This window comes from Nocardia kruczakiae NBRC 101016, from assembly GCF_001612965.1.
Taxonomy (GTDB): domain Bacteria; phylum Actinomycetota; class Actinomycetes; order Mycobacteriales; family Mycobacteriaceae; genus Nocardia; species Nocardia kruczakiae.
On record NZ_BDBL01000022.1, the window covers coordinates 1 to 57,671 of the forward strand.

General features: G+C 68.6%; 54 protein-coding genes (1 of these 54 running past the window's edge). 16 read left to right on the top strand and 38 right to left on the bottom strand.

Translation table 11 applies throughout. The annotated features are described in order from the left end of the window. On the top strand, positions 1–5,554 hold a 5,554-nt coding region (locus NK1_RS16275; RefSeq protein ID WP_167354269.1), incomplete at its 5' end, for a non-ribosomal peptide synthetase. Continuing rightward, positions 5,551–6,333 carry an alpha/beta hydrolase family protein gene (locus NK1_RS16280; protein ID WP_063009562.1) on the top strand — a complete coding sequence of 261 codons (783 nt, stop codon included), beginning with the start codon at positions 5,551–5,553 and terminating at the stop codon, positions 6,331–6,333. The genes NK1_RS16275 and NK1_RS16280, both read left to right, overlap by 4 nt. A gap of 24 nt (positions 6,334–6,357) precedes the next feature. Here the strand turns inward: NK1_RS16280 and NK1_RS16285 are convergent, their stop codons facing one another. The 3 genes from NK1_RS16285 to NK1_RS16295 all read right to left on the bottom strand — a co-directional run bounded on the left by NK1_RS16285 (position 6,358) and on the right by NK1_RS16295 (position 9,427). Then, complete coding sequence (locus NK1_RS16285; RefSeq protein ID WP_063009564.1) at positions 6,358–6,858, bottom strand: hemerythrin domain-containing protein; 501 nt, start codon at positions 6,856–6,858, stop codon at positions 6,358–6,360. A gap of 157 nt (positions 6,859–7,015) precedes the next feature. Further along, positions 7,016–8,128 (bottom strand): alkane 1-monooxygenase, encoded by a 1,113-nt coding sequence (locus NK1_RS16290; RefSeq protein ID WP_063009566.1) that lies wholly within the window; start codon positions 8,126–8,128, stop codon positions 7,016–7,018. A gap of 105 nt (positions 8,129–8,233) precedes the next feature. After that, the gene (locus NK1_RS16295) at positions 8,234–9,427 is read right to left on the bottom strand and encodes a lipase family protein (RefSeq protein WP_063009568.1); all 1,194 of its coding nucleotides are present in this window, start codon (positions 9,425–9,427) and stop codon (positions 8,234–8,236) included. A gap of 684 nt (positions 9,428–10,111) precedes the next feature. Here NK1_RS16295 and NK1_RS16300 point away from each other — a divergent pair. Beyond that, a complete protein-coding gene (locus NK1_RS16300) occupies positions 10,112–10,441 on the top strand; it encodes a hypothetical protein (RefSeq protein WP_157104302.1) in 330 nt (109 codons plus the stop codon). Positions 10,442–10,613: 172 nt separating this feature from the next. Next, complete coding sequence (locus tag NK1_RS16305; protein WP_063009572.1) at positions 10,614–11,072, top strand: NUDIX hydrolase; 459 nt, start codon at positions 10,614–10,616, stop codon at positions 11,070–11,072. Between the two features lie 28 nt (positions 11,073–11,100). On the opposite strand, the gene NK1_RS16310 is transcribed toward NK1_RS16305, so the two are convergent. The 3 genes from NK1_RS16310 to cbiE form a co-directional block, all read right to left on the bottom strand. After that, the gene (locus NK1_RS16310; RefSeq protein WP_063009574.1) at positions 11,101–12,075 is read right to left on the bottom strand and encodes a quinone oxidoreductase family protein; all 975 of its coding nucleotides are present in this window, start codon (positions 12,073–12,075) and stop codon (positions 11,101–11,103) included. 153 nt (positions 12,076–12,228) lie between these two features. Continuing rightward, positions 12,229–13,047 carry a glycosyltransferase family 2 protein gene (locus tag NK1_RS16315; RefSeq protein ID WP_245660576.1) on the bottom strand — a complete coding sequence of 273 codons (819 nt, stop codon included), beginning with the start codon at positions 13,045–13,047 and terminating at the stop codon, positions 12,229–12,231. A 157-nt stretch (positions 13,048–13,204) separates the two neighbouring features. Further along, the gene (gene cbiE, locus NK1_RS16320; protein WP_084461055.1) at positions 13,205–14,482 is read right to left on the bottom strand and encodes a precorrin-6y C5,15-methyltransferase (decarboxylating) subunit CbiE; all 1,278 of its coding nucleotides are present in this window, start codon (positions 14,480–14,482) and stop codon (positions 13,205–13,207) included. A gap of 254 nt (positions 14,483–14,736) precedes the next feature. Between cbiE and NK1_RS34565 the strand changes: the two genes are divergently transcribed. Continuing rightward, positions 14,737–14,874, top strand: a complete 138-nt coding sequence (locus NK1_RS34565) for a hypothetical protein (RefSeq protein ID WP_157104304.1) — start codon at positions 14,737–14,739, stop codon at positions 14,872–14,874. Positions 14,875–14,899: 25 nt separating this feature from the next. On the opposite strand, the gene dprE2 is transcribed toward NK1_RS34565, so the two are convergent. Further along, a complete protein-coding gene (gene dprE2 / locus NK1_RS16330) occupies positions 14,900–15,655 on the bottom strand; it encodes a decaprenylphospho-beta-D-erythro-pentofuranosid-2-ulose 2-reductase (protein WP_174552730.1) in 756 nt (251 codons plus the stop codon). Between the two features lie 43 nt (positions 15,656–15,698). Between dprE2 and NK1_RS16335 the strand changes: the two genes are divergently transcribed. Continuing rightward, on the top strand, positions 15,699–16,109 hold the full coding sequence (locus NK1_RS16335; protein WP_036501711.1) for a TIGR03618 family F420-dependent PPOX class oxidoreductase: 411 nt from the start codon (positions 15,699–15,701) through the stop codon (positions 16,107–16,109). 190 nt (positions 16,110–16,299) lie between these two features. On the opposite strand, the gene NK1_RS16340 is transcribed toward NK1_RS16335, so the two are convergent. Next, positions 16,300–17,427 carry a M24 family metallopeptidase gene (locus NK1_RS16340; RefSeq protein ID WP_063009579.1) on the bottom strand — a complete coding sequence of 376 codons (1,128 nt, stop codon included), beginning with the start codon at positions 17,425–17,427 and terminating at the stop codon, positions 16,300–16,302. 103 nt (positions 17,428–17,530) lie between these two features. On the opposite strand from NK1_RS16340, the gene NK1_RS16345 reads away from it, so the two are divergent. Then, on the top strand, positions 17,531–18,496 hold the full coding sequence (locus NK1_RS16345) for a 5'-3' exonuclease (RefSeq protein ID WP_063009581.1): 966 nt from the start codon (positions 17,531–17,533) through the stop codon (positions 18,494–18,496). Positions 18,497–18,622: 126 nt separating this feature from the next. On the opposite strand, the gene NK1_RS33790 is transcribed toward NK1_RS16345, so the two are convergent. The 13 genes from NK1_RS33790 to NK1_RS16410 form a co-directional block, all read right to left on the bottom strand. Beyond that, positions 18,623–19,360, bottom strand: coding sequence for a DUF4333 domain-containing protein (locus NK1_RS33790; protein WP_063009583.1), 738 nt, complete (start codon positions 19,358–19,360; stop codon positions 18,623–18,625). Positions 19,361–19,464: 104 nt separating this feature from the next. Next, a complete protein-coding gene (locus tag NK1_RS16355; RefSeq protein WP_063009786.1) occupies positions 19,465–22,161 on the bottom strand; it encodes a DEAD/DEAH box helicase in 2,697 nt (898 codons plus the stop codon). Then, entirely contained in the window at positions 22,158–23,147 is a 990-nt protein-coding gene (gene tatC, locus NK1_RS16360; RefSeq protein WP_063009785.1) for a twin-arginine translocase subunit TatC, read from the bottom strand. The genes NK1_RS16355 and tatC overlap by 4 nt, the downstream gene beginning before the upstream one ends. 111 nt (positions 23,148–23,258) lie before the next feature. Beyond that, positions 23,259–23,549, bottom strand: a complete 291-nt coding sequence (gene tatA, locus NK1_RS16365; RefSeq protein ID WP_063009585.1) for a Sec-independent protein translocase subunit TatA — start codon at positions 23,547–23,549, stop codon at positions 23,259–23,261. A gap of 99 nt (positions 23,550–23,648) precedes the next feature. Beyond that, entirely contained in the window at positions 23,649–24,692 is a 1,044-nt protein-coding gene (locus NK1_RS16370; protein ID WP_063009587.1) for a 2-dehydropantoate 2-reductase, read from the bottom strand. After that, on the bottom strand, positions 24,689–25,693 hold the full coding sequence (locus NK1_RS16375) for a helix-turn-helix transcriptional regulator (RefSeq protein WP_063009589.1): 1,005 nt from the start codon (positions 25,691–25,693) through the stop codon (positions 24,689–24,691). Before NK1_RS16375 ends, NK1_RS16370 begins: the two co-directional genes overlap by 4 nt. Before the next feature lie 40 nt (positions 25,694–25,733). Continuing rightward, complete coding sequence (locus NK1_RS16380) at positions 25,734–26,729, bottom strand: helix-turn-helix transcriptional regulator (protein WP_157104306.1); 996 nt, start codon at positions 26,727–26,729, stop codon at positions 25,734–25,736. Positions 26,730–26,849: 120 nt separating this feature from the next. Continuing rightward, entirely contained in the window at positions 26,850–28,208 is a 1,359-nt protein-coding gene (gene pafA / locus NK1_RS16385) for a Pup--protein ligase (RefSeq protein WP_218023129.1), read from the bottom strand. A gap of 213 nt (positions 28,209–28,421) precedes the next feature. Next, complete coding sequence (gene prcA / locus NK1_RS16390) at positions 28,422–29,204, bottom strand: proteasome subunit alpha (RefSeq protein WP_063009593.1); 783 nt, start codon at positions 29,202–29,204, stop codon at positions 28,422–28,424. Further along, a complete protein-coding gene (prcB, locus tag NK1_RS16395) occupies positions 29,201–30,019 on the bottom strand; it encodes a proteasome subunit beta (RefSeq protein WP_063009595.1) in 819 nt (272 codons plus the stop codon). Before prcB ends, prcA begins: the two co-directional genes overlap by 4 nt. A gap of 26 nt (positions 30,020–30,045) precedes the next feature. Beyond that, positions 30,046–30,240, bottom strand: coding sequence for a ubiquitin-like protein Pup (locus tag NK1_RS16400; protein WP_030518123.1), 195 nt, complete (start codon positions 30,238–30,240; stop codon positions 30,046–30,048). Positions 30,241–30,422: 182 nt separating this feature from the next. Further along, complete coding sequence (gene dop, locus NK1_RS16405) at positions 30,423–31,922, bottom strand: depupylase/deamidase Dop (protein ID WP_030518124.1); 1,500 nt, start codon at positions 31,920–31,922, stop codon at positions 30,423–30,425. 82 nt (positions 31,923–32,004) lie between these two features. Then, positions 32,005–32,760 carry a TetR/AcrR family transcriptional regulator gene (locus NK1_RS16410; protein WP_051042602.1) on the bottom strand — a complete coding sequence of 252 codons (756 nt, stop codon included), beginning with the start codon at positions 32,758–32,760 and terminating at the stop codon, positions 32,005–32,007. A gap of 99 nt (positions 32,761–32,859) precedes the next feature. Here NK1_RS16410 and NK1_RS16415 point away from each other — a divergent pair, with 99 nt between their 5' ends. Together NK1_RS16415 and NK1_RS33795 are read left to right on the top strand one after the other, a co-directional pair. Next, positions 32,860–33,759, top strand: coding sequence for an AurF N-oxygenase family protein (locus NK1_RS16415; RefSeq protein WP_063009597.1), 900 nt, complete (start codon positions 32,860–32,862; stop codon positions 33,757–33,759). Further along, positions 33,756–34,775: a DUF4873 domain-containing protein gene (locus NK1_RS33795; protein ID WP_245660578.1), complete on the top strand. Its 1,020-nt coding sequence runs from the start codon at positions 33,756–33,758 to the stop codon at positions 34,773–34,775. Before NK1_RS16415 ends, NK1_RS33795 begins: the two co-directional genes overlap by 4 nt. Here NK1_RS33795 and NK1_RS16425 read toward each other — a convergent pair. Both NK1_RS16425 and NK1_RS16430 read right to left on the bottom strand, forming a co-directional pair. After that, on the bottom strand, positions 34,657–35,031 hold the full coding sequence (locus NK1_RS16425) for a nuclear transport factor 2 family protein (protein WP_063009600.1): 375 nt from the start codon (positions 35,029–35,031) through the stop codon (positions 34,657–34,659). The genes NK1_RS33795 and NK1_RS16425 overlap by 119 nt on opposite strands. Before the next feature lie 118 nt (positions 35,032–35,149). Beyond that, entirely contained in the window at positions 35,150–35,518 is a 369-nt protein-coding gene (locus NK1_RS16430; protein ID WP_063009602.1) for an arsenate reductase family protein, read from the bottom strand. 46 nt (positions 35,519–35,564) lie between these two features. Between NK1_RS16430 and NK1_RS16435 the strand changes: the two genes are divergently transcribed. Further along, positions 35,565–36,005, top strand: coding sequence for an acyl-CoA-like ligand-binding transcription factor (locus NK1_RS16435; protein WP_063009604.1), 441 nt, complete (start codon positions 35,565–35,567; stop codon positions 36,003–36,005). A gap of 52 nt (positions 36,006–36,057) precedes the next feature. Then, positions 36,058–37,659: an FAD-dependent monooxygenase gene (locus NK1_RS16440; protein ID WP_063009606.1), complete on the top strand. Its 1,602-nt coding sequence runs from the start codon at positions 36,058–36,060 to the stop codon at positions 37,657–37,659. Positions 37,660–37,674: 15 nt separating this feature from the next. Here NK1_RS16440 and NK1_RS16445 read toward each other — a convergent pair whose 3' ends face one another. The 4 genes from NK1_RS16445 to NK1_RS16460 form a co-directional block, all read right to left on the bottom strand. Continuing rightward, complete coding sequence (locus tag NK1_RS16445; protein WP_245660580.1) at positions 37,675–39,246, bottom strand: ArnT family glycosyltransferase; 1,572 nt, start codon at positions 39,244–39,246, stop codon at positions 37,675–37,677. Between the two features lie 126 nt (positions 39,247–39,372). Beyond that, complete coding sequence (locus tag NK1_RS16450) at positions 39,373–40,233, bottom strand: 5-oxoprolinase subunit C family protein (RefSeq protein ID WP_063009608.1); 861 nt, start codon at positions 40,231–40,233, stop codon at positions 39,373–39,375. A gap of 17 nt (positions 40,234–40,250) precedes the next feature. Continuing rightward, positions 40,251–40,883 carry a 5-oxoprolinase subunit B family protein gene (locus NK1_RS16455; protein WP_063009610.1) on the bottom strand — a complete coding sequence of 211 codons (633 nt, stop codon included), beginning with the start codon at positions 40,881–40,883 and terminating at the stop codon, positions 40,251–40,253. Further along, a complete protein-coding gene (locus NK1_RS16460) occupies positions 40,880–41,629 on the bottom strand; it encodes a LamB/YcsF family protein (protein ID WP_157104307.1) in 750 nt (249 codons plus the stop codon). The genes NK1_RS16455 and NK1_RS16460 overlap by 4 nt, the downstream gene beginning before the upstream one ends. A gap of 106 nt (positions 41,630–41,735) precedes the next feature. On the opposite strand from NK1_RS16460, the gene NK1_RS16465 reads away from it, so the two are divergent. Continuing rightward, a complete protein-coding gene (locus tag NK1_RS16465) occupies positions 41,736–42,263 on the top strand; it encodes an NUDIX hydrolase (protein WP_063009612.1) in 528 nt (175 codons plus the stop codon). On the opposite strand, the gene NK1_RS16470 is transcribed toward NK1_RS16465, so the two are convergent. Then, positions 42,260–42,979 (bottom strand): TIGR00266 family protein, encoded by a 720-nt coding sequence (locus tag NK1_RS16470; RefSeq protein ID WP_245660582.1) that lies wholly within the window; start codon positions 42,977–42,979, stop codon positions 42,260–42,262. The two genes, NK1_RS16465 and NK1_RS16470, sit on opposite strands and share 4 nt — an antisense overlap. Before the next feature lie 82 nt (positions 42,980–43,061). Between NK1_RS16470 and NK1_RS16475 the strand changes: the two genes are divergently transcribed. Then, positions 43,062–43,793: a peptidylprolyl isomerase gene (locus NK1_RS16475; protein WP_439955943.1), complete on the top strand. Its 732-nt coding sequence runs from the start codon at positions 43,062–43,064 to the stop codon at positions 43,791–43,793. Between the two features lie 63 nt (positions 43,794–43,856). Here the strand turns inward: NK1_RS16475 and arc are convergent, their stop codons facing one another. Next, positions 43,857–45,617 carry a proteasome ATPase gene (gene arc, locus NK1_RS16480; protein WP_063009616.1) on the bottom strand — a complete coding sequence of 587 codons (1,761 nt, stop codon included), beginning with the start codon at positions 45,615–45,617 and terminating at the stop codon, positions 43,857–43,859. A gap of 281 nt (positions 45,618–45,898) precedes the next feature. Here arc and NK1_RS16485 point away from each other — a divergent pair, with 281 nt between their 5' ends. Next, positions 45,899–46,387 carry a WKL family lipoprotein gene (locus NK1_RS16485; RefSeq protein ID WP_063009618.1) on the top strand — a complete coding sequence of 163 codons (489 nt, stop codon included), beginning with the start codon at positions 45,899–45,901 and terminating at the stop codon, positions 46,385–46,387. A 118-nt stretch (positions 46,388–46,505) separates the two neighbouring features. On the opposite strand, the gene NK1_RS16490 is transcribed toward NK1_RS16485, so the two are convergent. Then, the gene (locus NK1_RS16490) at positions 46,506–47,339 is read right to left on the bottom strand and encodes a tRNA (adenine-N1)-methyltransferase (protein WP_036501807.1); all 834 of its coding nucleotides are present in this window, start codon (positions 47,337–47,339) and stop codon (positions 46,506–46,508) included. An 83-nt stretch (positions 47,340–47,422) separates the two neighbouring features. On the opposite strand from NK1_RS16490, the gene NK1_RS16495 reads away from it, so the two are divergent. Next, positions 47,423–48,286, top strand: coding sequence for a RecB family exonuclease (locus NK1_RS16495; protein ID WP_063009620.1), 864 nt, complete (start codon positions 47,423–47,425; stop codon positions 48,284–48,286). Positions 48,287–48,307: 21 nt separating this feature from the next. On the opposite strand, the gene hisG is transcribed toward NK1_RS16495, so the two are convergent. The 6 genes from hisG to NK1_RS16525 all read right to left on the bottom strand — a co-directional run bounded on the left by hisG (position 48,308) and on the right by NK1_RS16525 (position 53,827). Continuing rightward, on the bottom strand, positions 48,308–49,159 hold the full coding sequence (hisG, locus tag NK1_RS16500; protein ID WP_063009622.1) for an ATP phosphoribosyltransferase: 852 nt from the start codon (positions 49,157–49,159) through the stop codon (positions 48,308–48,310). 93 nt (positions 49,160–49,252) lie between these two features. Further along, complete coding sequence (locus NK1_RS16505) at positions 49,253–49,516, bottom strand: phosphoribosyl-ATP diphosphatase (protein WP_030518144.1); 264 nt, start codon at positions 49,514–49,516, stop codon at positions 49,253–49,255. Positions 49,517–49,600: 84 nt separating this feature from the next. After that, positions 49,601–50,191, bottom strand: coding sequence for a GNAT family N-acetyltransferase (locus tag NK1_RS16510; RefSeq protein WP_245660584.1), 591 nt, complete (start codon positions 50,189–50,191; stop codon positions 49,601–49,603). Between the two features lie 27 nt (positions 50,192–50,218). Beyond that, the gene (locus NK1_RS16515; RefSeq protein ID WP_063009624.1) at positions 50,219–52,033 is read right to left on the bottom strand and encodes a choline/carnitine O-acyltransferase; all 1,815 of its coding nucleotides are present in this window, start codon (positions 52,031–52,033) and stop codon (positions 50,219–50,221) included. Continuing rightward, on the bottom strand, positions 52,030–52,839 hold the full coding sequence (locus NK1_RS16520; protein WP_218023130.1) for a class I SAM-dependent methyltransferase: 810 nt from the start codon (positions 52,837–52,839) through the stop codon (positions 52,030–52,032). The genes NK1_RS16515 and NK1_RS16520 overlap by 4 nt, the downstream gene beginning before the upstream one ends. Positions 52,840–52,867: 28 nt before the next feature. Then, positions 52,868–53,827, bottom strand: coding sequence for a HalD/BesD family halogenase (locus tag NK1_RS16525; RefSeq protein ID WP_245660586.1), 960 nt, complete (start codon positions 53,825–53,827; stop codon positions 52,868–52,870). A 168-nt stretch (positions 53,828–53,995) separates the two neighbouring features. Here NK1_RS16525 and NK1_RS16530 point away from each other — a divergent pair, with 168 nt between their 5' ends. After that, entirely contained in the window at positions 53,996–56,557 is a 2,562-nt protein-coding gene (locus tag NK1_RS16530) for an ATP-binding protein (RefSeq protein ID WP_063009628.1), read from the top strand. Here NK1_RS16530 and NK1_RS16535 read toward each other — a convergent pair. Then, the gene (locus tag NK1_RS16535; RefSeq protein ID WP_281189160.1) at positions 56,514–57,179 is read right to left on the bottom strand and encodes an HAD family hydrolase; all 666 of its coding nucleotides are present in this window, start codon (positions 57,177–57,179) and stop codon (positions 56,514–56,516) included. The genes NK1_RS16530 and NK1_RS16535 overlap by 44 nt on opposite strands. Positions 57,180–57,204: 25 nt before the next feature. Beyond that, positions 57,205–57,671, bottom strand: partial view of a serine/threonine-protein kinase gene (locus NK1_RS16540; protein WP_063009630.1) — the end only. 1,165 nt of this gene lie beyond the right edge of the window; only the last 467 of its 1,632 coding nucleotides appear in the window; the start codon falls outside the window, past its right edge — the gene reads right to left on this strand; it ends in the stop codon at positions 57,205–57,207.

Consider the following 57,671-nt stretch of genomic DNA (forward strand, 5'->3'; position numbering starts at 1 on the left):
CCTCCCCGCCTACATGATCCCCGCCGCGATCATGACGTTGGACGCGCTACCACTGACCGTCAACGGCAAACTCGACACCCGCGCCCTACCGGCACCCGAATACACCACCAGCCCCTACCGCGCACCCACCACGCCCGTCGAGGAAATCCTCACCACCATCTACGCTCGGATACTCGGACTCGACCACATCGGGGTCGACGACTCCTTCTTCGACCTCGGGGGAGATTCACTGTCGGCGATGCGCCTGATCGCCGCGATCAACACCACCCTCGACACCGACCTCTCCGTCCGCACCGTCTTCGACACACCCACCGTCGCCCGGCTGGCATCCACTATCGGTGATGCGGGAACGAGCCGACTCCCACGCCTCACACCCGTCGAACGACCCGACGCGATCCCGCTGTCGTATGCCCAGCAACGACTCTGGTTCATCGACCAACTCCACGGGCCCTCCCCGGTCTACAACGTGGCGGCGGCGTTGCGGTTGAGCGGTGGGCTCGATGTCGACGCTCTGGGTGCGGCGCTGGCCGATGTGGTGGGCCGTCACGAAAGTCTGCGCACGGTGTTCAGCGCGACCGAGGGCACGCCCCGGCAGGTTGTTATGCCCGTTGAGCGGGTCATTTTCGGGTGCGACGTCGTCGATGCGACCGGATGGTCGCACACCCAGCTGGACGCCGCCGTGAACGAGGCGGCGCGCTACCCGTTCGACTTGGCGGCCGAGATTCCGTTGCGGGCAACACTTTTCGCTGTTTCGGATCAGGAACACGTGCTGGTGATCGTCATGCACCATATCGCCGCGGACGGCTGGTCACTGCGGCCGCTGGCCGCCGATCTGAGTGCTGCCTACGCCAGCCGTCGCGCGGGGCGGGCTCCGGGTTGGGCACCGTTGGCGGTGCAGTATGTCGACTACGCACTCTGGCAACGCTCCCAGCTCGGCGAACTACACGATCCCCACAGCCGTATCGCCACCGAACTGGAGTACTGGGAACAGACCCTGGCCGGGATGCCCGAACACCTCGACCTCCCCACCGACCGACCCTACCCACCGAACACCGACCAGCACGGCGCCAGCGTCACCATCGACTGGCCCGCCGAACTACAGCAACACATCACCAGGACAGCACGCGAACACAACGCCACCAATTTCATGGTGATCCAAGCCGCGCTGACGATCCTGTTGTCGAAGATCAGCGCCAACCCCGATGTGGCGGTCGGATTCGCCGTCGCCGGCCGCGGCGACCCCGCTCTCGACGAACTGGTCGGCTTCTTCGTCAACACCCTCGTACTACGAGTCGATCTCACCGGCGACCCGACCCTCACCGACCTGCTCACCCAGGTTCGCACCCGCAGCCTCGAAGCGTTCGACCACCAGCATGTGCCCTTCGAAGTGCTGGTGGAACGTCTCAACCCGGCCCGGTCATTGATGCATCACCCGCTGATCCAGGTGTTGCTGGCGTGGCAGAACTTCGCCGGAAACAACGACGCCGCAGGCGGTTTGGTGCTGGAAGACCTCCAGGTCTCCTCCCTGCCGCTGGACACCCACAGCGCCCGCATGGACATCGCGTTCTCCCTCGGCGAACGCTTCACCGACACCGGCGAACCCGCCGGACTCACCGGCGCAGTGGAATTCCGCACCGACATCTTCGACACCACCACCATCGACACACTCATCCACCGACTTGAACGAGTACTGGTGGCGATAACCACCAACCCCGGACAACCCCTGTCATCGGTGGATCTGCTCGACGAATCCGAACACACCCGGCTGGAGGAGATCGGCAACCGCGCGGCACTGCACACGCACACACCCTCAGCGATGTCCGTGCCGGCACTGTTCGCCGCACAAGTCGCCCGCACCCCCGACGCCACAGCACTCACCTGCGGCGAACACTCCTGGACCTACCGGCAACTCGACCGGACCGCGAACCGGCTGGCACACCTGCTGACCGGCCACGGTGTGGGACCCGGATGCGTGGTCGGGATACTGATGCAACGTTCGGCAGAAGCGATCACCGCACTCACCGCGGTACTCGAAACCGGGGCGGCCTACCTACCCATCGATCCCGAACACCCCAGGGCACGAATCGAATTCATGCTCACCGACGCCACACCGGTAGCGATCATCACCACCGCCGACCTCGCCGGACGACTCGACGGGCTCGGCATACCGATCATCGACATCAACGACCCCGCACTCGACACCCAACCCAGTACCCCATTACCCGCGCCCAGCCCGGACAACATCGCCTATTTCATCTACACCTCCGGCACCACCGGGACCCCCAAGGGCGTGGCCACCACCCACCACAACATCACCCAACTACTGACAAACCTGAACATCGGCCCCACACCCGCCTCCGAACAGGTGTGGGCGCAATGTCACTCGCTCGCCTTCGACGTCTCCGTGTGGGAAATCTGGGCCCCGTTGCTCCACGGCGGACGACTTGTCGTCATCCCCGACTCGATCACCCACTCCCCCACCGACTTTCACGACGTACTCGCCGCCGAACAGGTCACCATGCTGACCCAAACCCCCACCGCCGCGGCAATGCTGACACCTCGAGGCTTGGAATCGGTCACCTTGATACTCGGCGGCGAACTCTGCCCGGCCCACATCGTCGACCAGTGGGCTCCCGCACACACAGTCATCAACGGCTACGGCCCCACCGAAACCACCATGTGCGTCACCCTCACCACACCCCTGAGCGCCGGATCGGGGAAACCGCCGATCGGGGCAGCAGTACCGGAGGCAGCGTTGTTCGTCCTCGACCGCCGGCTACAACCGGTGCCGATCGGCGTCACCGGCGAGTTGTACGTGGCAGGAGCCGGAGTCAGCTACGGGTATTGGCGCAGGCCGGCATTGACCGCATCACGGTTCGTGGCTTGCCCATATGCGCCCGGGATGCGCATGTACCGCACCGGCGACCTCGTCCGCTGGGCAAACGACGGCCAACTCCACTACATCGCACGCGCCGACGACCAAGTCAAAATCCGCGGCTACCGCATCGAATGCGGCGAAATACGCACCGCCCTCACCCAACTCGACGGCATCGAACAAGCCGCCGTCATCACCCACGAAGACCCACCCGGAAACAAACGCCTCATCGCCTACATCACCGGCACCGCAAACCCCACCGACATCCGCACTCAACTCGCCCGAAAACTCCCCACCTACATGATCCCCTCCGCAATCATGACTCTCCCCGCACTGCCACTGACCGTCAACGGGAAACTCGACACCCGCGCCCTGCCGGCACCCGAATACGCCACCGGCCACTACCGCGCCCCCACCACGCCCGTCGAGGAAATCCTCACCTCCATCTACGCCCACACACTCGGACTCGACCGCGTCGGCATCGACGACTCCTTCTTCGACCTCGGCGGAGACAGCATTTCGTCGATGCAGGTGGTGGCCCGGGCCCGTACGGCCGGCCTCGTGTTCCGGCCGCGCGATATCTTCGTCGAGCAGACCGTTGCCCGCCTGGCCGAGGTGGCCGAGGTGGCCGGCGGTGCGGATCGCCCGATCGACGAGGGTCTCGGGCCGGTGGTCGCGACCCCGATCATGCGCTGGCTGCACAGTGTTCACGGCCCGATCGAACAGTTCAATCTGATGGCGTTGCTGCAGGCACCCGCGGGGGTCACCGAGACCGACGTGGTGGTGATGGTGCAGGCCCTGCTGGATCGGCATGCCATGCTGCGGCTCCGCGTCGGCGACGACGGCGATGGCAGGTGGTCGTTGCAGGTGCCCGAGCCGGGGTCGGTGGATGCGAGCGCTTGTCTGCACTCGGTCGACGAGTTGTCCGATGAAGAGCTCACCAAGGCGCAATCTCGGTTGAATCCGGCCGCCGGGGTGATGCTCAGCGCGCTGTGGGTCGTGCCCACCCGCCAGTTGGCGCTGGTGGTGAATCATCTGGCCGTCGATGTGGTGTCGTGGCGGATTCTGCTGGACGACCTCAATACCGCCTGGGCCCAACACCGTGCGGGGCAGCAGGTCGCGTTGCCGACAGCCGGGACGTCGTTCGCCCGGTGGGCGTCGCTGCTGGCCGAGCACGCGCGCCGCCCCGAAATCGTCGGCCAGGCGGCCGCTTGGAAAAAGGTGACGGCGATCCCCGCCGCGCTGCCTGCGGTGCAGCCCGAGGATACGTTTGCCACCGCCGAGCACATGGAGGTGTCACTGGACGTCGACACCACCCGCACGATCCTCGGTGAGGTGCCCGCGGCACTTCATGCCGGAGTGCACGAGATCCTGTTGATCGCATTCGCCTTGGCGTGGACGGAGTTTCTGGGCAACGGCGGCACACCGATCGGTATCGACGTCGAGAGCCACGGGCGCGACGAGGAGCTGGCCCCCGACGTCGACCTGTCGCGCACCGTGGGCTGGTTCACGACCAAATACCCGGTGTCGTTGGCGGTGGGTGGGCTGTCGTGGTCGCAGGTAGCGGCCGGCGAGACAGCACTGGGGGCGGTGATCCATGACGCCGCCGAGCAACTTCGTACGGTCCCGAACCCGGTGACCTACGGTGTGCTGCGCTATTTGAACGCCGATGTCGACCTGTCCGGGTCCGACCCGCCGATCGGATTCAACTATCTGGGGCGCCTGGGCGTACCGGTGCTCGACGCTTCGGCTGACAGTGATGTCTGGCGGATCGGCTATTGGGGTTCGTTGTTCACCGACAGCGGCAATGCCGATCACGCAATGCCGTTGGCGCACACCGCGGCCGTCAATGCTGTCACCGTCGACAGCGACAGCGGCCCACACCTGCATGCCCAATGGACATGGGCATCATCCAAGCTCGATCGCGCGGCGATCACGAGGCTCAGCGGACTGTGGTTCGAGGCCCTCGGCGGGATCTGCGCGTATGCGAGACAAGGTGGGACCACGATGACTCCTTCCGATACTGCTCCGGCGCAGCAATGTCCGCACATCGATGCCGGCTCGAAAGAGCGCCTCAGCTACGCGAATTACCTTCACCTCGACGAGCTGCTCGGCGCCGTTCAGCCATTGTTCGCCAACGGCGACCGTTCCGCGTGGAGCGACGAGAGATACTTCCTGATCGTCCACCAGACTTCGGAACTGTGGGTTTCGCAGATCCTGATAGACCTCGAGCTCGCGCTGGAGTCCGCCCGTCGGGCGGAGTTCGATCGGGCGATCGATCGGATGAAGCGTGCCAACGCCGTGCTCGAACTGATGATGTCCACAGAGAGTGCCCTGCAACATCTCGCGGTGGATGCGTTCCAACAGTTCCGGCCTCAATTACAGGGCGTGAGCGCGGCACAGTCGACCCAGTTGGCGACGATGCTGGCCGGCGTTCGCCACGCTCCCGTGACAGCTTTGCTCGAGATCGTCGCCGACCGGCGCGACGGCGACAGCAAGGACCGGCGGCAGCGGCTGCACCTGGGCGCGCAGCTCGAGGTATTCATCGCCGGCCTCACGCGCTGGCGGCTGAACCATCTGGACGTGGTCCGCCGCTTCATCGGGGATCGCCGGGGTACCGGGGGCACCGTCGGGCTCGGCTTCCTGATCGATCGCTTGAGTGAGGGTTCCCGCCGATGACGTTGGTGCGCTACGGCACCCACCCGAGTCAGCACGGCGTTCTCAGCGTTCCCGACCGCCCCGGCTTCTGGCCGGTCGCCGTGGTCATCCATGGTGGCTTCTGGCGAACGGCCTACGGCGTCGACCTGATGTCCGATCTGGCCGAGGATCTGGCACGGCACGGTTTCGCTGCCTGGAACATCGAATACCGGAGGGTAGGCGACGACCCGGATCGCGGAAGCGGCGGATGGCCGGCCACCTGTCTCGACGTCGCCGCCGCTGTCGACCTGCTCGCCGCCATGGGTCAAAGCCTGGAAGCCGGCAGTCTCGACCTCTCACGAGTCATCGGGATCGGGCACTCCGCGGGAGGTCAGCTGGCCGGCTGGCTGGCAGGCCGGGGGTCGTTGCCCACCGGTTCTCCCGGAGCCTCGCCCCGCGTGCCACTGACCGGATTCGTCAGCCAGGCAGGAGTTTTGGACCTCGAGCTCGCACTGAGAGAGGACCTGGGTTCCGGAGCCGTGCGAAACTTCCTGGGCACCCGGGCCGACGGTCCCGAGGCCTGCTCGCCGGCGTGTCCCAGCGCGCTGCTGCCGATGGGCGTGCCCTCGATATGCGTGCACGGCACGGCTGACGACGAGGTGCCGCTCAGCCAATCGCAGCGCTTCGTCGCCGCGGCTCGACGCGCCGGGGACGACTCCCGGTTACTGGCGCTCCCCGGCATCGACCACTTCTCACTCATCGATGTGACCTCCTCCGCGTGGGCGGCCTGCCGCACGGCGGTCCTGGAGCTGGCGCGCTGAACCTCATCCGATCTCGACGACGGGTCAGGCGGTGAGCGCGTCGAGTGCCTTTTTCAGGGCCTTCGGGGCGGCGGGGGTGGTCGGCGCCTTCTCCCGCAATTCCAGCATCCGAGCGCCGATATCCTGAAGTTGCTTCCGCCCCAAGTGTTCTCGCACCGTGGGGAACCATTCGTCCTCTTCTTCGTCGATGTGATGATCGACATTCTCGATCAGCACCGTGACCTTCGCGGTGAAGCGTTCGTCTTCGGGCTTCATCGTGGACAGCTCCATGACCAGGACATCGGCGACATGATGTTCCTCGTAGGACTCGAGGATGTCGTCCTCGACCTCCGGCACCAGCTCCCGGACCTCGGGATACATGACCTCGTTCTCGAGATAGGTATGCACGGTCAGCGCTTCGATGATCTTGTCGACGATACGGCCCTTCGTCGCGTGTGCGTCGGGGCCCGCTTTCTCGAATTCGCGGAACAGTTTGCGGATCTGCTTGTGGTCCTCGCGCAGCAGCACGATGGCGTCGGTGGACATGAAACCTCCTGAAGGATCCGAGTTCCGGGCAACCGCCGATCCGGCACCTGCGGCCACGCGACCGGCGGTCGGCTATCTACGCCTTACCCGCCCACCGCCGGGCCAATCGGCCGCGATTTTCGGCGTGGCGCTCCCGGGCGGCCGACACCGGCGGCGCTCATGGCAACCTGTTGACCAGGGTCATGTCGCCGTCGTAGTGGGCGAGCAGACGGGGATCCATCACCTTGCGCCACAGCGGTGGAATCAACGCCAGCACGATCATGGTGGCGTAGCCATAGGGCAGCTGCGGCGACTCTTCGGAGGAGCGCAGAGTCTGGTACCGGCGGCCCGGGTTGGCGTGGTGATCGCTGTGGCGTTGCAGGTGGAACAGGAAGACGTTGGTCACCAGGCGGTCGCTGTTCCAACTGTCGCGGGGTGAACACCGCGCGTAACGACCGTCCGCACGGCGCCTGCGCAGCAGGCCGTAGTGCTCGATGTAGTTCACCGTTTCGAGCAGGACGATGCCGATCACGGCCTGCAGTATCAGAAAGGGGACGATCACGGGCCCGTAGGCGAGAATCGAAGCGCCGAACAGCACGGCACTCATGGACCACGCCTGCAGCAGGTTGTTGTGCCGGCTGAACCATCTTTTCCCACGGTGGGACAGGCGTTCTCGTTCCAGGACGAGCGCCGAGCGGAAGCCGCCCAGGGAGCTGCGGGGCAGGAACTTCCAGAGCGACTCGCCGAATCGGGCACTCGCCGGATCCTCGGGTGTGGCGACGCGGACGTGGTGGCCGCGGTTGTGCTCGACATAGAAGTGCCCGTACCAGGATTGCGCCAGCGCGATTTTTGCCAGCCAGCGTTCGAGACGTTCGACCCGATGGCCCAATTCGTGTGCCGCGTTGATACCGAGGCCGGACACGAATCCCATGGTTGCGGCCAGGCCCAACTTGTCGACGAACTTCAGTTCGGGACGAGACCACATGAATCCCGCGATGGCCAGCCCGAGGAACTGGATCGGCAGGAATGCGTAAACGCACCAACGGTAATACCGGTCGTTGGTCAACGCCTCGTAATCTTCCTCGCGCGGATTTCCGCTGTCGACGCCCATCGCGATGTCGAGGAGCGGAATCACCCCGAGCACCGCGATAGGGCCGATCCACCAGAGCAATTCGAGCCGTGTGATGGTCACCAGTTGCCCGGGCAGCAGAGCTCCTGCGGCGCCCAGTGAACTCAGGACCCAGAGGTACCGTTTGTGATCGCGAACGTGGGCACGCCCGAAAACCGTCATAGCCCGTCTCTCATTCACCCGACGAGGATCGACCTGAGGTATGGCTACTGAAAACGGTCCTGCCGCAACGCCGTCGTGCCGCGACTTCCGGCCCCAATTACCGGGCTACCTACCGGGGCATTCGCTCGGTGCCGGTTCGCCGCGCAGTCGCGCGTTGATCCAGTCCTCGAGGCCGGGAAAGCTGGTGACGTAACTGCTCAGATGCTCGCCGGGCACTGTGCGGAAAATGGCCGGAACGCCCCGGCTGCATTGTTCACCGTACATCCGCTGAGCGTCCTCGATGGGAATCCAGGGATCCCACGCACCGTGGTAGATATACAGCGGCACACCCGACTTCCGGTCGGACAAATCCAGTTGGCGATACAGATTTTGGGCCACCGGGCTGTCGAGGGGGTTGCCGATATTGGTCGCCACGTCCATCGGGATACCGACCACGCCGAGCGGTCCGTCGGCGTCACCACACAGATCTCGCGTCGGAGAAGTCGTCACCCACTGCGCGAGATGATTCATGTACTGGAGCAACTCCGGATGTTCGCGCGCTATCGCCGTCGACACCGACAACAGAATGCCGGAGGCGATCCAGCCGTTGAAACGGTGGGCGATATTTCGGTAGTCGGCGGCCAGTCCACCCGAGGCCACCCCCATCAGCACGTCCGACAGCTCCGGCGCGTACTCGCTCTGCAGCATCGCGGTGGCGTACGCGGCGATCGCTCCACCCGAGTAGCCTTCGACGACATAGCGGCTGTCACCGAACTCCGGCAGCGCATTACGCACGGCGCGAATCGAATCGAGCATCATGTGCCCGGCCACATTCGTCTCGCCGTAGGCCATCAGCGGGCCCTCATGGTCGGGCAGGAGAACCGCGTGCCCTTGGTTCAGCGCCGACCAGATGGCCGGCAGAAACCAGACGAGATCGGTGTTGGTTCGATCGAGTATGTCGTGCGACAACTGGTAGCCCGGCGTGCAGTGCAACCCGAGTGCGTTGATCGGCATGGCGTTCACTTCCACCGGGCGGGGCCCCGGACCGTTCCACGAGGCCGCCGGCGTGATCAATGTGGCGGTGCCGAAGGAGGGTGTGCCCGTCCCCGAGGTGGAGCGAAACTTCAGCAGCACCGCTCGCTGGATCGGTACCGCCATATGCTGAGCTGCCGTCGCGGTTACGTCGCGCGCCTCGATGATCTGCCCCGGCTCCAAGCCGGCGAGATTCTCGGGCCAGGCGTCGAAGGTCTGATCACCGGTCGGCGACGACAATATCGCCCGCCACAATGCCGCCTGCTCGTCACCCGGACCCGCGGCCAACTGCGGCGGCTTGATGTTCGCGTCGATCCAATTCTGTAACGGGGAGGGAGGGAGATTTGCGGGCGACAATTGCGGCGTCGGACCGGCGGGCGGGCCCTCGTCCGCCCGAGCGGGCTGTTCGCCCGACAACGCACTAGCGACGACAACGGCGACCACAGCTGCCAAAAACCCTCTCACAAGCCACATCCTTTGTTCGGACGAAACCGCGGGGAGTGCCCCCCTGCCAGGGGTTGCGCGAAGCGACTGTAGCAAGCGTCTGTGATCCTGACCAAAGAACGCGCGTTGCGAAATTCATACGCAATGCGAAGTGCACATATATCAGCGCGCTGAGCGGGAAAACAATGGCGGCTGAAAAGTGCGGCGGAACTGCCCGAGGCGTGGCTACATGTAGGGTGACAGCGGTTATGCGGCCTGGATTGTCGCTGAGGTCCTAATTGTCCCGTACTGGTTGACAGGTGTTCGAACCGGCCCTCGTCGCGGACCGAATATTCGCCGCCCGTCGGCTCCGAATTCTCATGGTGCGGAGCCGCGACAATCGCTGACACGCGCCCAGTGTCACGAAGCAACGCTGTGGAAACGCTGAGTGCGCCACCTGGTTATCCGTGGGAAGCACGCTCGCCCGGCCGATACCTCCTGGTACCGGCCGAGCTGGACAGCAGCCCGGCGGCAACAGAAGGTGGGGACGTGAACGTCGCATCGCCCGGTGTGGGTTCGGCGGTTGTGTGCCTGGTTCTGGTGGCCGCATCAGCAGCGGTGTACCGGTTCGCATACCTCGGCTCGATGCTGATCGTGCCCGGTGCAGCGGTTCGCGCGATCGCGCAACTGAGCGTGGTCGCACTGGTGCTCGCCGCCGCCCTGCGCCATCTGTGGTCCTCGTTCCTGGTCCTGGGCGTGATGTTCGCGGCCGCGGTCCAGATCCTCGTGCTCCTCGGCCTGCTGCTCGCGCAATCGTGCGCGGTGGCGGTCACCATCGAACTCGTCGCTCGGGGCCGTATCCGACGACCTCGGCACTGAACACCGCTGTGTTCGACCGAGCGGTCTGCCTCGCCTTCGACATGCTCGATCTCGGGGCGCGGACGCCGTCTTGACACGCGGCACCATGTTCTACCGTCATAATGGGTCATCCCTGTACTGCCCCTGCGGTGCAACCGATCGAGGGTTGGTGAGTCGGATGATGCCTACATCCATGCTCGACGAATTGTACGAACGCGCGGAAAAGGACTGTGTCGCACTACGAATCGGCGTGATCATCGATCGTGGCGGACAGGTTCTGCTGCTCGAACGTGACGACAGCGGCCCCGTCAAGGCCACCCTCAAACTTCCCGGCACCACCGTCGAGCCCGGCGAACCGCTGGACGCGGCCGTGACCCGCGGCGTCGCCACCGAGACAGGTCTGCTCGTCACCCGAATCCGTAGCCACGTAGGCTATTTCGACTATCTGTCGCCCATCGGAAAACCGGTCCGCCGCCTGCACTTCGCCGTCGACGTCGCCGCCACGTACCCCATCCGTCTGTCCGCCCACACCGCCTACACCTGGGCGCCCCTGGACGGCGACCTCCGCGTGACTCCCTCCATTCGCCGCATCCTCCAGGACTACCGCGAACTTGCCCAGGCCCGGAACTCGCTACCGGAAACCTCGGTGTGAGGCCGGCCCCCGCGCGTCGCACCGGTGGTCAGCGGATACGGGCGACGTACTTGCCCGTGCCGCGCCCTGATGCCAGCAGGTCATGCGCGGTGATCACCTCGTCCAGCGACGCCACTTCGGTGACCGGGAGCGAGAGTGCGCCTGCGGCAAGGTAATCCAGCACCTGTCGGGTAGCGGCGGCGACCTTCGACGGCGCGCCGGCGACCAGGCCGCGGTGGCTGAAACCGGTGAGGGTGAGGTTGCCGCCCAGCAGGCGACCGAACGGCGGGAGCGGGGCGGGGGCACCGCCACCTGCGTTGCCGAACAAGACGATTCGGCCGGTGGGGCGGGTGACCTCGAGATCCAGATCCAGGGCCTCGGTGCCGAGCGGGTCGAGTACGAGGTCCACCCCGCGGCCATCGGTCGCCGCGCGGATATCGTCGGCCAGGCCGTCACCGCGGACCAGGACGCTGTCATAGCCGGGTACCGGTCCGCGTGCGCGGCTCACCGTCCCCAGGAGACGGCCACCACCGAGCAGCGGCACCAGCTGTGCCACCGCACCGCCGATACCGCCGCCGGCGGAGTGCACCAGAACCGTATCCCCCGCCGTGAAGCGGCCGGCGTCGGTGAGCAGCAGCAAGGCGGTCGCCAGGCCGAGGGGGGTGGCGCCGGCCGAGCTCAACGGGACGGCGTCCGGTACCGGAACGGTGAGTATGCCTGGGGCCGTGGCGATCTCGGCGAATCCGCCGCCGCCGAGCGCGACGGCCGCCACTCGATCACCAACGGCGAGGCCGGTGACATCGGCACCCAATTCACGTACCGTGCCCGCGATTTCCAGGCCGGGGCGGTAGGGCCACGCCGGTGCGTAGCCCGCATCCCCGCGGCGAGCCATCACATCCATGAAGTTCACCCCCGCGTAGGCCACATCGATGGCCACCTCGCCCGCGGCGGGCCGCGGCGGTTCCACCTCGCGGATCTCCGAGTTCTCCGCACCGCCGGGGGCGGTCATCACCAGGGCTCGCATCGTCACTCCCAACACGTCACAGCTGTCGAACGATCGGGATCAACCCGGCGACGCGGCGCCACATTCCTTCCGGGTGATCGGGCGGACTCGGCCGAGCGTGCCAGGCGTCGTCCTTCCGAACGGCCGGACCGGATACCGGACCATAGGGTCCGATCAGTGTCCGGTCGCCGAGATTCGTTCCGTGCCGGGACGCAACCGGAATCGACGCTGGTGAAAGTCCCAGAACCGGTAGACCGGCCATTGCACGGTGTGGGACAGGCAGGCGCCCAGGATGATCAACCGGTGCTGGAACCGGACCGGGAATCCGTGGTGTTCGATGGTGCGCAGGCCGATGTGGTGGAACTGCCATTGACGTCGGGGGCTGGTGCGCCGGCGTCGGGCCGAGGTCCGCGCACGCATCGTAGTCACCTGATCGATGCGCAAGCCCCGCAACGTCAAACAGATCGCCAGATCCAGATCCTCGGCCACGTCCGCACGCGTCTGCACCGCGTCGCGTACCTGTTCCCACGCTTCCCGGCGCAGGGCCATGTTGGGACCGTACATATTTCCCACCGGGCCGCCCACCTTTCCCAGCCGTAGCAGCAGTTGCTGGCCCCACCGCAGGAAGAACCCGATCGGGGAATCGTGATAGGTGCACAGGCCGGTCACCGCCGCGGTGTCCGGATGCGTGGTGAGGTGATCGCGGATCGTGGCGGCCCAGTCGTCGTCGACGAGAGTGTCGGCGTCGGTGCGGGCGATGACAAGCCCACGCGCCTTGTCGAATCCGGCATTGCGCGCCGCCGGGATCCCGCGCACCGGCTCATGGATCAACTGCACCTTCGGATATTTGCCCGCGAACTCGTAGACAACTTGCGCGGTGCCGTCGTCGCTTCCGTTGTCGACCACGATCACCTCGTCGACCGCCTCCTGGGCGACCAGCCGCGACAGGGTTCGCTCGATGACCCGAGCTTCGTTGAGAGCAGGAACTACCACCGACAAGATCATCAAACATCTCCTGCGAGAAGGGAATGATTGAACGAATCGAGATGGGAGAGCGCTAGCTTCGGGCAACCCTAACCGACAACCAGTAGCAGCACCGAAGTTTCCGAAACACCGGTGCACGGACCGCGCGGTACCGCCTACTGCCGGCCTACTCGGCCGGCTTCACCGCAATCCACTGCGCCACCGGCAGATGCGGGCGCCAGGCGGTGAATCCGCCGAGCGGCTCGCCGCGGTAGATCTGGAATTTCCGCAATTCGCCGCCGTGCGCCGCGGCCCAGCGCAGCAGCAGCGCCTCCGATTCGGCGGTGACGGCGTTGGCAACCAGCCGGCCGCCCGGCCGCAGCCGAGCCCAGCATGCCGCGAACAGACCGTCCTGGGTGAGCCCGCCGCCGAGGAAGATCGCGTCGGGCGCCGGATCGCCGGGCGCGGGCAGGTCTGCGGGCGCCTCGCCGCGCACCACGATCGCGGGCACCCCGAGCGCCGCGGCGTTGGCGGCGATCTGCTCGCGGCGTGTTGAACTGCGCTCGAATGTGATTGCGCGGCAGTCGGGATGGGTGCGACACCACTCGATCGCGATGGTGCCCGACCCGCCGCCCACATCCCACAGCAGTTCGCCGGGCGCGGGGGCGAGCGCGGCGACCGACAGGGTGCGAACCTCCGCCTTGGTCAGCTGACCGTCGCCGCCGTAGGAGGTGTCGGGCAGACCCGGCAACCGGGTGAGCCGGGGCGCGGCCGGATCACGGACCGCCTCGATGGCGACGATGTTCAGTGGATCACCGGGAGGACATGACCACTGCGCCGCCGTCGCGGCGACGATCCGTTCGCCGGGACCACCGAGCTGTTCCAGCACGGTCAGCCGTGATTCGCCGAAATCGTTGCGCCGCAACAGTTCCGCCACCTGCGCCGGAGAGTGTTCGTCGGCACTGAGCACCAGGAGGCGCCGGCCGTCGGCGAGTTCCGGCAGCACCGTTTCGAGGGGGCGGCCGACGACGCTCACCACCGGGGTGTGCGCACTGGCCCAGCCGAGCCGGGCACAGGCCAGCGTGGCCGACGACGGCTGCGGATAGACCCGGATAGCCTGCGGCCCCAGCATTTTCGCGAGCGTGACGCCGATGCCGTAGAACATGGGATCGCCGCTGGCCAGGACGCAGATACGCGAACCCCGATGCGCGGACAGCATTTCCGGCAGCGCGGGCAGTAGCGGCGTCGGCCAGGCCCGGCGATCCGCGGTGCTCGCGTCGGCGGGGACGAGATCCAGCTGTCGGCGCGATCCGAAAAGTACCTCGGCCGAATCGATTTCAGCGCGCACGCGCGGGCTCAACCCCGGCCAGCCGTCGGCACCGATGCCCACCACCGCGATGACGCGATCGTCCTCCGGTGCGGCCCGGATGTCTCCGGTTGCGAGGGTGGGTTTTTCGCCTGTCATACCGTCACCGGCCGCCGTCGCGACGCTGCCGCGCCGACGAGCAGCGCTTCAGCCGCGCGCCGCCGAGCTGCACCTCAGCCGCGCCGCCGAGCTGCGCTCCAGCCGCGCCAGCGGGCAGCGCTTCAGCCGCGCCGCCGAGCTGCGCCCCAGCCCCGCCGACGGGCAACGCCCCAGCCCCGCCAGCGGACAACGCCCCACGTGCGCCAGCGGACAACGCTCGAGCCACGCCAGCGGACAACGCTCCACGCGCGCCGATGGACAGCGTCCCCATCGTGCGGGCGGGCAGCATCTCCGTCGTGCGGGCGGGCAGCGTCCCCGTCGTGCGGGCGGGCAGCGTCCCCGTCGTGCGGGCGGGCAGCGTCCCCGTCGTGCTTTCGGCGCAGCGGCTCTGACGCGCAGACGGTGTGGGCGCGCGCATCACCGGGGCATCCGGCGCCAGACCGCCCGTGGCACCCATCGGGCCACGGCAGCGGCGGGTCCCAACGCTCGCGGTACCCACACGCTGGTGGCGCGGCGGCGTAGGGCGGCGACAGCGGCTTCCGCCACCTGATCGGGCGTACTCGACAGCGGCGCCGGGCTCATCCCCTCGGTCATCCGGCCGATGACGAAACCGGGACGCACCAGCAGCAAATGGACTCCGCTGCCGTGCAAGGCATCCGACAGCCCGGAGGCGAATCCGTCCAGTCCCGCCTTACTCGAGCCGTACACGTAGTTGGCACGCCGCACCCGTGCCCCCGCGATCGAACTGAACACCATCAGCTGACCGCTGCCCTGCGCGCGCAGCAGATTCGCCAGCACGGTCAGCAGGCTCACCTGGGCGACGAAGTCGGTGTGCAGTACCGCGACCGCCGCGGCCGGATCCTGTTCAGCGCGGGCCTGATCGCCCAGTACCCCGAAGGCCAGGATCGCCGCACCGATCCGGCCGTGGTCGGCGGCCAGTTTCTCCAGCAGCGGCTGATGCCCGGACAGGTCGTCGGCGTCGAACTCCACCGCATGGACCGCGCGGGCGCCCGCCGCGCGCAGCAGGGCGGTCTCCTCCCCCAGCCGATCGCTGCGACGTGCGGCGAGCACGATCTCGCGGTCCGCGCAGATCCGGCGCACGACCTCGAGTCCCATCTCGCTGCGCCCGCCGAACAGCACGATCACCCCGTCGTCGACCTCACGCACACCCATGGCGCATAGTCTGCCATCGGCCCCGGTTGCTAGCGTCGCAGCCATGACGAGTACCGCCGCCGCGCGCATCGACCTGTCCCCCAGCGCGCTGGAATTCGTGACCGAACGGCATCTGGCCACGCTGACCACCCTGCGCGCGGACGGTACGCCGCACGTCGTCGCGGTCGGCTTCACCTGGGATCCCGACGCCGGTATCGCGCGGGTGATCACCGGCGGTCCCACCACCAAGGCCCGCAATGCGGACCGGCGCGGATACGCCGCGCTGAGCCAGGTCGACGGCCCACGCTGGCTCACCCTGGAAGGCCCGGCCGAGGTCTGGACCGACCGCGACCGGGTCGCCGAGGCGGAAGCCCGCTACGCCGAGCGCTACCGCACCCCGCGCGAGAATCCGCAGCGCGTGGTCATCGCGGTCCGGGTCGCACGCGTGTTGTCGAGCAGCACCCTGCGCGGCTGAGCGATACGCGACGGCCGAGCGGAGTGGACGGGCCCGAACCGTGCGGCCACCGTTCCCGGCCGGCCGCGCGCTTCGCTCCTGTCGCGGGCGGCATCCTCCGACAGCTGCCCGGCGACTCTTCGCGATGCCCGGGTGGAAGGAAAGCTTCGCCCGACACCCGTCGCTTCACCGAAACTTCGGACTCGAGGCTTTACAGCACCGTCAAACCGTGCGGGCGCTGATTCACCGACTCGCCGCCGTCCTCCGTGACGACCACGATGTCCTCGATGCGGGCACCCCATTCGCCGGCGAAGTAGATACCCGGCTCGATGCTGAACGCCATCCCCGGCCGCAGTACGGTCTCGTTGCCCGCCACGATGTAGGGCTCCTCGTGCACCGACAGCCCGATGCCGTGGCCGGTGCGGTGAATGAACGCCTCGCCGAAACCCTCCTCGGACAACAGGTTTCGGGCCGCGGCGTCGACCGATTCGGCGGTGACACCCGGGCGCACGGCGGCCACGGCGGCGGCCTGCGCGCGTTCGAGCGCGGCGTAGCGTTCGGCGATCTCCGGATCGGGCTCGCCCAGCACGTACGTGCGGGTGGAATCGGAGAAATATCCGGGTTCGACGGGACCGCCGATATCGATGACCACCACGTCACCGGCTTCGATGACCCGGTCGGAATGGCTGTGGTGCGGGTTGGCGCCGTTGGGTCCGCTGCCGACGATCACGAAATCGGCCCGGTCGTGCCCCTCCGCCACGATCGCGGCGGTGATGTCGGCGGCGACCTCGGCCTCGGTGCGGCCCGGCTGCAACCACTCACCCATCCGGGCATGCACGCGATCGATGGCGGCGCCCGCGCGCCGCAGTGCGTCGATCTCGGCGGCATCCTTGATCATCCGCAACTCCCGGATGATCGGGGTCGCCGACACCGGCAGGGCCGTCAGCGCGTCCGCGATCGGGAGCAGATGCAGGGCGGGCATGGCATCGTCGACCGCGACCCGCGCGCCCGCGTTCAGCGTCGATTTCACGACCCCGTACGGGTCCACGCCGTCCACCCACGACACCATGTGCAATCCGAGCTCACCGGCGGCCGAGCCGTCCAGCGCGGCCAGCTCCAGTTTCGGCACCACCACCGACGGGGTTTCGCCGCTGGCCGGGACGACCAGGCAGGTGAGCCGCTCGAACGATTGCGCCGCCGACCCCAGCAGATATCGCAGATCCGGGCCGGGCGTGATCAGCAGCGCGTCCAGATGCGCCGCGCGCGTCAGCTCCGCCGCCCGCTCCAGCCGCTTGCCGTAGATCTCGGCACCGAATCGTGACTCCGTATGCGCGCTCATGCGATACGACGTTACCCGCCACTGCGGACACGGTCCGGACGATCACCACGTTCGCGACAGGGGCGTGGCCGGATTGTCGGTGCGGCCCGGTAGCGTCTGCGCCATGCTCACCTCCAGTGCGAGTGACCGGCCACTGTTGCTGCTCGACGGCGCGAGCCTGTGGTTCCGGGCGTTCTATGCCATCCCGGAGAAGATCACCGCGCCCGACGGCCGCCCGGTGAACGCACTGCGCGGCTTCACCGATATGGTCGCCGCGCTGATCACCCGCCACCATCCGGGCCGCCTGGTGGTGTGCCTGGATCTCGACTGGCGTCCGGCCTTCCGCGTCGAGCTGGTGCCCTCCTACAAGGCCCACCGGCTCGACACCACCGCCGACGCCCAGCCCGGCGCCGAGGAAGTACCCGACACGCTCACCCCGCAGGTCGACATGATCGCCGAGATGCTCGCGGCGGCCGGGATCGCGACCGCCGGTGCGGCCGGCCTGGAGGCCGACGACGTGATCGGCACCCTCGCCGACCGCGAACGCGACAACGAGGTGATCGTGGTCAGCGGTGATCGCGATCTACTGCAGGTGGTGCGCGCCGACGCTCCCCCGGTCCATGTCTTCTATGTGGGCCGCGGGCTGGCCAAAGCCGAACTCTGGGGCCCCGCCGAGGTGGCCGCCAAATACGGTGTGCCGCAAGAGAATGCGGGCCCGGCCTACGCCGATATGGCGACGCTGCGCGGCGATGCGTCCGACGGCCTGCCGGGAGTAGCCGGCATCGGCGACAAATCCGCCGCCACGCTGATCTCGCGCTACGGCTCGCTCGAGGCGCTGGTAGCCGCCGTCGCCGACCCCGCCTCCGATCTGGCGCGCGGCGTGCGCGCGAAACTCGCTGCGGCCGAAGATTATCTGAAGGCGGCAGCGCCCGTGGTGCGGGTCGTCCGCGATGCCGAGGTCGAACTGTCCGGCCCCGACCTACTCCCCGCCGAGCCGGCCGACCCGGACGGGCTGCACGCGCTCGCCACCGCCTACAACGCCGAAAGCCCCGTCAAGCGACTGACCGCGGCCCTCGCGGCGAACGCCTGACGCCCGCTGTTCGTCACCGTCGCGAAAAGTACTGGCTGCCGAACGCTTCCGCGACTGTGAGGTCCCGGCGGCCGTCGAACACGATGGCATTCGCACGGCCGTCGGTCTGTCTCACGCGCACGGCACTCAGTTGGGGCGGCCGACCTCGTAGGTGCCGTCGTCCTTGGTGATCTTGACGGTGACCTTCTTCTGCTCGCCGCCGACCTTCAGGGTGCAGTCGAAGGTGTCACCGACCTCGACCTTCTGCCCCGAGGGGCAGCTGACGCTCTGGACGTCGTCGATGCCGTAGGAATCCTTGAGGACCTTCTGCACACCGTCCTGCACGGCCTTGTTGTCCAGTTTGTCGCTGCCCAGGAAGACGAAGGCGAGGACGACGGCGACGACCACCACGACCAGCACGCCGATACCGCCGAAGAGCAGGCCCTTCTTCGACTTCTTGGCGGGCGTGCTGCTCAGCTGCGGTTCCTGCATCCCCCACTGCTGCTGCGACTGGTCGGGCTGCGGCGCCCAACCCTGCTGAGTGGGCTGCTGCTGCGCCCACTGCTGCTGCGACGGCTGCGGCGGCTGACCCCACTGCTGCTGGGTCGGTTCCCACGGCTGCGCCTGCGCCGGCGGCTGCTGCGGCCAGGACGGCTGACTCTGACCACCCCACTGCGGCTGCTGCGGCTGCTGCGGTTGCGGCTGCCACTGCTGCTGCGACGGTGCGGGCTGTCCCCACTGGGGCTGCTGCGGCTGCTGGCCACCCCACTGCGGCGCCGGTCCGGACTGGCCGGGCTGCGGCTGGCCCGACCACTGCTGGGTCGGATCGCTGCTGTTGCCCTCCCCTGGGCCAGGGGTCTCGTTCGGTCCGTACGGGCCGCTCATGTGCCTGCCTCCACTCGCACTCGTCGTCTCACATCCCCCCGCGTGAGGTGATCAGGCCCTCACCACGGTCGGTACCGGTAGTCATCCAATCACAGCCGGGCACGCTACGCGGCGTCCACCGCCACAACGCCACGCCGGATGGCACGCACCGACTTGGCGGCGGTCGCGGCGATTTCGGTGTCGTCGGCGGTCTGGTGGATCTGGTCGAGCAGATCGATCACCTGCCGGCACCAGCGCACGAAGTCACCCGCCGACAGCGCACTGCCCTGATCACCACTGGCCAGCAACGATTCGGCCAATCCGTCCCCGCGGGCCCATTTGTAGATGCCGGTGACGAAGCCCAGATCCGGTTCCCGGGTCGGCGGCAGCTTGTGCCGTGCCTCGTCGGTGCGCAGCTGGCTCCACACGCCGATGGTGGCGCCGACCGCGCGCCGCACCGGTTCGGTCGGCCCGGCCGGGCCGAGGTAGCCGCCCTCCTGCCGCGATTCGAAGACCAGCACCGACACCACGCCCGCGAGTTCGGCGGCACCGAGCCCACGCCAGAGGCCCTGCCGAAGGCATTCGGCCACAACGAGATCCGCCTCGGTGTAGATCCGGGCGAGCCGCCGGCCGTCGGCGGTGACCTCCCCGCCGTCGACATAACCGCGCTCACTCAGCAGCGCGACGATCCGATCGAAGGTGCGCGCCAGCGAATTCGTTGTCGCAGCGACCTTCTGGCGCATCGACTCGGTCTCGCGCTCGAGCCGGTTGTAGCGCTCCCCCACCCGGGCCAGCTGCTCCCGGTCGGGCCGGGAGTGGGCGGGATGGGCGCGCAGCGCCCGCCGCAGCGTCGCCAGTTCCCGATCGTCGGCCGCGCGCGCACGACCACCGCGCCGGCCTCGTCCCGGGACCGCGATTCCGGTGCTGCGCAACGCGGATGCCAGGTCGCGGCGCGCTCGCGCGGTGCGGTGGTCCACGTGGCGGGGCAGCCGCATCCGGCCCAGCGGCTGAGCGGGGGTCGGGAAGTCGGCGGCCGAGACGCGCCCGGCCCAGGTGTCGGCGGTCAGCACCAGCGGGCGGGGATCGCCCGGACTCGCGTCCGGTTCCAGGATCACCGCGAGGCCCTGGCGACGCCCGGTCGGAATGGCCACCACGTCGCCGCGGCGCAGCGAGGTCAGCGACTCGACCGAAGCCCCGCGGCGGTCGGCCCGCCCCTGCCGTTCCAGTTCCCGTTCGCGCTGTTTGATCCGTTCGCGCAGCGACAGATATTCGAGGAAGCCGTCGTCACCGATCTGCGAGCGCAATTTCCGCACCTGTGCCTCGTTGCGCTCGATACCGCGAACCAGGCCCACCACCGACCGGTCGGCCTGGAACTGCGCGAACGAGCGCTCCAGCAGTTCCCGCGACTGCGCGGCGCCCATCCGATCGATCAGGTTGATCGACATGTTGTAGCCGGGCCGGAACGAGCTGCGCAACGGATAGGTACGGGTAGAGGCCAAGCCCGCGACGGCGCTGGTGTCGACGTCGGGATGCCACATCACCACCGCGTGGCCCTCGATGTCGATACCGCGGCGGCCGGCGCGGCCGGTCAACTGCGTGTACTCGCCGGGGGTCAGCTCGGCATGGGTTTCGCCGTTGAACTTCACCAGCCGCTCCAGCACCACCGTGCGCGCCGGCATGTTGATGCCGAGAGCCAGTGTCTCCGTGGCGAATACGGCCCGCACCAGCCCGCGGACGAACAATTCCTCCACGGTGTGCCGGAAGGCGGGCAGCATGCCGGCGTGATGGGCGGCCAGGCCGCGGAAGAGCGCCTCACGCCATTCCCAGTAGCCGAGCACATCGAGATCGGCGCGCGGCAGATCACCGGTGTGGCGCTCGATCACCGCCTCGATCTCCGCGGCGTCGTCGGGACGGCTCAGATCCAGGCGCGAGCGCAGGCACTGAGCGAGGGCTCCGTCGCAGCCTGCCCGGCTGAAGATGAAGGTGATCGCCGGCAGCAGCCCTTCCTCGTCGAGGCGGGCGAGCATCTCCGGGCGCGGCAGCGGACGGAAGTCACGACGGGGACCACCGCGGTGGCGCGGCCCGGACCAGCCGTTCATCCGGTCGGCGGCCTCGCGATGCTTGATGTAGCGAACCAGATCCTCGTCGACGAGGATCTTCTGATCGCTGGACTTGGTATCGAACAGATCGAACAGCCGCCGCCCGACCATGACGTGCTGCCACAACGGCACCGGCCGCGTCTCGTCGACGATGACCGCGGTGTCGCCGCGCACCGTCTCCATCCACGCACCGAACTCCTCGGCATTGCTGACCGTCGCCGACAGGCTCACCAGGCGCACCTCCGGCGGCAGATGCAGGATGACCTCTTCCCACACCGCACCGCGGAACCGGTCGGCCAGATAGTGCACCTCGTCCATGACGACGAACGACAGCGCGTGCAGCGCGTCCGAGCCCGCGTAGAGCATGTTGCGCAGCACTTCGGTGGTCATGACCACGACCCGGGCGTCCGGATTGATCGACTGGTCGCCGGTCAGCAGTCCGACCGCGTCGCGGCCGTAGCGGTCCACCAGATCCGAGTACTTCTGATTCGACAGCGCCTTGATCGGGGTGGTGTAGAAGCACTTCCCTCCGGCCGCGCGGGCCAGGTGCACGGCGAATTCCCCGACGACGGTCTTACCGGCGCCGGTCGGCGCGCACACCAGCACACTGTGCCCGTTCTCCAGCGCCGCGCAGGCCTGCTGTTGGAACGGGTCCAGGGAGAATTTCAGGTCGGCGGCGAATGCCGCGAGTTCGCCAGTCAGCGACGGTTGTCCCACGCTCAGAGGGTATCGGAGTAGTCCGACACCGGGCGCGGAGTTTTCGGCGCGGGGTCGGCCGAGACCGGTCCGCTCGCCGTCACCGGCTGGGCGGGCTCCACCGGGCTCACCCCGTCCAGATCGTCCGGTCCGCCCAGCGGGGAGGCCTCGTCGTCCGACAGCGCACCCCAGTTGTCGCCCCGGCGAGCGCGGCGCCGGTCGTTGAGCCGGGCGATCTGCACGGCCACCTCGAACAACACGGTGAGCGCGGCGGCCAGCGCCAGCATCGAGAAGGGATCCTGCGGGGTGACGATCGCGGCGAAGACGAACAGCCCGAAGATCATGCCGCGGCGCCATTTCTTGAGCCGCTCGTAGGTCAGCACGCCGACCATGTTCAGCCCGATGATCAGCAGCGGTGTCTCGAAGCTCACCCCGAAGATGATCAGCAGCTTGATGATGAACCCGAAGTACTGACTACCGCTCAACGCGGTGATCTGCACATTGCTGCCGATCCCCATCAGGAAACTCAGCGCGTGCGCGACCACCCAGTACGCCAGCACCGCACCGGTGACGAACAGCACCACACCGGAGGCGACGAAGCTGATCGCGTACTTGCGCTCCTTGGCGTAGAGGCCGGGCGTCACGAACGCCCACAGCTGATACAGCCAGATCGGGCACGCCATCACCACACCCGCGGTGAAGGCGACCTTGAACCGCAGCATGAACTGCTCGAACGGGGCGGTGGCCAGCAGCCGGCAGGCGCCGTCGGTGGTCAGTTGCGCACGATGTTCCGGCGGCAAAGAACAGTAGGGCCCGCGCAGGAGATCGCCCAGGCTCTCGATGCCCAGGAACGAATGCGAGTACCAGAGGAATCCGAGCACCGTGGTCAGCGCCACCGCCAGCAACGACTTCAACAGTCGCGAACGCAACTCGTGCAGATGTTCGACCAACGACATGGTGCCGTCGGGATTCGTCCTGCGCCGGCTACGGCGGGGGTCGAACGGAATGCGCATGGATGTGACTGCCTCGCTGATCACCTGGCCGGATCCGGATGAAACGCCCAACCGCCATCGCACCGCCACCCCGCGGGCGTTACCGGGGCGACGGCCTCGAGACGGGCCGGATCAGGCCGTGTGACGATCCTTGTCGGCCTGCGGCGCCGGATTCACCGGCTGAGCAGGCGGCAGCTCGGCCGCGGGCGCCGACTGCTGTGCGGGGCCGGACGCGTTCGCCGATCCCGTGTTCGCAGAACCCGCGTTCGCCGAGCCCTCGGACTGCATCTCGCTCATCTCGCTCTTGAAGATGCGCAAGGAACGTCCGAGACCCCGGGCTGCGTCGGGCAGCCGCTTGGCGCCGAACAGCAGCAGGATCACCAACGCAATGATGAGCCAGTGCGTCGGGCTCAATGAACCCATCGAAAACCTCCCAAGACTGTGGTATGTCCGATGCTACCGGACCCCGATCCGGCGACGACGAGCGTCGTCACCCGCGAATCGGCGAGACGGTGTCGTAGGTCAGCTCGGCACCGGCCGCGTCGCCTCGCGGGCGATCGCTGCGCGCAGCTCCGCGAGCAGGTCGGGCCCGGTCCAGCGGCGTTCGTCGCCGTTCTCCGCGGCCCGGATCAGGTCGACCAGCCGTGCGTTCACCGGGGTGGGCACCGCCACCATCCGGCCCAGCTCGACGATTTCCCCACAGAGCCAATCGATTTCGGTGCGCCGGCCCAGGGCGAGATCGTCGGCCATCGACGAGCGCGCCATCGGGTCCACCGCGAGCACCCGTCCGGCCACCCGCTCGAAGACGGCATCGGGAACCGTCAGCAGGCGGGCCATCACGCGCGGCGGCAGCACGGTCAGCCGCGCGGGACGGATCCGGGCGCGCCGCATCGCCGCGAGCGCCTCGTCCTGCGCCAGCGCCAGGCAACGCCGGTAGTCGCGAGTGGCCAGTTCCTCGCGCAGCGGCCGGCCCGACAGCGCGTTGATCGCGTTGTTGAGGTTGAGCAGGAGTTTGGCCCACTGCACCGGGCGCAGATCCTGATGTCGGTCCAGGGGCAGCCCGGCCCGTTCGAACAGCGGCGCGAATCGAGACAACGCCGCATCGTCGCCCACCGCCACCGTGCCGTCGGTGCCGCGATGGAAATGGCCGGGGCCGCTGTGGACGACGTTGAACATCACCATGCCGGCCGAGACCACCGCCGTGGGCAGCACCTCCCGGATCGCCGCATCGTTGCCGATACCGTTCTGCAGGCTGACCACCACGGTGTCCGCGCGCACCCGATTGCGCAGTTGCGCCGCGGCCTGGGCGGTCTGCGCCGACTTCACGGTGACCAGCACCAGATCGGCGGTGGCGGCGCTGTCCGGTTCGGTCTCGGTGCGGAAACCGCTCGCCGCGACGCGATCGTCGCCGCCGTCCAGATCGGTCAGCCGCAGCCCGTGCGCGCCGATCTCGTCCAGCAGCCGCGGGCGCCCGACGAAACTGACCTCGGCACCGGCGGCGGCCAGTTTGCCGCCGACGAACAGACCGATACTTCCGGCGCCGAGCACCGTCACCCGGAATGTCACGCGGGCCCGACCTCCTCGACCATGTTCCGGTCGTAACCGAGGTCGCCGACCTCCTCGTAGGCGGCCAGCGCCGCGGCCGACCGTTCCCGCACCGCGCTCACCAGCTCCGGCGGGCCCAGCACGGTGACACCGGAACCGAAGCCGAGCAGCAGTCGCGCGATCCAGCCCAGCGTGGCGAACCGCATCGTCGCCTCGACGCTGCCGTCGGGGTGGACCACCACCGGATGCATCGGATACTGATCGAGCACCCACCCGTAGTCGCCACGAATGCGCAAGCGCGCCAAGGCAACCGCCGGATCGTCGGAGAACAGGTCGAGCCCCGCGGACTCCTCGGTGGCGTGGCTGGGCGGGTTCGCCGGCTCCTCGAGTTCGGTGGCCTCCTCGATCCGGTCGAAGCGGAACAGCCGCACCCCCTCGGCCTGCCGGCACCATGCCTGCAGATAGGAGTTGTTGTCCACCAGCACGATTCGGATCGGATCGACGACGCGTTCGGACACCACATCCCGGCTCGCCGAGTAGTACACCAGCCGCAGCGCTCGTCCGCCGGCCAGTGCGGAACGCACCGTGGTCACCGCCGGCGCCTCGACCGGCTCCGCGGTGTCGGGTTCGCTGCGATGCGCGGCCCCGCCGGAGATGGCGGATTCGATCTTGGCGGTCGCCGACCGGGCGGCGGTCGGATCGACCATGCCCGGCAGATCCGCGATCGAGCGCAGGGCCACCAGCAGTGCCGTCGCCTCGATCGAGGTCAGCCGCAGCGGACGGTCGATACCGGCGGAGAAGGTGACCTCGATGCTCTCCTCGGAGAACGACAGATCGATCAGATCGCCCGGACCGTAACCGGGCAGGCCGCACATCCAGAGCTGATTGAGGTCGCTCATCAGCTGTTTGGTGCTGACGCCGAGTTCCGCGGCCGCCTCGGGCGCACTGATCCCCGGATTCGCGAGGAAGTACGGAACCATATTCAGCAACCGGGACAGCCGCGTCGACAATCGGCTGCTCATCGCCGCACCCCCGCCCGAGCCGTTGCGCCGCTCGCGCGTCTCATGCCGACACCTCCGTCCGTTCCAGTACCGACCGCAGCCGCGCGATCACATCGGCCCGCAGATCCTCCGGGGCCAGCACCAGCGCATCCGGGCCGAGCCCGGTGATCAGCCGCGCCAGCCAGTCCCGCGACCGCACCGGCACCTCCACCACCGAACCCGGACGACCGGCGACCGTCTCCTCGGCGATCACCACGCCCAGCCGGCGAATCTCCTGCCCGCGCTCCTGCGCCACCCACACCGTCGCCGATCCGGTCACCGGCGCCGCACCCGTCACCCGCGCCACGATCTGACGCAGATCCACATCCGCCGGTTTGTGCACCACATTCTCGGGACCGTAGACCTCCACGTCGGCCCCGATCCGCGACAACCGGAAGGTCCGCACGGCGTCCCGGTCGCGGTCGTGGCCCACCAGATACCACCGTCCGTGCCGGGTCACCACACCCCAGGGCTCCACATCGCGTGTGGCGTAGGGCGCGTTGTGGGTGACGCGATGTTCGAATCGCACCGCCCGCCCCGCATCGATGGCCGCCAGCAGTTTGCCCAGCGCCGCCTCCGAGCCCCGGGTGCGTGCCGGAACCGCGGGTACCGACGCCGAGGCCGCGTCCGCGTCGACGTGCACGCCGGCGGCCCGCAACTTGAGCACCGCGCTCTCCGCGGCGCTGGCCAGCTCGGGGGACTCCCACAATTGCACCGCCACCGCGACCGCCGCCGCTTCCGCGCTGGTCAAGTCGATATCGGGCAATTCGTAGGCATCGCGATTGATGCGATAGCCCTCCTGCCCCGAGAATCGGCCCACCGGGCCGACCTCGAGCGGGATCCCCAGATCCCGCAGTTCGTTCTTGTCGCGCTCGAACATCCGGCTGAACGCCTCGTCGCTGGCCGACTCCTCGTAGCCGGCAACGCTGTCGCGAATGCGCTCCGCGGTCAGGAACTGCCGGGTCGACAGCAGCGCGATCACCAGATTCATCAGCCGCTCGACCTTGGAAATCGCCACCCGACACAGAGTAATCGGACTCCCGGAACGACGGTGCACCACCGCACCGATCCGCGCCGGGATATCGCTGCCGGCAGCCGGATCGACCGGCCCCGCGAACCGCCGCGAGGCCGTCGGCCCTCACATCGAGGCGATCAACCGATCCACGCGCTCGTCCACGGACCGGAACGGGTCCTTGCACAAGACCGTGCGCTGCGCCTGATCGTTCAGCTTCAGGTGCACCCAGTCGACGGTGAAATCGCGGCCCGCCTCCTGCGCGGCGGTGATGAAATCACCGCGCAGTTTGGCCCGCGTCGTCTGCGGCGGAGTCGTCACCGCGGCATCGACCGCCTCGTCCTCGGTGATCCGCTTGACCAGACCCTTGCGCTGCAGCAGATCGAACACTCCACGACCGCGCTTGATGTCGTGATAGGCCAGATCCAGCTGGGCGATCTTCGGATCCGACAACTCCATCGAGTACCGATCCTGGTAGCGCTGGAACAGCTTGCGCTTGATCACCCAGTCGATCTCGGTGTCGACCTTCGCGAAGTCCTGCGCCTCGACCGCGTCGAGCGTGCGGCCCCACAGATCCACCACGGCGTCCACCTGCGGATCGCGTTCGCGATTGCGCAGATGCTCGACTGCGCGGGCGTAGTACTCGCGCTGGATATCGAGCGCGCTGGCCTGCCGGCCGCCCGCCAGCCGCACCGGTCGCCGGCCGGTCAGATCGTGGCTGACCTCGCGAATCGCGCGGATCGGGTTGTCGAGCGCGAAATCGCGGAACGACACCCCGGCCTCGATCATCTCCAGCACCAGCGCCGCGGTGCCCACCTTCAGCATGGTGGTGGATTCGGCCATATTCGAGTCGCCGACGATCACATGCAGGCGGCGGTACTTCTCCGCATCGGCATGCGGCTCGTCGCGGGTGTTGATGATCGGCCGCGACCGCGTGGTCGCCGACGACACCCCTTCCCAGATGTGCTCGGCCCGCTGCGACAGGCAGAACGTGGCCGCCTTCGGCGTCTGCAGGATCTTTCCGGCACCGCAGATCAGCTGCCTGGTCACCAGGAACGGCAACAGCACATCCGAGATCCGGGAGAACTCGCCGGCCCGCACCACGAGGAAGTTCTCGTGGCAGCCGTAGGAGTTGCCCGCCGAATCGGTGTTGTTCTTGAACAGATAGATGTCACCGCCGATCCCCTCCTCGGCCAAGCGCTGCTCGGCATCGATCAGCAACTCCTCGAGCACCCGCTCACCCGCGCGATCGTGGGTGACCAGCTGCACCAGCGAGTCACATTCGGCCGTCGCATACTCCGGATGGGAACCGACATCGAGATAGAGCCGCGCTCCGTTGCGGAGAAATACGTTCGAACTACGGCCCCAGGACACCACCCGGCGGAACAGATACCGGGCCACCTCGTCAGGACTCAACCGACGGTGACCGTGGAACGTGCACGTCACCCCGAACTCGGTCTCGATCCCCATAATTCGTCGCTGCACACCATCGACATTACGGCAAAGCGAACGGCGAAAGTGGCTGTGCGAGCAAGCGGTTGCATACGGGTTCACAACAATATGGGCTCTACCGGCCGCGACGCCGCCGGCAGCACCTCGTTCGTGGGGCGGGTACTCCCCGCAGACGACAGCCGCCCGGCCCCATCCGCACGATCACAGGATGGGGCCGGGCGGCTGATTCGAGCCCGCTACCAGCGGTTACGGGTTGGAGGGATCTCCGGCGGAGGGGGTCTCCGGCTCGGCGTTCTCCTCCCCCGCACTCGCCGCGCCGTCGGCGGAGAGCAGTGTCTCCAGTGCGGCGTGCGGAATGCGGCGGAAGGCCCGGCGCGGACGGGCCTGCTCCAGCGTCGCCACCTCCAGCGAGGACACCGCGATGCCGCGCTTGTCCTTGTCGCTGTTGTCCGGCGACCCCTTCTGCAGGGCGTCCACGGCGGTGCGGATCGCGGCCCGCAATTCCAGGCCAGGCTGGAAGGTGTCCTTGAGCGCGGTGCTGATCGGGTCGGTGTTGCCGCCCATCACCACGAAGTCGCGCTCGTCGACGATGGAGCCGTCGAAGTTGATCCGGTACAGGACCGAATTCGACGCCTGCTCCGGATAGCCGACCTCACCGATGCAGATCTCGACCTCGTAGGGCTTGAGCTGGTCGGTGAAGATCGTGCCCAGGGTGGAGGCGTACATGTTCGCCAGCGCCCGCCCGGTCACATCCCGCCGGTCGTACTGGTATCCACGCAGGTCGGCCTGCAGGATCCCACCACGACGCAGGCTTTCGAACTCGTTGTACTTGCCGACCGCGGCGAATCCGATGCGGTCGTAGAGCTCGCTCACCTTGTGCAGCGTCGCCGAGGGATTCTCGGCGACGAACAGCACACCCTTGTCGTACACCAGCACCACGACACTGCGTCCCCGGGCGATGCCTTTGCGCGCAAGTTCGGTCTTGTCGCGCATGATCTGTTCGGCCGACGCGTAGTACGGCAGTGTCATGGACGCGCACTCCCTTCTTCGGCCACCCGCTCGTCGACGATCGAGCGCGCGATCCGCTCGAGCCGCTCGTCCGAAACCTCCAGCGCCCCTTCGGCATTGATGACGATCGCCGTCGGGAAGATACCGCGCTGCAGATCCGGGCCACCGGTGGCGGTGTCGTCGTCGGAGGCGTCCAGCAGCGATTCGACGGCGATGCGCAGGGCGCGTTCCTCGTCCATATCGCGGCTGTAGGTCTTCTTCAACGACGACTTGGCGAACATCGAGCCCGAACCGGTGGCGGTGTAGCCGAAGCGCTCTTCGCTACGGCCGCCGACCACGTCGTAGGACACGATGCGGCCGGCCCGCTGCGGATCGGTGGCCTCGAGGTCGTAACCGACCAGGATCGGCACCACCGCCAGGCCCTGCAGTGCCGCGGGCAGATTGTCGCGGACCATCTTCGACAGCTTGTTGGCCTTACCGTCGAAGGTCAGCGGCACGCCCTCGATCTTCTCGTAGTACTCCAGCTCCACCGCGAACAAGCGGATCATCTCGACCGCCACGCCCGCGGTGCCGGCGATACCGGCCGCGGAGAAGGTGTCGGTGATGTACACCTTCTCCATATCGCGGCTGGCCAGCAGGTTGCCCTGGGTGGCCCGGCGGTCGCCGGCGATCAGCACACCGCCGCGGTAGGTCACCGCGACGATGGTGGTGCCGTGCGGCGCCAGGTCCCCGGCCGAGCCGTTACCGCCGGCAGCGCGCCCGAAACCGTTGCCCGGCAACAGTTCCGGCGCGTTTTCCCGCAGATATTCGGAGAATGACGAGAGGGCGTACCCCATGTGGAGCCGCAAGGGGTCACCTGATGTCACTGGCCGCCTTTCTGGACGTAGGCACGCACGAAGTCCTCCGCGTTCTCCTCGAGCACGTCGTCGATCTCGTCGAGCAGGTCGTCGGTCTCCTCGGCCAGCTTTTCGCGGCGCTCCTGTCCCGCGGCCTCGACACCGGCCGCGTCGTCGTCCTCGTCGCCACCACCGGCGCGCTTGGTCTGCTCTTGTGCCATAGCAGCCGACCTCCTCTGTACTGATCATCGGCGAGCATCGGAAACCTCCGATGCTCGTCCCTCAACACTACCCAGCGACGGTGACAACATGCCGGATTACATCGCAATGTGCCCCCGCCGCAACGTCACAGCACGCCGTGCCACCCCGGCACGCGCACGCCGCCGGCGGCCCGGCCACCCCGTCAGGAGGTGAGCTGCTTGACCAGTTCGGCGGCCGTTCCCGCGCCCTCGAGCAACTTGCCGACGTGGGATTTCGTCCCGCGGCGCGGTTCCAGGGTGGGAATGCGGACCAGCGAGTCGCCGCCCAGGTCGAAGATCACCGAATCCCAGCTCGCCGCCGCGATATCGGCGCCGAAGCGGCGCAGGCACTCGCCCCGGAAGTAGGCACGGGTATCGGTCGGCGGGTTGGTCATCGCGTCGGTGACCTGCTGTTCGGAGACCAGCCGCTCCATCGAACCGCGGGCCACCAAGCGGTTGTAGAGGCCCTTGTCCAGGCGCACATCGGAATACTGCAGATCCATCAGATGCAGTTTCGGCGCCGCCCAGCCCAGGCCCTCGCGGCTGCGCATACCCTCGAGCAGGCGCAGTTTGGCCGGCCAGTCGAGCAGGTGCGCGCAGTCCATCGGGTCGCGTTCGAGCAGATCGAGTACATGCGCCCACTTCTCCAGCACGTCGGTGACGCGGGCGTCGTCGGTGCCCTCGCGGTCGTGGAACTTCTCCACCCGGTCGAGGTAGATGCGTTGCAGCGCAAGGCCGGTCAGTTCCCGGCCGTCGACCAGCGCGACGGTGGCGCGCAGGCTGGGATCGTGGCTGATGGTGTGCACGGCGGTGACCGGACGCGCCAGCTGCAGATCCGACAGATCCTCGCCGGCCTCGATCAGATCCAGTACCAGCGCGGTGGTGCCGACCTTGAGGTAGGTCGACCATTCCGCCAGGTTCGCGTCGCCGATGATCACGTGCAGCCGCCGGTACTTGTCGGCGTCGGCGTGCGGTTCGTCGCGGGTGTTGATGATGCCGCGTTTGAGGGTGGTCTCGAGGCCCACCTCGACCTCGATGTAGTCCGAGCGCTGCGACAGCTGGAATCCGGCGTGGTCGCCGGACTGCCCGATGCCGACGCGGCCCGATCCGGTGACGACCTGGCGGGAGACGAAGAACGGCGTCAGGCCGACGATGATCTGGTTGAACGGCGTATCGCGGTTCATCAGATAGTTCTCGTGGGTGCCGTAGGAGGCGCCCTTACCGTCGACGTTGTTCTTGTAGAGCTGCATGCGCGGCGCACCCGGCACGCTGGAGGCGTAGCGCGCGGCCGCCTCCATGACCCGCTCACCCGCCTTGTCCCAGATCACCGCGTCCAGCGGGTCCACGACCTCGGGCGCCGAATATTCGGGGTGCGCGTGGTCGACGTAGAGGCGGGCGCCGTTGGTGAGAATCATGTTCGCCGCGCCGACCTCGTCGGCGTCGATCACCGGCGCCGGCCCGTTGAGCCGGCCCAGGTCGAAGCCGCGGGCATCGCGCAGCGGCGACTCCACCTCGTAGTCCCAGCGGGTGCGCTTGGCCCGGGGTACGCCCTCGGCCGCCGCGTAGGCCAGCACCGCCTGGGTGGACGTGAGAATCGGGTTCGCCGAGGGTTCCGTCGGTGTCGAGATGCCGTACTCGACCTCGATTCCGATGATGCGCTGCATGGGTCGAGCCTAGGCGACGCGTTCGATCCCCGGGGCCGCCCGGGTGCGGTGGCCGGTCACCGCGCCGCGCGGTGTCGCGAATTCAGTTGACCGCCAGCGGGTCCGGGGCCGCTGCCTCGGACCGTGCCACCAGGTCGGCGACGGTGGCGTCGCGGTCCAGCGGCACCCCCAGACTGCGTGCATTGCTCTCCAGCAGCCCGAGCACCGATTCGGTCACGATCGCCTCGATCTGCTCCGACCCCAGCGCCGAGGCGGTGTCGGCGCGCCAGCTGTTGACCACCCCGTCGACGAAGCCGACGATCCCGAAGGCCATCGGCCGGGCCCGCACGGGATCGATACCGACGCGCGCGGCGGCGGTGGCGAACAGATCCGCGAGCCGGGCGCCGATGCGGTCGCGCGCCCCGGCCAGCGCGAGCGACGAATCCCCTTGCGGGGCACTCGCCGCAAGGAATCGGTGCAGTTGCGGATGCGAGTCCACCCAGCCGACGTAGGTGCCGACCGCGCCGCGCACCGCATCCTTGACGGTTCCGTCCGCCCGTAGCGTCGGAAGTAGTTGGGTCAGCAGCGATTCCAGGATGCGGCCGCGAATCTGCTCGTCCAGATCGGTCCGCCCGTCGAAATGGCGGTACACCACCGGACGCGGCAGGCCGAGCCGGTCGGCGATCTGCTGGACCGACACCTCGGCGCCGTTCTCCTCGATCACCGCGACCGCGGCCTCGATCACCTCGGCACGCCGCCGCTGTTTGTGCCCGTTCCAGCGGGTACTGCGACCGTCCACACCGGCCGCCGCGGACCGTTCCGCACGCCGCGGGGGCCGTTGTCCACCGGTTTCACTCACATGTCAACGATACTCATGCGGTATTGACTGATACACCCCGTCTCACCAACCTTGGTGTTACAGCCTGTCTCGGTAATTCGATTCGTTTGGAGCGCAGCAATGGGCAACGACGCCACCCTGCTCCCGCGGGATACCTTCGCGCAGCGTCTGCTGCTCGGTTCGGTCCGCAAGTCCTACGATCCGGTGGTCGATCTGGACTGGGACGCCCCGCTGGATCCGGACAAGTTCTTCCTGCCGCCGGAGGTGATCTCCCTCTACGGCACCGACCTGTGGGACGCGATGTCACCCGAGCAGCGGCGCGAGCTGTCGCGGCAGGAACTCGCCAACATCCTGTCGGTGGGGATCTGGTTCGAGAACCTTCTCAACCGATTGTTGTTGCGGGAGTTGATGAACGGCGACCCCACCTCGCACCGCTCGCACTACACGCTGACCGAAATGGGCGACGAATGCCGCCATATGACCATGTTCGGCAAGCTGATCGACCGCATCGACGCCCGGCCCTACTGGCCCAAAGCCCCTGCCCGGCTGGCGATCTCGTCGTTGCAACTACTTCTGCACGGACCGATGGTGTGGGTGGGAGCACTCGTGGGTGAGGAGATCTTCGACGCGCTGCAACGCCGCACGATCGACGATCCGCAGTTGCAGCCGGTGGTGGCGCGCACGTTCCGCGTGCACGTCACCGAGGAGGCGCGCCACATCGGCTTCGCCCGTGACGCTCTCGCCCGCCGCGTTCCGGCGATGTCGCGTGCGGAACGGACCTACGTGCGGATCTGTGTCGCGGTCGCCGCTCCGCTGTTCGTCCGGCTGATCACCAACCGCCACATGTACATTCGCGCCGGATTGGACGGGCGCGCGGCCATGCGCGCGGCGCTGGCCAATCCGCACGCGCATCGAATGCTCGCCGCCGGAGCCACCGATCTCGGCGCCTTCCTGGACGAGAACGGCCTGCTCGGCCCGATCGGCAAGCGGCTGTGGCGGCGGCGGGGGTTGCTCGCATGAGGCCGGTCCGGCACCTCCCGGGCGGCGTGGCCGTCGTCGCGGCCCGGCCCAGCGCGCCGATGGTCGTTGCGACTCTGCGGCGCAACGGAATCCGCGATGTCACCGTCCTGGGCTCGACCTCGCTCGCGTCCGATCGGCCACCAGCAGCCGTGCACGCCATGGAATTCGACGGCGTACACGACCTCTGGCGGCTGCGCTCGGACGACGGCACGACCACGGCCTCGGTGGTGGTCTTGGCCGATGCCGACCTCGACCCCCGCCGCATCACCGGGATCGGCGCCGACCTGCACACCCTGCTGGCCGGTGGCCGGGTGGCCCATCTCGGCACGGCGACGCACGAGATGCCCAACCTGTTCTGGACGCACTCCCCCGCGAGCGCGAACTGGCCGCATTTTCCGGTGCACGCCCGCGCGGAATACGCGGCGCGCTGCGTCGCGGCGATGTGCCGAACCGGCGATACCCGAATCCAGCTGCGACGTGCCGTGCAGCACGAATCGGCACGTCGCTGGGCCGCGAATCCCCGCCTCGGCGGGCGGCTGCCGCGACCGGATCACCGTCACTTCGACACGACCGTCGCCGCCGATCGGGCGCCCGCCTACGAGTACGCCGGTCCCGCGGTACTCGACGCCCCAGGCGCCGAACTGGCGGTGACGGTCGCGCTGAACGGACATCCGGACCCGATCGACGGTTACTACCACTGGTACGGCCGTCTCACCGCGACGGAGACGGACCTGCTGCCCGATCCCGGACGGGGTGTGGTGTCGCTGCGGATAGCGGGCGGCGAGCCCGCCGCGGGCCGGCTGCAGGAGCGCGACCCGTGGGGGAATCTGCGGATCGCCGGAATCGGGCGGCCGCCATTCCTCTGGCGGACAACGGCATTCACTGAGACCCGGACGGTCAGCCCGGAATCTTGTCCAGGAATCCGTGCACACGGGCGATGCGATCACCGTCGAGAACGACCACATCGAAGCCCACGATCAGCGGCTCGGCGCCGGGAGTCCCCAGCGTCCAGGTGAACCGCAGCTGGTCGTGGTGTCCGTCGACCGGCCCGAGGCCGAATCGCATACCGGCGAACTGTTCCCGGACGCCGGCGATCATCTCGTCGATCGCGGCGATTCCGGCGACGGCCGCGAGCGGATCGGTGTAGGTGGCGTCGGGCCGGTACAGCTCGTCGAGAAGTTTGCGCCGGGCCGGGGCGTCGGTTTCGTTCCAGGTGTCGATGTAGCGCTGGGCGACGGCGGCGTAGGTGCTGGTGGTTTCGTTTTCGCTCATATGACGAGCATGTCGGAGTGCGGGCGCCGGGTCGATTACCCGTCGGGTAATGCCGCCGCACACCGAAGTGGTTGCCGCGCAGCCGGACTCGGACTCCGGCCGCGCACCGGGTGACGGGTTACAGCACCGACTTCAGCGACTGTTCGTCCCGCGCGACCACGGCCCGGCCGTCCGGTGTGACCACGATCGGACGCTGAATCAACTTCGGGTTGCTCGCCAGTGTCTCGATCCATTGATCGCGATCGGCCTCGGTCCGCGACCAGCCCGCCATACCGAGTTCCTTCGCCTCCGGTTCACCGGTGCGGGTGATGTCCCAGGGCTCCAGCCCCAGCTGTGCCAGCACCTCCCGAAGATCATCGGCGGTCGGCGGGTCGTCGAGATACTGCCGCTCGATGTAGTCCACCCCGGCCTCGTCCAGCGCGGTTTTGGCCGCGCGGCTCTTGGAGCAGCGGGGATTGTGCCAGATCTGGGTCTGTCCGGATGTCATAGCGAAAACACTAGCGCGCTCGACGGATCACGAATGACGAGCCGTCTTGCCCACAAGGCAAGAGGCGCTGGCGTACCGGCAGATCGACCGGACCCGCCGAGGGATCGAACTGCTGCGGGACCGGCCGGCCGGTGAGCCACTGTGGGCCGCGATCACCGAGGCGATGCTCGAGCCGTTGCGAGTCGACGGTCTCGACGCCGACCCCCCACCGCGCGACGGGCTGGCAGAGATCCGCAAGCTCGTCGCCAGCCCCGAAGCGCAGGCAGCACTGACCCGCACCACCACCGACGCCTTCACCGAGGCGGTCGCCGAACGCACCGGCACCGATCCGGGCACGCTCTATCCACGACTGGTCGCCGAAGCCGTGCTCGGCGCACTGGTTGCGGCGATCGAGGTCTACCCCCGGTACGACCCTCCTGTCTCGATCACCGCGCTGACGCGGCAGGCATTGGAACTGGTCGCCGCCGGCTTGCCCGAACCCAGCTGAACTCTCCCTCTTCCTCTCGAAACCGCTTATCCGACAAGGGGTCTGATTTGTCATGTCCGAAAACATGTGTGATGTCCTGATTTCCGGCGCCGGACCGAACGGGCTGATGCTGGCCTGCGAACTCGCACTCGGCGGCGTCACGGCGTTCGTCCTGGAGAAGCTGCCCGCCCCCAGTACCGAACCCAAGGCCAACGGCCTCGTCGGGCAGGTGGTGCGGCTCTTGGACATGCGCGGCTTGTACCGCCCCGCCGCCGGTGACGACGCTCCCGCGATCCCACCACCGCTGCCGGGCTATTCGTTCAGTGGGCTGCCGCTGGACCTGACGGAACTCGCGAACAACCCGCTGTACGGCTTGCCGATTCCGCAGCCGCGACTGGTGGCCCTGCTCGCCGCCCGCGCGCGGGAGCTGGGCGTGACGGTGCGCTGGGGACACGATCTGCGCGATCTCGAAGCCCACGGCGACCATGTGGTCGCGACCGTGGACGGTCCCGACGGCGACTATCGCATCCAGACCCGGTATCTGGTCGCCGCGGACGGCGGCAAGAGTGCCGTGCGCAAGCTGGTCGGGATCGACTTCCCCGGTTACACGGTGGCCGACCGCATAACCCGGTTCGGTCATGCCACCGTCCCGGACCGGCTGCGAACCCCCGAGGCCGGTCTCGAGATCCCCGGCGCGGGGCGGTTCCACTTCGGCCACAACCGTGTCGACAACGGCATGTTCATCTTCGCCGAGCTGACGCCCGGTCGGCCGATCATCGGAGTCAGCGAATACGGCACCGACCGTGTTCCGGCCGAGGATCAACCGATGACCTTCGCGGAGCTGCGGGAGAGTGTCGAGCGGGTACTCGGAGCCGAGGTGCCGATCGAACCTCCGACCGGCACCGGCCCACATGCGTTGCGCCGCACCGTCGGTCAGAACACCCGGTTGGCGGAACGCTATCGCGACGGCCGGGTGCTGTTGCTCGGAGACTCCGCGCACGTACACTCCGCGATGGGCGGCCCCGGACTGAATCTCGGCTTGCAGGATGCGGTCAACCTGGGCTGGAAACTGGCAGCGGAGGTCAACGGCTGGGCTCCGGCAGAACTGCTGGACACCTACGAGAGCGAACGCTACCCGGTGGCCGAGCGAGTGATGATGCACAGCCTGGCGCAGAGCGCGTTGATGGCACCGGGGCCCGAAGTCACCGGATTGCGCGACCTCGTCGCGGAACTGGTGCGGATCCCGGTGGTCGCTGCCCACCTCGCCCAGCTACTGGCCGGGTCCGACATCCGTTACGACGTCGGCGACGACCATCACCTGTCCGGGCGGCTGGTCCCCGATTACACCGTCACCACCGATCGCACTCGTGTGCGGATCGCCGACCTGCTGCACACCGCGCGGCCGCTGCTGATCGACGGCACGGGCGCGGCGGCCGCGGCAGCGGCACGGTGGCGTTCGCGTGTCGAGATCGTCTCCGGCACGGTCACTCTCACCGATCCGAGGCCACTCGTCGGCACTGCGACAGGACCCGACACCGCGAACATGCCGGCGGCGATTCTGCTCCGCCCCGACGGGTACGTCGCATGGGCCACCGACGACGCGAATGCCGACGGTCTGCACGGCGCGCTCACCCGATGGTTCGGTTCCGCACCGGCCCCGGTCCACGCGCGGTGAGGTCACGCACCGGCATCACAGGTGCATCCAGTCCGGCCACATCCGCGACCACGGCTGCTTCGGGCCGGTGCAGTCGTAGATGGTGACATCGCGGGTGTTGCCGACGAAGCCGAGCCGGGTGTCGACCCTGCCGACCGGGTTGAGCGAGGTGCACCGGCCGCGCAGGTCCGCCTCGTCGCCACCGACGATCAGCGCGGTCTCGGCGCTGTCGGGCGGGGCGCCGAAATACCCGAAGCCACGGCTGGGGCTGTAGATGGGCGGCAGGTCCGCGCGGCCGAGGTGGTCGAGGGCGCTCCCCTGCCAGTAGGTGTCGGTGACGACGACGGCGCGGTCGCGGCGGGGGGCGGGCAGCCCGCGATAGGCCGTCGTCACCGCCGCGGTGAGTTCCGGCCAGCCGAATTGCCCGTAGGTGCCGATCGCGATCGCCGCCGAGACATCGTCTCGGGGTGGTTCGATCGCCCCGGCCGGACGCCAGGGCAGCGACGTCACGATGGTGGCCACCGCCGCAACCGCGACCACCAGGGTCGCCACACCCGCGATCCGGCGACCGACCGCCGCCCGCGACCGCATCCAGTGCACCGACGCGACGGCGCCGGCCGCCAGCACCACCCCGTACATCCCGGCGGGGTAGTAGACCCGGCCGCCGGTGATCAGGAAGACGAGGTCGACCACGATCAGAGTGGCGCCCAGAAAACGATACGGCCGCAACGGTTTCCAGCGCAGCAACGCCCACAGCCCGCCCAGCAGGACCGGCACGCCGAGAACGCCCACCAGGATCAGCGAGATCGGCACGAACAGCAGGCGACCGCCGATGATCGCCTGTTCGGAGGCGATCTCGGCGCCCATCGCCAGTTGCGGCCAGCCGTGGCGCAGCTGCCAGATCAGCTGCGGCACCGCCGACAGCACAGTGAGGCCGGCACCGGCCCACAGCAACGGACGGCGCAGCAACTCGCGCGGGCCGAAGAGCGCGCAGCTCACGGCCAGCGCGACCCAGAAGAAAGGAATCAGCCATTTGACCTGGAGATCCACCGCCGTCACGAGGCCGGCGATCAGCAGCAGGGCGTCGCGGCGGGTCCGCACCCACCGCACCACCAGCCAGGTGATCAGCACCCACAGCGCGGTATCGACGGTATTGGTGGTCAGCATCGAGCCCTGCAGCAGCAGGAACGGCGAGCACGCGTAGGCCAGCGCGGCCAGCGCCTGCGCGTCGCGGTCGCCGCCCAATTCGCGGGCGATCAGGGCGCACAGCACGATCGCCGCGACCGTGATCAGCACCGCGGGGATGCGCAACGCCGGATAGGAGCCGGGGACGAGCGTGTCCATGATCCGCGCCAGCAGCGGCAGCATCGGGCCCTGATCGGCGTAACCCCAGCTCAATCGGCGGCCGGCGGCGAGGAAGTAGAGTTCGTCGCCGAAATATCCATACTTCGAGGCCGCGAACAGCAGCGCCGCGCCGCCGACGGCGGCGATCGGCGCGACCACCGGCCACGCTACCGGCGCAAACGCGGCCGATTCGGTCGCACCGCGCGCTTCAGCAGAGTCGATCGCACCGCGCGCTCCGGCGTCGGACTCGTATACATCGGTCACCGGCACACTCCTGGAGCGGTTTCGGGAACGTCTGCGAACGTATCGGTTTCCGGCGGCCGGGGAGTCGCCCCGCAGACCGATCCGCTGTCCACCTCGAGAGGTATGCCGCCCCCTCCTCGCGGCGGATCAGGGCTGCCAGGAACGGAATTCGATCAACTGACCGGGCCGGGCCTGACCGAGCAGATCCACATCGGCGTCGATCACCGTGCCCACCACGGGATAGCCCCCGGTGATCGGCCGGTCGGCCAGCAGAACCACCGGGCGCCCAGCGGGAGGCACCTGAATCGCCCCCAAAGCCATTCCCTCGGTGGGTAATTCGGCATCGTCGACCCGGCGCAGCGGCGGGGCGTCCCCGTGGCGGTCCAGTCGCACGCCGATCCGGTCGGTGTCGGTGGAGACCGCCCAGGCGCCGGTGAACAGATCGGCGGGATTGCGGAACCAGTCCGCGCGCGGCCCGAGCCCGGCCCGCACCCGCAGTGTCCCCTGGGTCAGCGGCGCGACGGGCGCCAGCTCGACGGTCGGCCAGCCGCGTGGCGGGGCACCAACCGGCAGGGTGTCGCCCCGGCGCAACGGCTCCGGGCCCAGGCCCGCCATGGTGTCGCGGCTGCGCGAGCCGAGGACCGGCTCCACCGCGATCCCACCGCGCACCGCCAGATAGCAGCGCAGACCCGCCTCGGCCATGCCGATCCGCACCCGCTGCCCGGCCGCGACGAACAGCACCGAAGCCGGGGGTTCCGCCCGGACGCCGACGCTGATCGGTACCGGGGCGCCGGTGACGCTCACGATCGCCGGGGCGTCGAATTCCACGCTCAGCCCGCCCAGCACGCATTCGATGGCCGCCGCCGATTCGGCATTGCCCACCAGGCGATTGGCCAGCCGCAGCGCCCGGCGGTCCACGGCCCCCGAGACCCCGACTCCGGCGTGGAACCAGCCCGGCCGCCCGAGATCCTGCACGGTGCTCAGCGCGCCCGGCTCCAGCACCCGCATCCGCGCTGCCGGAGCCCTCACCGATCCACCGCCACGAACCGGACCCGGGTGCCCGCGCGCAGCAGGGCCGGTTCCGGCCGCGCCACATCCCACAGCACCAGGTCGGTGCGGCCGATGAGCTGCCAGCCACCCGGCGAGCTGCGTGGATAGACGGCGCTGTATCCCCCCGCCAGGGCGACCGAGCCCGCTGGGACCGTGGTGCGTGCCTGCGGGCGCCGCGGCACCGACAGTCCCGCCTCGGGTGCGTGCAGATAGCCGAATCCGGGCGCGAACCCGACGAAGGCGCACCGCCACTGCGCACCGGTATGCCGCTCGACCAGTTCGCCGGGCGTGACACCGAGATGTTCGGCGGCATCGGCGAGGTCGGGTCCGTCGTAGCACACCGGAACGGTCACCGTCTCCGCCTCGGCCACGTCGTCGGCATCGGCGCCCGGTGCGAGATCCAGTGCGCACACGCGTGATTCGATCACCGCCGGGTCGATGCCCGGATACAGCGTGAGCAGGACGGTCCGGGCGGCGGGCAGCAGGTCGGCCACCCCGTCGATCGGCGTGCGCCGCAGGTGGTCGAGCAGCAGCGGCAGCTGGGCGGCGTCGGCCGGTTCGAGGAGCAGCGCGCGGTCGCCCGCGGGCCGCACGGTCACCGCGCTCATGTGAAGCTCCGCAGTTCGACGCCCTTGTCCAGCAGCGACTGCCGGATCGAGCGGGCCATCCGGACGGCATCGGGTGAATCCCCGTGGACGCAGAGGCTGCGCACCACGACCGGTACCGAGTCGCCGGTAACCGTATAGGCATGTCCGTCCACGGCGATCGACACCGCCTGCCCCAGCGCCGCTTCCGCGGCCAGCACCGCACCGGCGCGCCCGCGCGGCACCAGCCTGCCCTCGGGGGTGTAGGCGCGGTCGGCGAAACCCTCCGCGTAGAACGGGATTCCGGCCGCCTCCGCCGCGCGAGCAAGCTCCGAATCGGCGGGCCCGAGCAGGCTCAACTCGCCGAAGGTGACCAGCGCCGCCACCACCGCCTCGGCCGCGGCGGGATCGGACGCCGCCGAGTGATACAGCGCACCATGGGGTTTCACATAGCGCACCCGATCGCCGGCCGCCCGGGCGAAGCCGTCGAGTGCGCCGATCTGATAGATCGACTCGGCGGTCAGCTCGTCCGGGGCCACCGCCATCTCGCGGCGGCCGAATCCGGCGAGGTCGCGATAGGAGATGTGCGCGCCGATCCGCACTCCGTGCGCGACCGCCAGGTCACACGTGCGACGCATGATCACCGGATCCCCGCCGTGGAAGCCACAGGCGATATTCGCGCTGGTCACGACGTCGAGGAGCGCCTCGTCGTCGCCCATCGTGTACGCACCGAACCCCTCCCCGAGATCGCTGTTCAGATCGATCACCACGGAGTATCACCTCGCCTCGCCGTTGTCCTACCACCATCGTCCGCGCCCGCCGCCGATACGCCACCGTGGGCGCATTCTCCCCCGCCCACCGCCTAGGGTGGCGGGAATGGGTGAGGTCATCGCCGTCTATGACGGCCACGGCAACGAGACCGGCAGTGCCGAACGCGCCGAGGTGTATGCCGAAGGATTGTGGCATGCCAGCGCCGGCGTGCTGGTGCGATCGCTGGACGGGCGGCGCATCTACGTCCATCGGCGTACCGATACGAAGATGGTGTTCGCCGGAATGCACGACTGCCTGGCCGGCGGTGTGCTGGCCCCCGGCGAGGATCCCGCCGCCGCGGCGGCGCGCGAGCTCGGCGAGGAGCTGGGAATCGTTGCGGCCCCGGCGGACCCACGGCCGCTGGCCAAAGCGTCCTGGGACGGCAGCTGGGCGGGCCGCCCGATGCGGTGTCACCTGTTCGCCTACGAGATCCGCTCCGACGGGCCGATCACCGTGCAGGCCGAGGAGATCGCCGCGGGCTGGTGGTGGACCGACACCCAGCTGTGGGAGCATCTGAGCGATCCGGGCTGGCCGTTCGTGCCCGACACCCGAGTCCTGATCGGCGACCTGCTGCACCCGCGGAATCGGCCCTAACCGGATGAGGTGACCGCGCCGGCCCAGGCCGCGAACGCGCCCGGGTTGCGGGTCTGCAGCAGCACCCGGCCCGGACCGGTGAAGTCGAACACCAGCCCCTCGCCCGACGTGATCGATTGCAGTGAACGACCCGAAACCGCCCGGCGGATACCGAATTTCAGCGCGAGGTCGTAGGCCACCACGTGGCCGCAGTCGATGGTCACCGACTCACCCGGCTGCAGATCGATCACATCGATGGCGCCGAAGACGCCGACCACGACCTCGCCCTGCCCCTGGGCGCGCAGGCCGAACCCGCCCTCACCGCCGAACAGGTTCGCGAAACCGCCCCATTTCGCTTCCACCTGCACGCCATGGGAATTGGCGATCCAACCACCGCGGCTGATGAAGTACGGGCGGTCCGGCGCGATCGGCAGCGCCAGCATGTCACCGGGCAGCGCCGGCGCGACATCGACCCAGCCGCCCTGCGGCGGCGCGGTGAACGTGGACACGAAGAACGACTCACCGGCGAGCACGGAACGCTTCAGCCCCGCCAGGAATCCGCCCTCGGCCTTCGCGGCCAGGCTCACGCCGGCCGAATGAGCCACCATCGCACCGGTTTCCGCGCGCAACGGCTCCCCACCGGCGAGAAAACACCGTGCCACCGTGGACGACGGATTATGCCGCAACACCACCTGCATGGCCGCGACGTTAGCAGCGGCGGGGGCGGGATGTCCCATTCACCCGCACCTGGCGAGCGGGCATGCGATGATGCCGGGCGACCGAACCGAATCACGAGACGAATGTCGGAGGCCCGCCCCGGTGCATATCGATTTCCCACACTCGCAGTCCGATCTCGACCACTCCGCCCGACGCGACCGCAGATCGCGCAGATTGCCGGTGCGCAGCGGCCTGGCGGCGGCGGGTGCGGCGATCGCGCTGCTGGCCGGCGGCACGACTGCGGTGGCTGCCCCGCTGCCACTGCACACCCAGGCTCCCGGCTGCATGACCCCCGGCGACGCCCAGCCCAACGGCAAGCAGTGGCCGGCCGAACCCGCGGTCACCATCGACCCCAACGCCGGTTACACCGCGACGCTGGAAACGAACTGCGGAACCATCACCGTCGCCCTCGACTCCGCGCGCGCGACGCATACGGTCAACTCGTTCGCCTTCCTCGCCGGCGAGCAGTACTTCGACCACACCCGCTGCCACCGCCTGACCACCGAGGGCATCTTCGTGCTGCAGTGCGGTGACCCGACCGGCACCGGCACCGGCGGTCCCGGCTACCGGTTCGGCGACGAGAACCTCGCCGGTGCGACCTACCCGGCGGGAACGGTCGCGATGGCCAACTCCGGCCCCAACACCAACGGAAGCCAGTTCTTCCTGGTCTACTCCGACAGCAAACTGCCGCCCAACTACACCCCGTTCGGCCGGATCACCGGCGGTATGGACGTGTTGCAGAACATCGCCGCGGGCGGCGTGAAGGACGGATCCGGCGACGGCGCACCGGCCACCGATATTGTGCTCGACTCGGTGGCCACTGCCCGGCGCTGACACCGGATACGGCGAAGGCCGCGCTCGCGATGCGGGCGCGGCCTTCGTGTGTGTGCGGTACTCCTAGAGGTACTGACCCGTATTGGATTCGGTATCGATCGCCCGGCTCGCCGAAGCGTTCTTACCGGTAACCAGCGTCCGGATGTAGACGATCCGTTCGCCCTTCTTACCCGAAATACGTGCCCAGTCATCAGGATTGGTGGTGTTGGGCAGGTCCTCGTTCTCGGAGAACTCGTCGACAATCGAATCGAACAGGTGCTGGATGCGCAGACCGGGATTACCGGTCTCCAGCACGGACTTGATCGCGTACTTCTTGGAACGGTCCACGATGTTCTGGATCATGGCGCCGGAGTTGAAGTCCTTGAAGTACAGGACCTCCTTGTCACCGTTGGCGTAGGTGACCTCGAGGAACCGGTTGTCCTCGCTCTCGGCGTACATCCGGTCCACGACCCGCTCGATCATCGCCTGGACGCACTTGGAACGATCGCCGGCGAACTCGGCGATGTCGTCCGCGTGCAGCGGCAGCTGCTCGGTGAGGTACTTGGAGAAGATGTCCTGTGCCGCTTCGGCATCCGGACGCTCGATCTTGATCTTCACGTCCAGGCGGCCGGGCCGCAGGATCGCGGGGTCGATCATGTCCTCGCGGTTGGACGCACCGATCACGATGACGTTCTCCAGGCCCTCCACACCGTCGATCTCCGACAGCAGCTGTGGCACGACCGTGGTCTCCACATCCGAGGACACGCCCGAACCGCGGGTGCGGAAGATCGAGTCCATCTCGTCGAAGAACACGATCACCGGGGTGCCTTCGGAGGCCTTCTCCCGAGCCCGCTGGAAGATGATCCGGATGTGGCGCTCGGTCTCGCCCACGAACTTGTTCAGCAGCTCGGGACCCTTGATGTTGAGGAAGAAGGACTTGGCCTCCTTGGCGTCCTCACCGCGCGCCTCGGCGATCTTCTTCGCCAGCGAGTTGGCGACCGCCTTGGCGATCAGCGTCTTACCGCAGCCGGGCGGACCGTAGAGCAGCACACCCTTGGGCGGGCGCAGCGCGTATTCACGGAACAGGTCCTTGTGCAGGAACGGCAGCTCCACCGCGTCGCGGATCTGCTCGATCTGACGGCCCAGGCCACCGATGTCCTCGTAACCGACATCGGGCACCTCTTCGAGCACCAGATCCTCGACCTCGGCCTTGGGGATGCGCTCGAAGGCGAATCCGGCCTTGGTGTCGACGAGCAGCGAATCACCCGGGCGCAACCGCCGCACGGGCGCGTTGGGATCTTCGACGTCGTCCGCGTCGACCAGTGCCGACAGCGGGCCCGACAGCCAGACCACGCGTTCTTCGTCGGCGTGGCCCACGACCAGGGCGCGGCGGCCGTCGTCGAGGACCTCGCGCAGGGTGCCGATCTCACCGGTCCGGTCGAAGGTGCCGGCCTCGACGACCGTGAGCGCCTCGTTCAGGCGCACGGTCTGTCCGTAGTGCAGTTCCGAGGTGTCGATGTTCGGCGAGCACGTCAGGCGCATCTTGCGTCCGGAAGTGAACACGTCGACCGTCTGATCCTCGTACACACCGATCAGCACGCCGTAGCCGCTGGGCGGCTGGCCCAGCCGATCGACCTCCTCACGCAGCGCCACCAACTGCTGACGAGCCTCCTTGAGGGTGTCCATCAGTTTGGTGTTGCGAATCGTCAGCGAATCGATACGAGCTTCCAATTCCCTTGAACGATCCGGCGAGTCGGCGAGTTGCCTACGGAGTGCAGCCGCCTCGGCGCGTACCACCTCGAGTTCTCTCCAGGCCGCCGAATCCGAATTCTCGATGGGGCTCATGATGCTGCTCCTCCCAGTCCCGGTCTATCAACGCTACCGGGCGCGAACCGTTCTCGCTTTCCGACATGGTTTCGTCGTGATCACATCTCAGCTGCGGTCTACCGGCCCGGGCAACCATGTTAGCCTGCCCTAACCTGCATTCGGCGAGCGATTTCGCCGGACCGAACCGAAAGGTCTAGTCGATGCTCCTTCCTACCCGCCACAGCGCTACTCCCTTCGGTGGCAGTACCCGCACCGGGAGCAACGCCACGCGGACCGCCGGTGTTTCCGGTTCGCGCCGGTTGCGTCTTGCTACGGCTACCGCGTTCGCCGCGCTCGCCGTTACCGCTATGACAGCATGCGGGTCCGACAATTCCCAGGACTCCACGCCGACGAGCGCCACCACGGCCACCTCGGCATCGGCCGCCGCGACGAGCGCCACCGCCGCGCCCGCTCCCACCGCGGAGGAACTGCAGGCCACCCTGAACGGTTTCGTGGATCCGGCCAAGCCGACCGCCGAGAAGGAAAAGCTGGTGGTCGGAGGGGATAAGCGCGCCGCCAACATCGACACCATGACCAAGGGGCTGGCCAACTACGGCACCATCACCTTCACCGTCGCCGACATCAAGACCGAGGGCGACCAGGCCACCGGCCAGGTCACCATCACCTCGCCGCACGGCCCGGCGGGCCCGATGCCGATGACGTGGCAGCACTCGGCCGCCGGCTGGCAGCTCTCGGATGCCTCCGCATGTCAGATCCTGGCCATGGGTATGGCGCCCTGCCAGCCCTGATCGGGCCATGACACCGGCCCCGGTTTCGCCAGGCGCGAACCGGGGCCGCATCGTCGGCCGGGGACGCCGATCGAGCCGAGGACAGCCAGCAGAGGAAACGAGGGCCTCAGTCGCCCGCTCAGCCCTTGGAGGGGCGCCGCTGCGGTTTGGGTGCCACCACGCCGTCGGCGAGGCGCCGGGCGCTCACCAGGAAGGCCGTATGCCCCTGCATGCGGTGCTCGGGCCGCACCGCCAGGCCGACCACGTGCCACGGCCGCACCAGCGACTCCCACGACCGAGGCTCGGTCCAGCACTGTTGCTGGCGCAGCGCCTCCACGACCTCCGACAGCTGCGTGACGGTGGCGACGTAGACGATCAGGACCCCGCCGGGGATCAGCGCGCGCGACACGGCCGGCAGCGCGTCCCACGGTTTGAGCATGTCCAGAACCACCCGGTCGACCTGCTCGCCGTCGTAGTCGGCGACGTCGCCGAGGGTCAGCGTCCAGTTGTCCGGCCGTTCGCCGAAGAATCGCTCGACGTTGCGGACGGCGTGCTCGGCGTGGTCCTCGCGGATCTCGTAGGAGCGGACACTGCCGTTCGGCCCGACCGCGCGCAGCAGCGAGCAGGTCAGCGCACCCGATCCGGCGCCGGCCTCGAGCACCCGCGCGCCGGGGAACACGTCACCCTCGTGCACGATCTGCGCGGCGTCCTTGGGATAGATGACGGCCGCACCCCGCGGCATCGACAGCACGTAGTCGACCAGCAGCGGCCGCAGCGCGAGATACGGTGTGCCGTTGGCGGATTGGACCACACTGCCCTCGTCGGCGCCGATCAGCTCGTCGTGGCGGATCGGTCCCTTGTGGGTGTGGAACTCCTTGCCCGGCTCCAGGACGACGGTGTGTTGCCTGCCCTTGGCATCGGTCAGCTGCACCCGGTCCCCCGTGGCGAATGGACCGGTCCGTCTGGCCGTCATGAATCTCCGTTCTCCTGTGCGTCATTTCCGGCGGCGGTAACGCGCCGCGGAATGTGTCGGTACCCGCCGATAGCCTGCCAGGTATGTCCGCACCACCGACGGCGACCCCGCCCGAATTACCGGCCGTTTCCCGCGGACCGGCGTTGTCGCCCTCGCGGGCAATCGATTTCAAACAATGTCCGCTCAAATACCGATTACGCGCGATCGACCGCATTCCGGAAACTCCCGGCCGCGACGCCGTCCGTGGAACGGTGGTGCACGCGGTCCTGGAATCGCTGTACGGGCTACCCAGTGGTGAACGCGTTCCGGAGCGGGCCGCGGCGCTGGTGGAGCCGGCCTGGCACCGTTTGCTGGCAGATCGCCCCGAGATCGAGGTGGTGCTCGAACAAGGCGGTCTCCCACCGTTTCTCGACGAGGTGAGCCGCCTGGTCCGCGACTACTACCACCTCGAGAACCCCACCGGATTCGACCCGGAATCCTGCGAATCGCTGGTGGAGGTCCGGCTGGCCGACGGGTCGCCGCTGCGCGGTTACGTCGACCGCATCGATATCGCGCCGGACGGCCGGTTGCGGGTCGTCGACTACAAGACCGGCCGCGCTCCCGCGCCCGATGCCGAGCAGAAGGCGCTGTTCCAGCTGAAGTTCTACGCCCTGATCGTGTACCGCACCCGTGGAGTGGCCCCGGCGCAGCTGCGGCTGCTGTACCTGCGCGACGGGCAGATCCTGACCTATGCGCCGGACGCGGACGAACTCGTCCGGTTCGAGCGCATCGTGTCGGCCCTGTGGGCGGCGATCACCACCGCCGGCCGCGACGGAGATTTCCCGCCGCGGCCCGGGTGGAGCTGCAAATTCTGCGAGTACCGCTCGCTGTGCCCGGCCTACGGCGGTACTCCGCCGCCGTATCCGGGGTGGCCGGACGATGCCGCCGCGACGGTGCCGCACCCGTGACCGGGGCGCCGTCCGTCGACGTCAGAAGGCGCGGCAGGAACGGATATCGGTGGCCAGGATCGCCTTGGCGCCGAGTTCGGCGAGCTGATCCATCACGCCGTTGCCCTGATTGCGTGGCACCAGCGCGCGCACGGCGACCCAGTCGGGATCGGTCAGCGGGGACACGGTCGGCGACTCCAGCCCGGGCGTGATCGCGGCGGCGCGGTCCAGCAGATCTTTCGGGCAGTCGTAGTCCAGCATCAGGTACTGCTGGGCGAAGACCACGCCCTGCACCCGGGCGATGAGCTGGTTGCGGGCCTTGTCGCTGTGATCGGAACCGGTGGCCTCGATCAGCACGGCCTCGGAATCGCACAGCGAATCGCCGAAGGCGACCAGATCGTGCTGGCGCAGGGTGCGGCCCGAGCCCACCACGTCGGCGATGGCATCGGCGACGCCGAGCTGGATGGAGATCTCCACCGCGCCGTCGAGCCGGATCACCTCGGCCTCGATGCCCCGGCGCTGCAGATCCCGCAACACCAGATTCGGGTAGCTCGTGGCGATCCGCTTGTCGTAGAGGTCCTCGACCTTCCATTCGCGCCCGGCGGGGGCGGCGTAGCGGAAGGTGGAGCGGCCGAAACCGAGGCCGAGGCGCTCCTGCACCGGGGCGCCGGAATCCAGGGCCAGATCACGGCCGGTGATGCCGAGGTCGAGGCGTCCCGACCCGACGTAGATCGCGATGTCCTTCGGGCGGAGGAAGAAGAATTCGACCTGGTTGGCGTTGTCGATCACCGACAGGTCGCGCGAATCGCTGCGTTTGCGGTAACCGGCCTCGGTGAGAATCTCGACGGCCGATTCGGACAGGGCGCCTTTGTTGGGGACTGCGACGCGAAGCATGAGGGTGTCCTTTCGGGACGGAATGCGGACAGATGTGTCAGGGAGCGGTCGAACCGTTTCGCCCGGTAGCCGTCGTGGCCCGGGTCTCACCCGTCACAGATGTCGATACACGTCCTCGAGCCGCAGACCGCGGCCCACCATCAGCACCTGCACCCAGTACAGGAGCTGGGAGATCTCTTCGGCCAGCTGTTCGTCGGTCTCGTGTTCGGCGGCGATCCACACCTCACCGGCCTCTTCGATCACCTTCTTGCCCTGCGCATGGACCCCGGCGTCCAATGCCGCCACGGTTGCGGAACCTTCCGGACGGTTGGCCGCACGATCCTGCAGCTCGGCGAACAGGGTTTCGAAAGTCTTCACGGGAGGCCATTCTTTCAGACGACCGCATATGTCCCGCAATCGGTTATCGGCGCAGGCCCGCGGTTGCCGCGGGTGTGCGCGCGGTCACCGTTCGGAGGGCGCCGATGCCGCCGGGGCCTCGCGGGGACGATCGATGCGATAGATGTAATGCCAGCCGTCGTCGATCGGGTTGTCCGGCGGCAGCTCCCCTGCCGCGATTCGGCGCAGACCGGCCTTTTCCAGCGCCCGCCAGGACGCGCGGTTGGCCGCCGCGACGGGGATGACGATGCAGTCGGCGCGCGGATAGTCGCCCCAACTCGCCGCGACGACCGCGCGCAGCATCGCCGACCCCAGGCCGCGGCCCACCCGCCCCGGCTCGCCGATCAAATAGTCCAGCGACACGGCCTCGCCGGGCACGTCGAGAATCGGCCGCATCTGCTCCACGTACTCGGGCCAGTCCGCCCAGCGGATCCGCTGCACCAGGCCGACGGGTTCACCGTCGGCGCTGACGAGCAGATCCTCGGCAGCCACCTCACCCCGCGCGGTCGGGCCGAAGTCACGCTCGACCGAGGCGGCGTCGAAGTCGTGATGCCACCACCGCCGCACATGTGGTTGCGCCAGCCAATGCCCCAGCAGCGCGAAATCCGCCGGTGTCACCTGGCGCCAAGCGAACTGCGGCATCACCGAGTCGACCACGGGAACGAGGCTAGCAATGCCCTCCGATCAGGCCGAAGCGAGCAGTTCCTCCAGTTCGGACACCGCGGTCCGCAGTTCGTCGGCGAACCGATACATCTGCTCCGCGACGGATTTCGGCGTGGCGAGGTAGATGTTCCAGCGATCCGGCAGCAGGACATAGGCGATGCCGATGCACTTCTGGCTGGTGCAGCCGAAACCGAAGTATTCGATATTCGCCGAGGGCGCCGAACTCGTACTCAGGTAGTCGTCGCGGGTGATGATCCAGCCCGGACTGTCGAAGAAGGGCATCGGCTCGGTCGCCCCCAGTTCGGCGCCCCGCCGGCGCTGCACCCACTGCAGCTCCCACAGATGCTGCTCCGGCGCCTCACCGCGCTGACACTGTTTCGCGCGCTCCACGTGGGCGGTCGCGGCCGCCCGGGCGGCGGCCAGTTTCGTCGCCGTATCGGCCGATGAATCGTCCATGGTGGCAACGAATTCCAGGATCTGCGGGGTCACCACGCGCATCGCCTCGGTGCGGCCGTTGCGATACTGCCGGGTCGCGATCGATTCGTAGGTGGCCCCGATCATCCCCTTGCTGCGCTGATGGGCGAGCTGATAGCTCAACTGCGCGAAGGCGTCCGGCGAGATACCGAGTTCCTTGGCGCGGCCGGTACCGAAGCGGTCGAACGACACCGTGGTGGTGGCGTTGTCGGCGACGAACTGCGCGAACGCGGCCGCGGCCGAAGAGATCTCACCGCGCAACCGATCGTCGAGCCGGAACTCGATCGGCTCCACCGAGGGCAATCCCTGCGGTTGCGCCCCCGACTGTGCGGCATGCTCGGCGGCCGGGGCCTCGAGCAGCCGGTCGACGAACGACAGGATGGTGGTGCCGTCGAGTCCGCAGTGTTCGACATTGATACCGGCGCTGCCGTCGGCGAAGACGATCAGCGAGACCGCCTTGTCGAACCACCGGTTCCCGCTGTCGCCGTGCAGCAGTTGATCGCTGGCCGCGAGCTGATCGGCCGGGGTCACATCGTCGAGGCAGACGCAGAACAGCGCGGTTTCGATCGACTCCAGCGCTGCCGCGTTCACCGGATCGTCGAGCAGACGGGCACGCACACCGGCCCATTCGGCGCGCGCCATGGTGGTCAGATGCCCGGCCGAGGAGTCGACCGGCAGCTGGTCGGGCGCCGCCTTGAGCACGGCCCGCAGTCCGTCCGCGAGATCCTCGGGGGCGTGCGGCGCACCGCCGGGTCCGATGACCTCCATCCGGAACATGGCGCCGTGGTGGAAGACCACGATGTGGCGCGCCTGCGACGGGCCGGGCCAGTCGTCGCTGTAGGGCACGCGCACGCTGTCCTGCGGATCGCCCGGAATCCTGGTCTCGGAGAACAGGAATTTGTTCTGCGCCATCGAAAAGTGCGCTCCGCGTTGCACGACCGGCGGGATCTCCTCCCGATCGAGCAGCAGTTTGTAGTTCACCGCGGCGGTGATCAGCGCGGCGGCGCGATCGGCCTGCTGATCCGAGGTGGACTGCGCCAGTGGCGTGTCGTCGCGGAACAGGAAGAAGAAGTTGGCATTGACCGCGATGCGGTCGCGACGGCCCAGATAGCGCGAGGGCCAGAACTCGTCGAGCCAGCTGCCGACGCCGGGGCTGCTGTCGAACCGCTCCAGATCGGCGTGCAGGATCCGGGCCGGACCGTCGGCGCGCAGCAGATCGGCTACGGCGCGCTCGGTATCGGCGTATTCGTCCTCCGTCAGCAGCGGCCGCGACCACTGCAGGAAACGCGCGCAGCTGTCGTCGAGCGTGGGCAGCGGCACGCGCGGCAGCTGATCGTCGAAGGCGAAAGTACGGTCGGTCACGGGCGGTCCTCGGGGGTCGGGGTGGATATATACAGTTCGGCGTGCAGCCAGCCGTCGGATTCGTAGCCGGTCGGATCGATTCCGTTGGCGGTCAACGTATTCAGTACCTGTTGCTGTTCGGCGGCGGAGGCGAAGCGGCGCTGCCGGAAGGTGCCCGGACGGCGCTCGGTCCGGTACCCCAGGGCGGCGAGTTCGCTCGCGATCGATTCGAAGGCGTACATCCGCAGGACGAAGTGTGCCATCCACGGTAGCCGGGTGCCGTGCGCGCGGGCCACCCGTGTGAGGGTGCGGCCGGTGACGTAACCGACGCAGCCCGTGGAGATCACCAGATCCGCCGAGCCGATGATCTTCCGCTGCGCCTCGGTGGGATCGCCCGCCTCGAGATCGGCGTGGACGGTTTCGTGCAGCAGCCCGGTGGCGGCCGCGTAGTCCAGCGCCGGCGCGGAGGCGTCCATGCCGATGAAACGGATCTCGGGCAACCGGTCGTCGGCGGCCAGGCGGGCGCGGTCGCGGGCGATGCAGGTGGCGGTGTCGGCGTCACCGTAGTGCTCGGCCAGATCGGCGACGGTGGTGCCGAAGCGCAGCAGCGCCGCGTTCACCCCGTAGGAGCAGCCCAGGTCCAGGACGGTGGGCGCGGCACCGGTGTGTGCCTCGTAGTCGGCGAACAGTTCGAGGAAAGCGGGCTTCGCCAATTCCGGTATGCAGTAGTCCAATTCGGCCATCCGGCGGCAGTAGGCGCTCGGATCGGGGCGGTCGTAGATGTCGTCGAACGAGGCTTTTCCGGTGCTGTGCATCGAAACCGTCACGGGCGATCCTCCTGAGTCGAACGGGTGATCAGTCGAGAAGTCGGTCGCCGCGTACGGCATTGCCCGCCGCGGCCAGATGGTCCGGCAGAACCCGCCCGAACAGTTGCCGGGTGCGTTCGACCGCGCCCACGATGCCCGGGCGGTCGCTGTAGGCGAAGATCGCGCTGTGACGCTGGGTGGCGCCCTCCACCGGTGAGACGCGGTGCAGGGAGAAACGGCCCTGGAACAGTTGCAGATCGCCGGGGCGCAGTGTGAGCCGCCGGACGAGCGGCTCGCCCGATCCGGTGAGCACGGCTCGTACATCGGCCAGATTCTCCGATTCCGGCGTCCGGATGCGCGGGCAGTATTCGAAGACGCCGCCCGCGTCCGGCTCCTGGGTCAGCATCGAGACCGTGAATTCGTTGGTGTCGAAATGCCACGGATGCGACATGCCGGGCGCAACCACGTTGAGGCACAACCCCGCCAGCGGATCGGTGTATTCGTGCAAGTGCGGCAGGCCGAAGCATTCGGCGACCAATCGCTGGAACGCCGCACTCGTGTAGAGCACCTGGATCACCGCGGTCCGGGGAATGAGATCCCGCGCGACGAAGGCGTTTCCGCGCTCGAGCACGATCGTGGCCGGGTGGTCGGGAGGCAGGTCGCTGTCGAGCGGAATGTTGTACGCGTTGACCTTCTCGACCGTGTAGTAGGCGTGCGGGGCGAGTGCGGCGCCCTCGTCGCGCAGCGTGGCCAGCAGGTCCGGGCGCACGAAGCCGGGCAGGACGGTGCAGCCGTCGGCAGCGAGGTCGTCACGCGCCCGGCGCACCACCTCGTCCCACCGCGCGCTGCCGGGTGCGTCCAGCGGATAGCGCTCGGTATCGACGACGGCGGCCAGGGCCGGTCCGGCCGCCGCACCACCCACCCGTTCGGAAGTGCCTTCTCCCCCAGCAGTTTCGCCGTTCACCCGGCCCATTTCACCCACGTCGCCACAACCCCCTGTCGCCGCCATGAAGATCATTGTGACCTGCCGGAGGCCATCGCACAGCAGATTCCCGGATATCATTGGGAAACCTCACAAACCCTCGAGTAACCATGTGCGCCAGCGATATTCGCGACCACAACGCCGCGACGCACCGCTGCCCGCCCGGCCGGCGCTCGCGGGCGGTAGGGTCGCGAGATGGCGCCACTGCGGGTGGGCACCGTCCCGACCACCTCCGACGAATTCATCGGCCGCGAACCGGAACTGGGGCGGCTGGCCACCCTGCTGTCCGGGTCCGCGCGACTGATCACGGTCATCGGCGCGGGCGGCCTGGGCAAGACCCGCCTGGTCACCGAGGCCGTGCACCGATTGCCCCGGACCGGCGGGCGAGGCGTGCACTGGGTGCGCCTGGCGCGCCTGGCGGCGGGGACGGACGCGGCCGGAGTGGCCGAGGAAGTGGTGCGCGCGGTCGTCGATCACGACTTCTCCGGGCGAGATCCCTGGCCTGCGCTGAGCGATACCCTCGCTGCCGCCGCCGCGCCCCCGGTGCTGGTCATGGACAACTGCGAGCACGTCACCGAGGGCGCGGGGCAGGTGATCGCCGAGCTGATCGAGACGGTGCCGGACCTGACGGTGCTGGCCACCAGCCGTCGCCCCCTCGGCTGGATCGACGAGCAACTCCTCCCGCTCCCACCGTTGACGCAAGCCCAGGCCGTGGAGTTGTTCCACAAGCGCGCGGCGCTGACCGGTACCGTCCTGAGCCCCGACAGCGCCGGCACGGTGGCCTCCATCTGCCGGCATCTGCACCACTACCCGCTGCACATCCGGCTCGCGGCGGCGCGGCTGCGGCGGCGCCCGCCGGCCATGATCCTGCGCGATCTCGACGGTCGCGCCGGCGACACCCGCCTGCACTGGCCGCCCACCACTCTGGTCGGCGCGGACACCCGGCATCGCGGTATCACCGACGTGATCGCGTGGTCGTTCGAACTGTGCGACGCGCGCGAACGGCTGCTGTTCGAGCGAATGTCGGTGTTCGCACCCGGATACGACGTCAATCCCGCCGACGCCGACGACGAGTCGGGCCTCGAGGTGGGCGCCGACCTCGACGCGATCGTGGCCGTCTGTTCCGGCCTCGACGCCTCCCACGGTTCCCCAGCGGAACCGGCCGCCGCGGAGATCGAGGAACTGCTCGAGCGGCTGGCCGACCAATCGCTGGTCACCGTGCATCTGAGTGCCCGCGAGGTGCGTTATTCGCTGCTGGAGAGCCTGCGGCTGTTCGCCCGGGAGCGCCTGGCCGAACGCGATCCCCGTGAGCCGCGGCGGCTGGCGGACCGGCACCGCCGCTATTACCGCGACCGGATCACCGGTTCCGACGACGGCGACGGCCGGTTGCCGCAGTGGGCGCGCGCGTCGTGGGACAACCTGCTGATCGCCATCGACCGCAGCCTGGACTCACCCGACGACGCGGTGGCCGGGCTGGAGATCGCACTGGGGATGATCGCGTTGCACGTGCCCTTCTTCCGGGGTTCGTTGCGCGAATCACGGCGCCGCGCCGAGAAGACCCTGGCCGTCGCCGATTCCGCGCCCGAGCCGCTGCGGATCCGCGCGATGGCCACGATCGCGTGGATCTGCCTGTGCCAGGGGCAGCCCGGCGAGGCGGCGGAGCTGCTCGACCGCTGTGTGGCGGCCGCGGTGCCCGAGCCGGCGGCACGGGCACGGTTGGCCGCCGACCCCACCGCCGACGTACCGCTGCCGGCCCCGGTGGTGTTCACCCTGGGCTGCCGGTTGATGCTCGTCGATCAGGATGTGCGCGCGCTGGTGCTCCTCTCCCGTGCCCGCGAAATGTTCACCACCGCAGCGGATTACGGGCACGCGGCGATCTGTGCGCTGTTCGAGGCGCTCGCCGCCGCCTTCCTCGGTACGCCCGAGCAGGCCCTCGCCGTGACCGCCCGCCACCTCGAGGCGGCGGAATCGGGTGCGGACTGGGCGAAGTCGTGGGCCGAGATCGCGCGCATCATCGCCGAAACCTTGCACGGCGACGCGCGGTGGGCCGCCGCGGCCGCCCCCGCCACCTTGGCCCGGCAGGTCGCGACCCGCGACACGTGGGGTGTGGTGTGGTCGGTCCACGCGCGGGCATGGGCACTGGCGCGGCTGACTCTCGACGCGCCCCCTGCGGCCGTGCCCCGCGCGACGGCCGTGGAGATCGCGCGACTGCTCGGCGCCGCGGCGGCGCTGCGGCGCCGGCTCGGTGTCGAGATCGCCCAGCTGCGGCCCTTCGTGGCCGAAACCGACCGCGCGGCCGACGGGATCCGGCGGCTCCTGGGCGCGCACACCTTCGACGCGGCCTATCGGGAGGGAACCGAGGTGCGCCCCACATTGACCGAGATCAGCAGACTCGCCTGCGATATCGCTGCGCCGGACGAGCGCCCGGCCCGCCCGCACGCACCGGAATGGGATCTACTGACCCGGGCCGAACAGGAGGTCGCCGCTCTGGCGGCGGCGGGCTGGACCAACGGCGACATCGCGGCGCGGCGGGGCAGTTCGACACGCACGGTGGACGCGCAGGTCGCAGCCGTCTTGCGAAAGCTCGCGGTGGCTTCGCGCGCCGACATCGCACCGCAAGTGCCGCCCGAGCGCCGCACCCGCGCCGAACACACACCGCGTCCACGGGGGTGCCGCACCGAGTCCGCGGCGTCGGCGAGCTCGGTGACTCGGGTCAGCGCACGCCGGCGTGAACCGAGGCGAGGTCCTCGACGGTGAGACCCACCAGCGATTCCCGGAATTCGAGTCCGGGCCGCGACGGGACCGCGATTTCGCACGGCACCACCAGCACCCGGCATCCGGCGGCCAGCGCGGCGGCCGAGCCGGTCGGCGAATCCTCCACGGCCACACAATCTTCCGGGGCAACGCCGAGCAACCGCGCGGCGCGCAGGTAGGGATCGGGCGCGGGTTTGCCGCTGTCGACCTCGTCACCGCAGACCGAGACGTCGAACATGTGACGGCCCAGCGTTTCCAGGCACAGCTCGGTGATCGATCGCTTGGTGTTGGTCACCAGCGCGGCCGGCAGGCCCGCCGTCCGCAGCGTCGCCAGCGCGTCCTGCGCACCGGGCCGCCACGGGATGGGCCCGGCCATCAGTTCGGTGACCCGGCGCTCCAGCCACTGTCCCGCCGCCAGCATCGCCGCCGGGTCGAGTTCCAGCCCCAGTCCGTCGAACAGGATCCGCAGCGCGTTGCGGGCGTCGGCGCCGATCAGCGCGTGCCGGATGGCGTCGGTCATCCGGCCGCCGAGTTCCTCGGCGAGTTCGCGCACGCCGATATCCCAGAGCTTCTCCGAATCCAGCAGGGTGCCGTCCATATCCCACAGCACGGCGGCCACAGTCACCCGGAGCTCTCCTTCCGATTCCGCATCAGGTTCCCGACGCGGTGATGAGCATCCGGCCGGTGGCCGTATCCACCGTGAACCAGCGGCTCTCGGAGGTGACGGTCCCGTTCTTCAGGGTATAGGTGAGCGTCGCGACCGCCCGCCCGGGACCGCTCTGCGTCACCCCGCCGACCCGCACCGACGACACCGTCGACCAGAAATTCGAGTACTGCGCGTAGCCGCCGGTCTGGGACTGGTACGACGGTGCCAGCTCGGCCCAGGCGCCGCTGGTGTTACCGGGGAGCATGCCGTAGTAGCCGGAGATGAAGCCCGCGACGTCGGCCGGCTGGGCAGGTCCGTAGGGAGCGCTGGTTCCGGGCGGGGCCGTCCGGGACGCACCGGGCGCCGGGGCGCCGCTCGGCGCCGGGGGCGGGGTCTGTCCGCTGGGCACGGGACTGCCGAGCGATGCGCTGCCACCCGCACCGTTGGACGAGGATCCGCCGGGCGCATCCG

Excerpts from the sequence above, each read along its gene's own strand:
- NK1_RS16280 (WP_063009562.1), top strand. The coding sequence starts at position 5,551 with ATGACGTTGGTGCGCTACGGCACCCACCCGAGTCAGCACGGCGTTCTC.
- NK1_RS16285 (WP_063009564.1), bottom strand. The coding sequence starts at position 6,858 with ATGTCCACCGACGCCATCGTGCTGCTGCGCGAGGACCACAAGCAGATC.
- NK1_RS16290 (WP_063009566.1), bottom strand. The coding sequence starts at position 8,128 with ATGACGGTTTTCGGGCGTGCCCACGTTCGCGATCACAAACGGTACCTC.
- NK1_RS16305 (WP_063009572.1), top strand. The coding sequence starts at position 10,614 with ATGCTCGACGAATTGTACGAACGCGCGGAAAAGGACTGTGTCGCACTA.
- NK1_RS16310 (WP_063009574.1), bottom strand. The coding sequence starts at position 12,075 with ATGCGAGCCCTGGTGATGACCGCCCCCGGCGGTGCGGAGAACTCGGAG.
- cbiE (WP_084461055.1), bottom strand. The coding sequence starts at position 14,482 with ATGACAGGCGAAAAACCCACCCTCGCAACCGGAGACATCCGGGCCGCA.
- NK1_RS34565 (WP_157104304.1), top strand. The coding sequence starts at position 14,737 with ATGGACAGCGTCCCCATCGTGCGGGCGGGCAGCATCTCCGTCGTGCGG.
- dprE2 (WP_174552730.1), bottom strand. The coding sequence starts at position 15,655 with ATGGGTGTGCGTGAGGTCGACGACGGGGTGATCGTGCTGTTCGGCGGG.
- NK1_RS16335 (WP_036501711.1), top strand. The coding sequence starts at position 15,699 with ATGACGAGTACCGCCGCCGCGCGCATCGACCTGTCCCCCAGCGCGCTG.
- NK1_RS16340 (WP_063009579.1), bottom strand. The coding sequence starts at position 17,427 with ATGAGCGCGCATACGGAGTCACGATTCGGTGCCGAGATCTACGGCAAG.
- NK1_RS16345 (WP_063009581.1), top strand. The coding sequence starts at position 17,531 with ATGCTCACCTCCAGTGCGAGTGACCGGCCACTGTTGCTGCTCGACGGC.
- NK1_RS33790 (WP_063009583.1), bottom strand. The coding sequence starts at position 19,360 with ATGAGCGGCCCGTACGGACCGAACGAGACCCCTGGCCCAGGGGAGGGC.
- tatC (WP_063009785.1), bottom strand. The coding sequence starts at position 23,147 with ATGCGCATTCCGTTCGACCCCCGCCGTAGCCGGCGCAGGACGAATCCC.
- tatA (WP_063009585.1), bottom strand. The coding sequence starts at position 23,549 with ATGGGTTCATTGAGCCCGACGCACTGGCTCATCATTGCGTTGGTGATC.
- NK1_RS16375 (WP_063009589.1), bottom strand. The coding sequence starts at position 25,693 with ATGAGCAGCCGATTGTCGACGCGGCTGTCCCGGTTGCTGAATATGGTT.
- prcA (WP_063009593.1), bottom strand. The coding sequence starts at position 29,204 with ATGACACTGCCGTACTACGCGTCGGCCGAACAGATCATGCGCGACAAG.
- prcB (WP_063009595.1), bottom strand. The coding sequence starts at position 30,019 with ATGGGGTACGCCCTCTCGTCATTCTCCGAATATCTGCGGGAAAACGCG.
- NK1_RS16400 (WP_030518123.1), bottom strand. The coding sequence starts at position 30,240 with ATGGCACAAGAGCAGACCAAGCGCGCCGGTGGTGGCGACGAGGACGAC.
- dop (WP_030518124.1), bottom strand. The coding sequence starts at position 31,922 with ATGCAGCGCATCATCGGAATCGAGGTCGAGTACGGCATCTCGACACCG.
- NK1_RS16415 (WP_063009597.1), top strand. The coding sequence starts at position 32,860 with ATGGGCAACGACGCCACCCTGCTCCCGCGGGATACCTTCGCGCAGCGT.
- NK1_RS33795 (WP_245660578.1), top strand. The coding sequence starts at position 33,756 with ATGAGGCCGGTCCGGCACCTCCCGGGCGGCGTGGCCGTCGTCGCGGCC.
- NK1_RS16425 (WP_063009600.1), bottom strand. The coding sequence starts at position 35,031 with ATGAGCGAAAACGAAACCACCAGCACCTACGCCGCCGTCGCCCAGCGC.
- NK1_RS16430 (WP_063009602.1), bottom strand. The coding sequence starts at position 35,518 with ATGACATCCGGACAGACCCAGATCTGGCACAATCCCCGCTGCTCCAAG.
- NK1_RS16440 (WP_063009606.1), top strand. The coding sequence starts at position 36,058 with ATGTCCGAAAACATGTGTGATGTCCTGATTTCCGGCGCCGGACCGAAC.
- NK1_RS16450 (WP_063009608.1), bottom strand. The coding sequence starts at position 40,233 with ATGCGGGTGCTGGAGCCGGGCGCGCTGAGCACCGTGCAGGATCTCGGG.
- NK1_RS16455 (WP_063009610.1), bottom strand. The coding sequence starts at position 40,883 with ATGAGCGCGGTGACCGTGCGGCCCGCGGGCGACCGCGCGCTGCTCCTC.
- NK1_RS16465 (WP_063009612.1), top strand. The coding sequence starts at position 41,736 with ATGGGTGAGGTCATCGCCGTCTATGACGGCCACGGCAACGAGACCGGC.
- NK1_RS16470 (WP_245660582.1), bottom strand. The coding sequence starts at position 42,979 with ATGGGACATCCCGCCCCCGCCGCTGCTAACGTCGCGGCCATGCAGGTG.
- arc (WP_063009616.1), bottom strand. The coding sequence starts at position 45,617 with ATGAGCCCCATCGAGAATTCGGATTCGGCGGCCTGGAGAGAACTCGAG.
- NK1_RS16490 (WP_036501807.1), bottom strand. The coding sequence starts at position 47,339 with ATGACGGCCAGACGGACCGGTCCATTCGCCACGGGGGACCGGGTGCAG.
- NK1_RS16495 (WP_063009620.1), top strand. The coding sequence starts at position 47,423 with ATGTCCGCACCACCGACGGCGACCCCGCCCGAATTACCGGCCGTTTCC.
- hisG (WP_063009622.1), bottom strand. The coding sequence starts at position 49,159 with ATGCTTCGCGTCGCAGTCCCCAACAAAGGCGCCCTGTCCGAATCGGCC.
- NK1_RS16525 (WP_245660586.1), bottom strand. The coding sequence starts at position 53,827 with ATGGCGGCGACAGGGGGTTGTGGCGACGTGGGTGAAATGGGCCGGGTG.
- NK1_RS16530 (WP_063009628.1), top strand. The coding sequence starts at position 53,996 with ATGGCGCCACTGCGGGTGGGCACCGTCCCGACCACCTCCGACGAATTC.